The 45,150-nt window shown below is 42.8% G+C and carries 43 protein-coding genes, 4 rRNA genes and 4 pseudogenes; 24 read left to right on the top strand and 27 right to left on the bottom strand.

Annotated elements, in window-relative coordinates; translation table 11 throughout:
* Both LC608_RS30845 and rrf read left to right on the top strand, forming a co-directional pair.
* Positions 1 to 374: ribosomal RNA gene (locus tag LC608_RS30845) — 23S ribosomal RNA — on the top strand; the annotation flags it as partial.
* A 91-nt stretch (positions 375 to 465) separates the two neighbouring features.
* A 5S ribosomal RNA gene (gene rrf, locus LC608_RS30840) occupies positions 466 to 583 on the top strand.
* A gap of 579 nt (positions 584 to 1,162) precedes the next feature.
* On the opposite strand, the gene LC608_RS30835 is transcribed toward rrf, so the two are convergent.
* From LC608_RS30835 to LC608_RS30825, 3 genes are all read right to left on the bottom strand, one after another.
* On the bottom strand, positions 1,163 to 1,489 hold the full coding sequence (locus LC608_RS30835; RefSeq protein ID WP_229557197.1) for a hypothetical protein: 327 nt from the start codon (positions 1,487 to 1,489) through the stop codon (positions 1,163 to 1,165).
* Between the two features lie 544 nt (positions 1,490 to 2,033).
* Entirely contained in the window at positions 2,034 to 2,498 is a 465-nt protein-coding gene (locus tag LC608_RS30830; protein ID WP_229557196.1) for a hypothetical protein, read from the bottom strand.
* Positions 2,495 to 3,763: a ParM/StbA family protein gene (locus LC608_RS30825; protein ID WP_229557195.1), complete on the bottom strand. Its 1,269-nt coding sequence runs from the start codon at positions 3,761 to 3,763 to the stop codon at positions 2,495 to 2,497. The genes LC608_RS30830 and LC608_RS30825 overlap by 4 nt, the downstream gene beginning before the upstream one ends.
* Positions 3,764 to 3,958: 195 nt before the next feature.
* Here LC608_RS30825 and LC608_RS30820 point away from each other — a divergent pair, with 195 nt between their 5' ends.
* Positions 3,959 to 4,168: a hypothetical protein gene (locus tag LC608_RS30820; protein WP_229557194.1), complete on the top strand. Its 210-nt coding sequence runs from the start codon at positions 3,959 to 3,961 to the stop codon at positions 4,166 to 4,168.
* 10 nt (positions 4,169 to 4,178) lie between these two features.
* On the opposite strand, the pseudogene LC608_RS30815 reads toward LC608_RS30820, so the two are convergent.
* Positions 4,179 to 4,433 (bottom strand): annotated as a pseudogene (locus tag LC608_RS30815) (four helix bundle protein); the annotation flags it as partial.
* A gap of 131 nt (positions 4,434 to 4,564) precedes the next feature.
* Positions 4,565 to 4,732, bottom strand: coding sequence for a four helix bundle protein (locus LC608_RS30810; RefSeq protein WP_229557192.1), 168 nt, complete (start codon positions 4,730 to 4,732; stop codon positions 4,565 to 4,567).
* 66 nt (positions 4,733 to 4,798) lie between these two features.
* Here LC608_RS30810 and mobV point away from each other — a divergent pair, with 66 nt between their 5' ends.
* Positions 4,799 to 6,592, top strand: a complete 1,794-nt coding sequence (mobV, locus tag LC608_RS30805) for a MobV family relaxase (RefSeq protein WP_229557191.1) — start codon at positions 4,799 to 4,801, stop codon at positions 6,590 to 6,592.
* A gap of 85 nt (positions 6,593 to 6,677) precedes the next feature.
* Here mobV and LC608_RS30800 read toward each other — a convergent pair whose 3' ends face one another.
* From LC608_RS30800 to LC608_RS30790, 3 genes and pseudogenes are all read right to left on the bottom strand, one after another.
* Positions 6,678 to 7,145, bottom strand: a complete 468-nt coding sequence (locus LC608_RS30800; protein ID WP_229557190.1) for a hypothetical protein — start codon at positions 7,143 to 7,145, stop codon at positions 6,678 to 6,680.
* A gap of 97 nt (positions 7,146 to 7,242) precedes the next feature.
* Positions 7,243 to 8,538 (bottom strand): annotated as a pseudogene (locus tag LC608_RS30795) (IS4 family transposase); the annotation flags it as partial.
* Between the two features lie 245 nt (positions 8,539 to 8,783).
* On the bottom strand, positions 8,784 to 9,026 hold the full coding sequence (locus LC608_RS30790; RefSeq protein ID WP_229557189.1) for an alpha/beta fold hydrolase: 243 nt from the start codon (positions 9,024 to 9,026) through the stop codon (positions 8,784 to 8,786).
* Positions 9,027 to 9,620: 594 nt separating this feature from the next.
* On the opposite strand from LC608_RS30790, the gene LC608_RS30785 reads away from it, so the two are divergent.
* Complete coding sequence (locus LC608_RS30785; protein ID WP_229557188.1) at positions 9,621 to 10,037, top strand: hypothetical protein; 417 nt, start codon at positions 9,621 to 9,623, stop codon at positions 10,035 to 10,037.
* A gap of 1,643 nt (positions 10,038 to 11,680) precedes the next feature.
* Here LC608_RS30785 and LC608_RS30780 read toward each other — a convergent pair.
* From LC608_RS30780 to LC608_RS30770, 3 genes are all read right to left on the bottom strand, one after another.
* The gene (locus LC608_RS30780) at positions 11,681 to 12,439 is read right to left on the bottom strand and encodes a Crp/Fnr family transcriptional regulator (RefSeq protein ID WP_229557187.1); all 759 of its coding nucleotides are present in this window, start codon (positions 12,437 to 12,439) and stop codon (positions 11,681 to 11,683) included.
* Between the two features lie 653 nt (positions 12,440 to 13,092).
* Positions 13,093 to 14,376: a HAMP domain-containing sensor histidine kinase gene (locus LC608_RS30775; protein WP_229557186.1), complete on the bottom strand. Its 1,284-nt coding sequence runs from the start codon at positions 14,374 to 14,376 to the stop codon at positions 13,093 to 13,095.
* Positions 14,377 to 14,772: 396 nt separating this feature from the next.
* Entirely contained in the window at positions 14,773 to 14,982 is a 210-nt protein-coding gene (locus LC608_RS30770; protein ID WP_229557185.1) for a hypothetical protein, read from the bottom strand.
* Positions 14,983 to 15,263: 281 nt separating this feature from the next.
* Here LC608_RS30770 and LC608_RS30765 point away from each other — a divergent pair, with 281 nt between their 5' ends.
* Positions 15,264 to 16,274, top strand: coding sequence for a PleD family two-component system response regulator (locus LC608_RS30765; protein ID WP_229557198.1), 1,011 nt, complete (start codon positions 15,264 to 15,266; stop codon positions 16,272 to 16,274).
* Between the two features lie 76 nt (positions 16,275 to 16,350).
* On the opposite strand, the gene LC608_RS30760 is transcribed toward LC608_RS30765, so the two are convergent.
* The 4 genes from LC608_RS30760 to LC608_RS30745 all read right to left on the bottom strand — a co-directional run bounded on the left by LC608_RS30760 (position 16,351) and on the right by LC608_RS30745 (position 21,261).
* A complete protein-coding gene (locus LC608_RS30760) occupies positions 16,351 to 19,722 on the bottom strand; it encodes a primase-like DNA-binding domain-containing protein (RefSeq protein WP_229557184.1) in 3,372 nt (1,123 codons plus the stop codon).
* Positions 19,722 to 19,955: a hypothetical protein gene (locus LC608_RS30755; RefSeq protein ID WP_229557183.1), complete on the bottom strand. Its 234-nt coding sequence runs from the start codon at positions 19,953 to 19,955 to the stop codon at positions 19,722 to 19,724. The genes LC608_RS30760 and LC608_RS30755 overlap by 1 nt, the downstream gene beginning before the upstream one ends.
* A 276-nt stretch (positions 19,956 to 20,231) precedes the next feature.
* The gene (locus LC608_RS30750) at positions 20,232 to 20,954 is read right to left on the bottom strand and encodes a hypothetical protein (RefSeq protein ID WP_229557182.1); all 723 of its coding nucleotides are present in this window, start codon (positions 20,952 to 20,954) and stop codon (positions 20,232 to 20,234) included.
* 94 nt (positions 20,955 to 21,048) lie between these two features.
* A complete protein-coding gene (locus LC608_RS30745) occupies positions 21,049 to 21,261 on the bottom strand; it encodes a hypothetical protein (RefSeq protein ID WP_225893030.1) in 213 nt (70 codons plus the stop codon).
* 237 nt (positions 21,262 to 21,498) lie between these two features.
* Here LC608_RS30745 and LC608_RS30740 point away from each other — a divergent pair, with 237 nt between their 5' ends.
* The 4 genes from LC608_RS30740 to LC608_RS30725 are packed head-to-tail and all read left to right on the top strand — an operon-like array spanning position 21,499 to position 23,344.
* Complete coding sequence (locus LC608_RS30740) at positions 21,499 to 22,614, top strand: ParM/StbA family protein (RefSeq protein ID WP_229557181.1); 1,116 nt, start codon at positions 21,499 to 21,501, stop codon at positions 22,612 to 22,614.
* A gap of 3 nt (positions 22,615 to 22,617) precedes the next feature.
* Entirely contained in the window at positions 22,618 to 22,851 is a 234-nt protein-coding gene (locus tag LC608_RS30735; protein ID WP_193948790.1) for a hypothetical protein, read from the top strand.
* Positions 22,848 to 23,072, top strand: coding sequence for a hypothetical protein (locus LC608_RS30730; RefSeq protein WP_229557180.1), 225 nt, complete (start codon positions 22,848 to 22,850; stop codon positions 23,070 to 23,072). Before LC608_RS30735 ends, LC608_RS30730 begins: the two co-directional genes overlap by 4 nt.
* Positions 23,069 to 23,344, top strand: coding sequence for a hypothetical protein (locus LC608_RS30725; protein ID WP_196526687.1), 276 nt, complete (start codon positions 23,069 to 23,071; stop codon positions 23,342 to 23,344). The genes LC608_RS30730 and LC608_RS30725 overlap by 4 nt, the downstream gene beginning before the upstream one ends.
* Positions 23,345 to 23,450: 106 nt before the next feature.
* Here the strand turns inward: LC608_RS30725 and LC608_RS30720 are convergent, their stop codons facing one another.
* Positions 23,451 to 23,591, bottom strand: coding sequence for a hypothetical protein (locus tag LC608_RS30720; RefSeq protein ID WP_229557179.1), 141 nt, complete (start codon positions 23,589 to 23,591; stop codon positions 23,451 to 23,453).
* Positions 23,592 to 23,605: 14 nt separating this feature from the next.
* On the opposite strand from LC608_RS30720, the gene LC608_RS30715 reads away from it, so the two are divergent.
* The 7 genes from LC608_RS30715 (at position 23,606) to LC608_RS30685 (ending at position 28,844) form a co-directional block, all read left to right on the top strand.
* Positions 23,606 to 24,049 carry a hypothetical protein gene (locus LC608_RS30715; RefSeq protein WP_229557178.1) on the top strand — a complete coding sequence of 148 codons (444 nt, stop codon included), beginning with the start codon at positions 23,606 to 23,608 and terminating at the stop codon, positions 24,047 to 24,049.
* A 12-nt stretch (positions 24,050 to 24,061) separates the two neighbouring features.
* Positions 24,062 to 24,778: a hypothetical protein gene (locus tag LC608_RS30710; protein WP_229557177.1), complete on the top strand. Its 717-nt coding sequence runs from the start codon at positions 24,062 to 24,064 to the stop codon at positions 24,776 to 24,778.
* A 25-nt stretch (positions 24,779 to 24,803) separates the two neighbouring features.
* A complete protein-coding gene (locus LC608_RS30705) occupies positions 24,804 to 25,352 on the top strand; it encodes a hypothetical protein (protein ID WP_229557176.1) in 549 nt (182 codons plus the stop codon).
* Positions 25,349 to 27,193 (top strand): ATP-binding protein, encoded by a 1,845-nt coding sequence (locus tag LC608_RS30700; RefSeq protein ID WP_229557175.1) that lies wholly within the window; start codon positions 25,349 to 25,351, stop codon positions 27,191 to 27,193. Before LC608_RS30705 ends, LC608_RS30700 begins: the two co-directional genes overlap by 4 nt.
* 235 nt (positions 27,194 to 27,428) lie before the next feature.
* Positions 27,429 to 28,100 (top strand): response regulator transcription factor, encoded by a 672-nt coding sequence (locus LC608_RS30695; protein ID WP_229557174.1) that lies wholly within the window; start codon positions 27,429 to 27,431, stop codon positions 28,098 to 28,100.
* Between the two features lie 241 nt (positions 28,101 to 28,341).
* Positions 28,342 to 28,602, top strand: a complete 261-nt coding sequence (locus LC608_RS30690) for a hypothetical protein (protein ID WP_229557173.1) — start codon at positions 28,342 to 28,344, stop codon at positions 28,600 to 28,602.
* Positions 28,603 to 28,625: 23 nt separating this feature from the next.
* A complete protein-coding gene (locus LC608_RS30685) occupies positions 28,626 to 28,844 on the top strand; it encodes a hypothetical protein (protein WP_229557172.1) in 219 nt (72 codons plus the stop codon).
* A 117-nt stretch (positions 28,845 to 28,961) separates the two neighbouring features.
* Here the strand turns inward: LC608_RS30685 and LC608_RS30680 are convergent, their stop codons facing one another.
* The 4 genes from LC608_RS30680 to LC608_RS30665 all read right to left on the bottom strand — a co-directional run bounded on the left by LC608_RS30680 (position 28,962) and on the right by LC608_RS30665 (position 32,156).
* On the bottom strand, positions 28,962 to 30,005 hold the full coding sequence (locus LC608_RS30680; protein ID WP_229557171.1) for a RelA/SpoT domain-containing protein: 1,044 nt from the start codon (positions 30,003 to 30,005) through the stop codon (positions 28,962 to 28,964).
* Between the two features lie 47 nt (positions 30,006 to 30,052).
* Positions 30,053 to 31,414: a hypothetical protein gene (locus LC608_RS30675; protein WP_229557170.1), complete on the bottom strand. Its 1,362-nt coding sequence runs from the start codon at positions 31,412 to 31,414 to the stop codon at positions 30,053 to 30,055.
* A 222-nt stretch (positions 31,415 to 31,636) separates the two neighbouring features.
* Positions 31,637 to 31,849, bottom strand: coding sequence for a KTSC domain-containing protein (locus LC608_RS30670; RefSeq protein WP_229557169.1), 213 nt, complete (start codon positions 31,847 to 31,849; stop codon positions 31,637 to 31,639).
* Positions 31,850 to 31,928: 79 nt separating this feature from the next.
* Positions 31,929 to 32,156: a DUF2188 domain-containing protein gene (locus LC608_RS30665; RefSeq protein WP_229557168.1), complete on the bottom strand. Its 228-nt coding sequence runs from the start codon at positions 32,154 to 32,156 to the stop codon at positions 31,929 to 31,931.
* Between the two features lie 592 nt (positions 32,157 to 32,748).
* Between LC608_RS30665 and LC608_RS30660 the strand changes: the two genes are divergently transcribed.
* Positions 32,749 to 33,741 carry a tyrosine-type recombinase/integrase gene (locus LC608_RS30660; protein WP_229557167.1) on the top strand — a complete coding sequence of 331 codons (993 nt, stop codon included), beginning with the start codon at positions 32,749 to 32,751 and terminating at the stop codon, positions 33,739 to 33,741.
* 6 nt (positions 33,742 to 33,747) lie between these two features.
* Here LC608_RS30660 and LC608_RS30655 read toward each other — a convergent pair whose 3' ends face one another.
* The 5 genes from LC608_RS30655 to LC608_RS30635 form a co-directional block, all read right to left on the bottom strand.
* On the bottom strand, positions 33,748 to 34,191 hold the full coding sequence (locus LC608_RS30655) for a type II toxin-antitoxin system VapC family toxin (RefSeq protein ID WP_109013552.1): 444 nt from the start codon (positions 34,189 to 34,191) through the stop codon (positions 33,748 to 33,750).
* A 2-nt stretch (positions 34,192 to 34,193) separates the two neighbouring features.
* Complete coding sequence (locus LC608_RS30650; protein ID WP_229557166.1) at positions 34,194 to 34,433, bottom strand: DUF2281 domain-containing protein; 240 nt, start codon at positions 34,431 to 34,433, stop codon at positions 34,194 to 34,196.
* A gap of 135 nt (positions 34,434 to 34,568) precedes the next feature.
* Positions 34,569 to 34,967: a hypothetical protein gene (locus tag LC608_RS30645; protein ID WP_229557165.1), complete on the bottom strand. Its 399-nt coding sequence runs from the start codon at positions 34,965 to 34,967 to the stop codon at positions 34,569 to 34,571.
* A complete protein-coding gene (locus LC608_RS30640) occupies positions 34,964 to 35,557 on the bottom strand; it encodes a ParA family protein (protein WP_094344037.1) in 594 nt (197 codons plus the stop codon). Before LC608_RS30640 ends, LC608_RS30645 begins: the two co-directional genes overlap by 4 nt.
* A gap of 202 nt (positions 35,558 to 35,759) precedes the next feature.
* Complete coding sequence (locus LC608_RS30635) at positions 35,760 to 36,014, bottom strand: hypothetical protein (protein ID WP_308189953.1); 255 nt, start codon at positions 36,012 to 36,014, stop codon at positions 35,760 to 35,762.
* 2 nt (positions 36,015 to 36,016) lie between these two features.
* Between LC608_RS30635 and LC608_RS30630 the strand changes: the two genes are divergently transcribed.
* Positions 36,017 to 36,259: a universal stress protein gene (locus LC608_RS30630; RefSeq protein WP_374108472.1), complete on the top strand. Its 243-nt coding sequence runs from the start codon at positions 36,017 to 36,019 to the stop codon at positions 36,257 to 36,259.
* A 531-nt stretch (positions 36,260 to 36,790) separates the two neighbouring features.
* Here the strand turns inward: LC608_RS30630 and LC608_RS30625 are convergent.
* Together LC608_RS30625 and LC608_RS30620 are read right to left on the bottom strand one after the other, a co-directional pair.
* Positions 36,791 to 36,988: a hypothetical protein gene (locus LC608_RS30625; protein ID WP_100898318.1), complete on the bottom strand. Its 198-nt coding sequence runs from the start codon at positions 36,986 to 36,988 to the stop codon at positions 36,791 to 36,793.
* A 357-nt stretch (positions 36,989 to 37,345) separates the two neighbouring features.
* On the bottom strand, positions 37,346 to 37,534 hold the full coding sequence (locus LC608_RS30620) for a hypothetical protein (protein ID WP_229557164.1): 189 nt from the start codon (positions 37,532 to 37,534) through the stop codon (positions 37,346 to 37,348).
* Positions 37,535 to 37,832: 298 nt separating this feature from the next.
* Between LC608_RS30620 and LC608_RS30615 the strand changes: the two are divergent.
* From LC608_RS30615 to LC608_RS30595, 5 genes and pseudogenes are all read left to right on the top strand, one after another.
* Positions 37,833 to 38,045: pseudogene (locus LC608_RS30615) on the top strand (hypothetical protein); the annotation flags it as partial.
* Positions 38,046 to 38,203: 158 nt separating this feature from the next.
* Positions 38,204 to 38,422: pseudogene (locus tag LC608_RS30610) on the top strand (diguanylate cyclase domain-containing protein); the annotation flags it as partial.
* A 119-nt stretch (positions 38,423 to 38,541) separates the two neighbouring features.
* On the top strand, positions 38,542 to 39,705 hold the full coding sequence (locus LC608_RS30605; protein ID WP_229557162.1) for a PAS domain-containing protein: 1,164 nt from the start codon (positions 38,542 to 38,544) through the stop codon (positions 39,703 to 39,705).
* A gap of 544 nt (positions 39,706 to 40,249) precedes the next feature.
* Positions 40,250 to 41,747: ribosomal RNA gene (locus LC608_RS30600) — 16S ribosomal RNA — on the top strand.
* A 575-nt stretch (positions 41,748 to 42,322) separates the two neighbouring features.
* A 23S ribosomal RNA gene (locus tag LC608_RS30595) occupies positions 42,323 to 45,150 on the top strand; the annotation flags it as partial.

The following is a 45,150-nucleotide window of genomic DNA, read 5'->3' as shown; positions in this document are numbered from 1 at the left end:
TTGGATGATGACAAGCTCTTAGTTTTGGTTTGAGAAATTGTGAAGGTAGGTCTGGCAAGGGTTGTAGAGCTATTGTTTACAAAACTTTACAACGTGTCCCATTTTGCACGTATCCCGGCTGTACCCCTAGTACGAGAGGACCGAGGGGAACGCACCGCTGGTGTACCAGTTATCGTGCCAACGGTAAACGCTGGGTAGCCAAGTGCGGAGCGGATAACCGCTGAAAGCATCTAAGTGGGAAGCCCACCTCAAGATGAGTACTCTCACCACGTAAGTGGGTAAGGCCACGGGAAGAACACCCGTTCTTAGGCGGTAGGTGCAAGTGCAGTAATGTATGCAGCCGAGCCGTGCTAACAGACCGAGGGCTTGACCTCATTAATTATTGGTTTTCAACAAGTTGCTGTGTAATCAAGAGGGTTTTGTAAATTTCAAAACTATTTTTAATTCTTCTTTTAAATTAATTTTCCTGGTGTCTATTGCGTAGTGTCACCACACTGAACCCTTCCCGAACTCAGAGGTGAAACGCTGCTGCGGCCACGATAGTTTAAGGGTAGCCCTACGCAAAAATAGCTCGATGCCAGGTTTTATTATCATAAAAAGCCTTTCTAAATGTAGTTAGAAAGGCTTTTTGTTTAGCTGATAAGATGGCTTAATATTTAGCGCTTAAGCCTTATAAGCCTTTACCAGCATTTATCAACAACAAATCCATAGATTCAACGCTTTTTCGTTTCTCACTTTGTCCCTGCCGGAAGGGCGGCGGTAAGCTTGGTCGTTATACGCCTGACTTATTCAAATCGCATCAATATAATATAGTCAGTAGTTACACGTAATTAGTCAAACGTGTAATCGATGCCTCAAAGTCTTCTAGATTCATTGATGTCTACAGCTTACGCCTAACACTACCTCAGATGGTAGTGAGCCACGCTCATTTGATTGTTACCTCGCTTTCGCCACTACCGCCAGAAAAATACCCCCAGAATATGGGGGCGATTGATGTGGTTGATGTGCTTAAAAGGACACAATCGAATAATGAGAGTTCGCTATAAGGATTTCTGTATATATGCCCATCTTAGAATGAACTGTCGGTGGATGTCTTCGGTGATCACCTTTTCTTCAAAATCGCTTCACAACAACTTTTCAATAACATGGCTATTTACACTGTCTATGAAGAAACACCAGCTTCAGATACAGTAGCCCCTACATCTGGTTTTACCTCCTTCGCCTTCTTTTCAAAAAGCTGAATTCCCGCGTCAATAATCTCAAACCCGTTTTCTGTTCGCACGCCAAGCTTGCCCGATACAGCCCCAGCCCAGTCTGCGAATTCCGAGGCGCTAGTTTCAGCCTTACGCCAACTTTTGGCGTTAACTTGAGCGGTGAAGACTATGCCGTTCTGATCGGTCAACTCGATTGCAACTTTTTTATTTTCTGCTGGTGTAGCTGTTGGTAGTTCGCCACTAAATTTTATTGTCACTTCGCTTTTGACTTCCATACCTTACCCTTGGCTCATCATCAATGAACTTTTTTTCGCTCTTGATTTTATCAGGGCTGACGAAAAACTTCGCATACTAAACATTATTTAACTAAAAGGCATTTATAAGGTATTTACAAGGATTTTTTTAAAAAAGGCATTTGTAAGGTAAACCAATGGCATTTCAATGGCATCTGAATGGTAAATATAAGGATTTATTTAGACCTTTAACACTGAAAATCACCGTTTTTTACAAAATGCCTCTTTTTTGTCAAAAATAAGGTAAAACAATGGCATCTCCAAGGTATTTACAAGGTAAACATAAGGTAAATACAAGGATTTTGACCCCAAAAACCTAATTTACCACCCTGATTTCTTCCCCAAAAATTCCTGACTAAAACTCTCGCACAGTACGCCAAAATATAGGGCCAGTTTTTTTTGAGCCAAAACTAAAAAAAGCAAGAATAAACTCTAAATACGACTGAAAAAATACATAGTCACGACAATTGCCGCCTCACAGTTAACAGCTACAACTGCTCAGGCGATTCTTATGCTAGTTCTTCGCTCAATCTCCTCCAAAAATCGCATCCAATTCTTGAGACGAAGCCTGACCTTGAACTATTGAAGCGGGTCTGATTGAATCAGCCGCTTCTCCCTCAAGCTCAGGCGACTCTAAAGCATTACTCTTGTAGCTTGGGGCATTGACCGCTACAACTGGTGCAGTCAACGCTGGCTGTGACAGAACAAACTGCGGTTGTTCCACACCCAGAGCAAAACGCATATAACTACCGTGTTTATTCAACGAGTCCTGCGCTTCCCAACAAGCAAAACGGATCTGCTCTGGCGTAAAATTACCGCTTGAATATCGCGCCACTGGCAAGAAAGCAGCCACCAAGATATCAGCCATCTTACGCTGTGCCTCATCCTTGGGCAACGAGTTCAAGTAATCGACAACCTCCGCTAAAACATCACCCTCATAAGGCTGAAGCCGCAAACTCAGAGACTTGCGTTTCTTTTTGCTTTGGTTCATTGACTTGTCTCCATCCCCAACAAATAATCAAACATCCCAAAGCAGTCCACCAAACGCGCTGAGGTACTATACCTATACGTTTGCTGCTCATCTAAATTAAAAGTTTCTTGCACCTGAGTTATAAAACCACTACCCCAAACCATCGGTATCATTGGCAATTTGTCGTCTTTGGGGATGTATTGACCAGTTCTCTCGTAAACACTGCTATACGTATCTATTTTCTTGAGTTGCCATGCACAATTAAAATATTTCTCCAACTCAACTTCTACATGGTAAGCAGCGCCCCCACCGATGATTACTTCGTTCAACGGTCTGGGTAATATTTTGTCCATCCACCGCTGTAGCTTATCCCAATATTGGGCTGTTGCCACTCTGATTGCATCAGCAATATGAGAAATTTCTTTTTGTCTTAAAGTGGGGTCTTTCGCACTTGCTAGGGCTTGTATTCGGTCAAAAGTTATCCAATCAGGGCGTGCCGAGCAATTACGGTCTTTGCTGTAGACCTTATCAATAATCGTGTAGCGTGCATCAAATATTGCCGAAGATAAACGCTCTCGGTCTAAACCGCTCGTCATATCCAGCACGATATCCAACATATTGGCAAAGCCCAACAGTGGACTATCCCCCAGCTTCAGTTGCCCCCGGTCAAAATAAAGTGCTGTCGTGTTCCTGTGACCAAACATCAACACCGCCAGTTGGGAAGTGCGTAACCAGTCTACCCCCTGCTGTTTGATTCGCAGTGCTGCTAATCCCCCACCTTCAGGACGGCACAAGAAACGCTCTAAGTTCACCTTTAAATATTGTTTGCGTACCGTAAAATTAGCCAGCATCACCCGTAACTGTTCTTCAAAGCGGCGGCGATCGCTGTACTCATTCCACGGCAGAAGTAACGCCAACTCCAAATTAATTTGTTTTTTCGCCGTCACCTTAACTAAGCTGAGTTCAACAATTAAGCCAACAGCACTCAATACTTTCCACAAGGCATTCTCATATTTGAGTTCCTTAATGCGGTCAAGCGGATCAAAGTTAGCCGCGAACTCACCCAACACCACCACTCTGTTATTCCACTCAACCCACAGTTGTTGGTCTGGTGAAGGGCTACCAATCCAGCCCAAGCGTTCCATGAAAAAATTAAGTTTATCCTTAGTAATCTCTTCTATCGCTGGTGGCAGCAGAACATAATTTGGTTTAGTCTGGTCATCCACTTGATAAATTATCTTAGTTTGCGACCCACCAACGTCCACGCTGAGGTAAATGTCAGTCATGCAAATAGCTGGTTAAAACGATGATTTGATCTTAGTGCAGATTTAGAGCAGATTGGCACTGAATAAGTGCAGATATTGCACCAATTTAGCACAATCTGGCACTCGTGATTCACCTCGGTTCATGACCCTAAATGCTGATTTTAGCTGACCAAATTGTGCCAAGTTGCTCAAGATTTGTGCTGAGTTGCTCTATTTTTGTGCCAAGAGGTCGCTTTGCAGCAGGAGTGGGTGCTGTTGCCGCAGAATTTCGCCTCGGTGTACCATGTTGGTGGTGTACTCACTACACTTCTGCGCCCTGCGGGTGGGCTGCGCCCATCTTTCGCTTCGCTCAAGACGCAGAAGTTTCGTTCGCCCCTGCGGGGAGTTTGCACCCTATTGGCACAGGGTGTAGGGTGTGGGGTGTAGGGTGTAGGGTTTACTTGTTTTCCAGAGAGCGAATAAGACCTTGGAGTAGCCTACCAACTAATTGACACTGAGCAAGAACTGGATCAATTGTTGGGATTTCTGCAAGTTTTATTCGTTTAGATAAGATTAGGTGGGTTTCCAATTCTTTAAGTGAACCTTGCGCTATATATAAAAACTGAAGATACTCTCCTCTACTTCTTCGTCCATAACCTTCAGCAATATTAGCTGGAATAGATACTGCTGCTCTACGGATTTGTGATGTCATCAAGAAGGGTGTGGGGGTTAGGGTGTGGGGTGTAGGGAATACGGCATTGGACGGAGCTTGGGACTCCGCCCAATGCAATCGTCCTAAAAAACGGGGCTTGTGTCCCGATGGTTGTTGGGGCTAAATATTCACTACACCCAACACCCCACACCCAACACCCCGCCCCAACGGGGCTTGGTCATCCCATAAGTTTCTTCTTTTGGAAAGGATTTTGTTACGAAATAGCAGGCTTCTGCTAAATTCATCCCCTCCTGCCAAACTTGTAAATCTTGATAAGACTGTATTGGAGATTTACTCATCACTAATTCCCTTTATCTCATCCCCCTACACCCCACACCCTACACCCTACACCCTCCTGAAAACCAATGGTGGCTTTAGCGATTCTGCGCGTTGAAAAACTCAAGTCTTTCGGCAACATTGGCGGTAGTGAAAAACATACTGCCCGTTTACAAGATACCCCAAATGCCGACACCACTAAAAAAAATATCCGGCTGATTGGCATGGAGGATGATTCACCGCTTGAAGTTTTGGTGAAAAACAAGATAGCCAACACAACTTTACACAAACCGCGCAAGGATGCCGTGCTGTGTAGCGATATTTTTCTCTCGGCATCCCCAGAATATTTTCGCCCCGATAATCCATCAAAGGCAGGCGAATGGGATAACCCCCGAATGTTGGACTTTGTTAAGGCTTCTCGCAGTTGGCTAGTCAACAACTATGGTGATAAGTGCGTCAGGGCAGAATTGCATTTGGATGAAGCTACTCCCCACATTCATGCCTATGTTGTACCCATCAACCAGAAAACCTTGCAGTTAAGCCACAAAGAAATGTTTGGGGGTAATGGTCGCGCTGCCAGCATTAAGTTATCCAAGTTGCAAGATAGCTATGCTGCTGCACTCGCTCCTTTGGGCATTGAACGGGGGGTCAAGGGCAGTAAGGCAACCCACACCAAAGTAAAGGAATATTACCAAGCGGTTAACAGTGAACCACTCACTGCCGTCTGGTCGAATAAAAAACTTGAACCCGAACCTTTTGAATCAGCTACAAATTACGTTGCCCGGATTCAGAATGATGACCAATTCCATGTCCTCAACCACCAACTGGCTGACCGCGCTTTCATGCAAGAGCGACTAGAGAGTGCAGAGCAACGGGCTAGGGCTAGTGAGAAGGAACGACAGCAACTAGAGAAGCGGGTGCGATCGTTAGAATCTCAGACCAATCAATTGCGCGACTTGCCACTTGTTGATGTGGCTTGGGAATTGGGGCTACACAATAGCCAAGGAAAATGGAAGGGTCACGGACACATCATTAATATAGATGGGCCCAAATTCTACGATTTCGCCCCCGATCAACAGAAAGGCTCAGGTGGGGCGATTGACTTGGTGATGCACGTTAACCAATGCAATCTGCGTCAGGCGGTCGTCTGGTTACATGAGCGATTTGGTGAAGCTGGAGCAGAACGAGCAGCGATAGCAAAAAGTCGTCAAGTGACTGCTGAAATTATCCAGTTAGAACCACGCGACAAATTCAGGCTACCAGTTGAGGATAAAAGCAAGTGGTCTTCTGTCTCCAACTACCTGACCCAGAAACGGGGGATACCATCAAACTTTGTGGAACTTCTGCATAAAAGGGGGTTAGTTTACGCTGATGATCAGCAAAACGCTGTGTTCGTCATGCGGAATCTATTAGAAGAACCCCAGGCAATAGGAGCATTCCTGCGGGGGACACGGGGCGAGAACAACACTTTCAAAGGTTACGAAAAAGGGACTAAGCGGCGTGATAGCTGGTTTCACTTCCGCTTAGGCGGACAGCCAACTGAACCTGTAGAGAAAGTGGTGCTTTTGAAATCGCCCATCGATGCCGTTTCTTTTGCCATGCTGGAATATCAGCTTAGAGGCGACGTGCCACCCAATAGAACTTTGTACATGGCGGTAGATAATCCCAAAAGCTTACCAGTAGAGCAATTGCAGCATATTCCTAATTTACAAGTGGCTTTTGACTCGGACGATGAGGGTAATGCAGCTGCACGAGTTGTTAAGGAATTGCTGCCACAGTCATTCAGGATCAAGTGCAAGGCGGCAGATTGGAATCAGCAGCTTATAAATTATGGGCAGCAGTTAAAGCAACAGCAACAGCAGGAGGAAGATTTGAGTCTTTAACGGGAATGACTTTATGTAGTCAGTGCAAGGAGATTTCAGGCTCTATATTCTCAAATCACCTCAATTTGACCCACTGCGGCGATCGCTACTCTTGCTGAACTGTAATCTCACTCACAATGCCATTTAGCAATTTCGCTAGTTCATGAGGACGACTCAACATAGCTGTATGTCCTGTATTCAGAGTTAAAACCTTTGCTCCAATGTTTGCTGCCATCTCATCCTGTTTTGACGGTGGCAGAATACTCTGATCTTGCAGCAACTTAATGTAAGTGCAAGAAATCGACGGCATTTGTAACCGTGAAACTAACTCGTAAAATATCGCTGGTGGTTCTGGGTGCTTACCACCTGCCAAGACTTGTTGCACTGTTGCCTCATCCATATCATTGCAAAGGGTTTTCCGCATATCTTCCTCCACAGCTTTATCCATGAAGGAAATCTTCCACGCCATTAATCGCAACCACACTCCAATTCCGAAACGTTCAGACGGACGGAAAATCGAAATCGCTGAATTTCCTTCTGGCGGAATATTGGCTCCCACAAAAACGATATGCACCACTCGTTGGGGTAACAACGTTGCAACGGTCGGGGCAAGAACACCACCAATCCACTCGTAAGAGGTTAGAGTGATTGCACATTTGTCAAGAGGGTGCAGGAAAAGGAGAGAAATCTAGCTTGGAGACTGGCTTTCGCAGATATTTAACCACGCCTAAGTCTTGATTCTCTGGGGCAGCGAAGTACTTAATCGGGTCATCCGCTTTGCCTTTGTCATTTGCGACGCTAAAATGGTACAAACCGCGAAATATCATCTCCAAAGAAATGCGGTCGAATGGTAGGGATAATTCGTCTGCAACAGCATCTCCTAAGTCAATCAAAACAGCATAAAATAACCAAGTAGCCCAGACTTGTAGCTTGATACCATTAATAGAACCAGTCCACAAATAAGATAGCCCCAGTAAACGTTTTACTGCGTAGAAAGCTTCTTCAACTCTCCATCTTCGACGATATAAATCTGCAACGACATAGGGAGGTAATATTTTGGGGTCAAGGACAGAAGTAATGTAAGAATAGCTAGTTTTACCAATTTTAATTTCGATTAAACGTAAAGTGAGAACTGGTGCGCCACGACGAACAGTTCCAAGTTGAATCAATCGGTCTTTAAGCGAATGGTCATAGCTAAAAATCTTTAAGTATTTAATAGATGCTCTGGCTTTTAAGCGAGTAATAAAATTAACTTCTTGGTCAATAAGTTGTTGCAAAAATTGGAAATGATAAAAACCTCTATCAAGTAAAATTAGAGTTTTAGGAGATAGTAAATTTAGTAATGCAGTTTCAAAATTGGTGTCTGATGCTGCGGGATTATTGTTAAACCAAACCTCGACGGGTAAACGAGTTACCAAATCAATAACTGTACAAATTTTTCCGGCTAACTGTCCTGTTTTTAAGTCTTCCAGGCTTTTGAGCTTGCGAAATAATGCTTCTAATGTAGAGCCATCAGCTATCCAAATATGTTCAAAATTCGCCCGTGCAAACTTAACGCTGTCTGGCAGTGTTCGCCTAAGTCGTTGCTGCCAATTTAATTGTAACTGAGGTAGTAAATCTTTAAAGACCCGCTCAAATAATTCAGCAGGGAAAACTAAAAATCTTTCTGATAATGATTGTTGAGCAACTTTTGTGGGATGACACCATAATAAACCTTCTCGTGCTAACAGACGATTCAACTCTTGAACGCCAGGAACTTGTCGCCACAACAGTGTTAATACTGCTGCTACCATTAACGATAAATTAAGAATCCTGTCTCGACATCCTAACTGCTTATAATATTTTTGTTGAGCAAAAACTGCTGGGGTTAATAAAGCTTCTAAGCGTTTAGCGATCGCTTCATTATCTATAGTCGGAGTATGATGTCGTTGTGCGTGGTCAGAGTTGACTTTTGGTCGCTTGGACATGGTAGAAAACCAAACTTTTCATTACCTCATTTGATCATTGAATTTACCTAACAATGTTGTCCACTTTTTACATCGTTACAATACTTTTTCATCTGCTGTTTAAGCTATTAAAGACTTTTAAGATAATGATAATCAAAAATAGGGGGAGGAGGCGAGCGTCCCTCGCCTCCTCCCCCTTCCCTCCACACGATTATCATTATTATTAAGGATGTTTTGAGTATTTTAACTGATTGACAAAAAGCGCTTTATCTTAACCTTTCACCGATGCCACCAATCGAATGGGCAACTAAAATCACTCGCTCAAAGCCTGCTGATTCAATTTGCGACTGAATATATTTTGCAGAATCAGTAATACTCAATCGATTCAGGTTTGTCCCTGGAACTGCACGATGCACAGCCAGCGCCGGAAATTCGAGCAGTGGAGTTATTCGCTCCCAAACCCATGTATCAAGTCCACCACCATGAATTAGTACAAAAGCCAAATCCATTTCTGAGTCCTCCATACTCAATAGATATTGTACGCAATCACCTCATCAGCAGTCGGAGATCATCAGCAGTCGGAGAACTTGAATCTTTAAAAGTCAGCCTTGACGAGAGTGAACTGCACAGTGACTTTTGTAGCATAACAGTAGTTCTTTAGTAGTTATTTTTGATGAAAGTGATCTTGAATTCGCTTTGATCATCACTTTTTTTTCAAAAAAACTTACCAAACTTTTTGGCGTACTGTGCGTCAAAAAATCATATTATTCTTTTCTCGGAGCATAATATCACTGTGATATTTAAAAATGCAGAATTTCTGACATTTTCCATTGATTTGCCATTACTGTGCCATAATCCTGCCATTCAAATGCCATAATTCTGCCAGTTTTAACCCTAATTCTCAATAGTGATAATTAGTTGAGAAATAACTTTTCACTCCTTCCATTCATTTGCCATTCATTTGCCATTGAGATGCCATAAATCAGCCATAATGGGAGCCAATTTTTGATAATACATAAATTTGCCATAATTCTGCCATTGGGGTAAGTTTTTAGTTCGCATACGAAGTTTTTGACAAGGAACTCTCTAGCGTTTACCAATTTGTGGCAGTCAAAAAGAATGACAATAAAATCGGTCAAGAAAAAAATGAAATTGATAATGAGCTAGGGGTGAGCTATGTCTACCCCAAAATCGGACATACTAGAAGATTCAAACGTGCAACTCTAGAGAAGCAGGGTAGAGAACTGGTATTTACCCATGATGAACGAGGTGAGATTTTCCGAGTGGCAGTCAACCGAAACCAGTCAGGTGAGCTTGAGTATTCACCAATTAATCTAGGGGAAGTAGAAACAGAAGATATAATCTTTTGGCAAGAAGCAGAGCGCGTATTGCAACAAATAAGAGAAGAAGCTCTTCGACAAGAAAGAAGACAGACTAAAGGAATGTCTCTCGCTTGTGATGGCGCAACTAGGCACCGATCAAGCTCAAATCTGTACCGTATTTGCTGTGCTGTTTCTTAAATCCTTTGTCAGTAAACCTTTCAAGACTTAACGCGAAAAGTCAGATTCTAAAATTATTAAAGAGATTTTAGGGTATCAGGGGGGCGCAATTCGCTAGGGGGAAGCAGATTTTGGAGCAAATCAAAAAATCTTGATAATTACTTAGTATCCGTTTTTAGCGGTTTTTGGGTGGATACTACATATATGAGGCGGAGCAGCTCATGGTAGCTTGATAAGAACCTATTAGTAAGTAAGTCGGTGCAATAAAAGCAAACTATGTGAAGAAAAGTAAACAAGGTTAAAACCCTGTTTCCCTCTGCTTCCTGTCCCCAGCAAGAACTGCCTTATCCCAACGATAATTATTTACGCCGACCTCCTTAGTACTTAAACGAAAAGTTACCTATATGGATATTAGTAGTCTTAGTCGTGTGGCGAAAACTGACTTTCGTAATTATTTATTATTAAAAATTTATATTTTCGTTAAAAGGCTTTTTAAAAACATTTAATTTTTAAAACTAAAACTTTTAGCTGCAAAGACTAGAGGTTTTAGTTTTTGCATTATTTTATTGCACTAACACAATGTAGCCGCATCAAACCTTAATCTGTGGTGAATCAGCTGTCAACAGAGCGCACTTATCCACAGCAATTGCAAAACCTTTTCATTTATCTCGCCTGACGGATACTCAAAGCCGCAGGTAGGATTTTGGTTTAAATGAAGTAGGCATTTAGGAGAAACGTTTCTCCTAAAAGAATTATTTGCACCTTGGTATCAGGTGGTATCGCTTGAAATATAGATATTCGACACCATACACGGCAGTCACGGCAGTATAGCTAAGACTGTCATCGCTTTTTCCCAAGGTTTAGTTTAATATGATTGGTCGAGTTAAATTTCTTTGATGAAATTAGAGTGTTATTCTTACTCATTTATTTGTCTTTTACAAACATCTCGGCTCAATCCCTTGAAGCATAATCATTATGAAGCGAGAAGTTACAGGCAACCAACGGTTACCTGTAAAATAACATACTCCTATTTTCCGTTACATATTATTCAACCTAAAGCTGTTTAACTACTGTAGATACACTGAATGTTTTTTCTAGTAAAAATTTCTAGCTTTAACGTGTCGCCAAAGTCCTGGAGGCTGTTCCCGATGAATTGGGAAGCCTCGTCCGTCTTACGGCGGGGTAGTTCACGCTGTAAGAGGCATCAGCGTGTCAACTTAACTAAAGTGTTAGTAGATTGATTAGTTGTTGTAAAGAGATTTTGAAGAGTCAGTGAGCGCCCAAGTCCTTGAGAGATATCTTGCTACTATGGGCACATATACCGAAATCCTTATACCGAAACAGAGTTATTCTCTTCTGTTCTTTAAAGAACATATACCACATCATTCGCCCCCAGAATATGGGGGTATTTTTATGGTGGTAGTTGCCAGCGTTCGCGCCCTTGTATGAATGAATCGAGAAGACTTTGAGGCTTGTATTCCACGTAATAGCCCATACGTGTAGCGCAACTATATAATATTGATGTGATGATGTTTTAACTCAACTTGCTCCCTAATTGCATGAGAGTCTCTATAGCTTTACCTAGATTTCAACAATTATGCTGAAATTCTAGCGTTTTTGTTTTGTATTTATTATCATTAGCAAACTACACATGAAGCCATGCTTTATCTTTCTAGCTTAAACCTTAGCAAGCGGTCGTATTCGTCTTTGATTACCCCATAACACTCGCAGGAGGTCTCTTCTAGGCTCTGCGGATCAATGATTTTGATTTTCTTTCTGCTGCATTGGATGAGACCTTTCTCTTGAAGACGCTGGGCTGTCTCGGTAACACCAGAACGGCGCACGCCCAGCATATTGGAGAGGAACTCATGCGACAGGAACAGTTCATCCGAGGCAAGACGGTCACTCGATTCGAGCAGCCATCGGGCCATGCGTTGTTCTATAGTATGAAGGCGGTTACAGGCAACGTTTTGGGAGATTTGCGCCATATAAGCCTGCGTGTATTTCAGCATCACGTCGCGCAGCGATTTATTGGTATCGAACTCCGAAAGCAGCAAATCTGCTTTCATTTTCATCGCTTTGCCCGGAACCTGGACGATGTACTCAGTCTGCGTCGTCTCCCGACCGCCCATGAAGGCGTTGATCCCTACCATCTCGCGGCTGCCGACCACTCCGGCTTCAACCGTCATGCCATCCATCATTGTGATTGTTACCGAGATCAGGCAGGTGAGAGGGAAGTAGACCTCGTTGATGGTTTCGTTGGGGCGGTTAAGTATCGAGCCGGATGAAAGCTCGACCTGCTCCATGTTGTTTTTGAGATGCTCGTACACATCAAGGGACAAAGCAGCAAGCAGAAGGTTTTTAGTATTAGGCAAGTGTGACACAGTGCGGTGTGGTTGTGTACTACCAATGTTTTTTAGCATTACTAATGCTCACGTTAAGCAAGTTACAATTCAACGAATATTAAAGCTGTGTAACAGCTAAAACTATTATGTTACCAGGGCGGCCGCATCATGTCAACAAGACTAATCTATTCTCAATAGATGTAAAATTAATCTCATTAAACCCTGCTTATTGACAAAGATTTTAGCGATCGCTTTGAGCCTTGGAAAATAAATCAAGCCAGAAATACTAATTTTTTCGTTGATTCTCAATTTCAGTAGTCATTACGTATACTTTAGATGCGTTCGCCCTGATTATGTTACCTACCTAACATAATAGCTTTAGCTGTTAATCGCGTGCCAGTAGCATTACCCTTGCTGCCTCTATTATTCAGAGGGCGAGGCTAATCGAGTATGTTCGCGGTCAAATGACTATCTTTGATCGTGATGGTCTTGAACCCACTATTAATGTTCAAATCCCAAAATTTTTGGGAATACTAAGTTTACGTTTTTACGAGACATAAATAGATACTTTACAACCCTAGATAAATTGCAATCTCGATAGAGTTGGTATTTATCCAGGGTTTTTTATATGCAATAGGTTTATTACCCCACAGTATGTCCTTACCTCTGCATTAGAACGAAATCCCAATTTCTTGTCGGCTACAAGTCTATTGAGGGTGCTATTAAATCCTTTAATCCTGCTCTATGCTCCAAGGGATTTGCAGTGTAAAGGTGATCCACTTCTGCTCACTAGACACAATAATGGTGCTTTGAAGTTGTTCCACTCGCTTACGAAGCAATGCCAGCCCCAATCCTGTTCCTCTATGCTTCCAAGGGTTATGACTGGGAATGCGGTGGAATTTATCGAAGATATGAGCAAGTTCATATGTAGAAATTTCTACACCAGAATTGCTCACGCTTAATCGCAAAGCTGACGGTGTGGCACGTAGCAATACTGCAATAGTTTCGTTGGCAGGAGTATATTTGTAGGCATTGTTGAATAGCTCCACTAGAATACCCTCTAATTGGAAGAAATCAGTAGTTAAGACAGGTATTTCAATCGGAATATCTATGTGCAACTGTTGCTGCTGAGTACAAAATCGTTCTTCAAAAGGTTCAATAATCTGAAGAATCCATGAACTAAGATTCTTGCTGGTCAGCACTAATGGTTCGGTCTTGGTATCAAGACGAGTTAAATCCAGCAGGTCATTAATCAGATTCATTTCTCGCTGGCATTCATCTCGTAAAATTCGCAGATAACGAGTGGCACTACTGTGTTTAGCTTCAAGTATCTGTGATTGTTTCAAAATAGCTTCTAACATCTCAACTGCCATTCTGATGTTAGTTATGGGTGCGCGTAACTCATGTGAAACTGTACTTACGAAATCATCTTTAAGATGATTCAATCGTTCAAGTTCCTCAATTCGCTGTTGAGATGCCTGATAAAAACGGGCTTGACGAATAGCAAAAGCACATTGATTTGCGACCTGTTGCACCACCCCGATTTCTAGCTCACTAAAGGCATCCGTTCTCTGTTTGAATAGCCAAAGGTCTCCTAAAATGGCTTGATTATCAATAATAGGGCAAGCCAAAATTGCCAACGGCTTGCGAACCGCGCTGACATCTATTTCACAGAATTGGAAATGCTCACCTTGCAGAAGCTGACGGTACACTTCAGGGAAAGCGTTCATGAAAACTACCTGACCAACAGATGAAAGTGACGAGGCAATAGTTTCATATTCAGAGGTTGTGTACTGATAAAGGACAGTGGAAGTGGCAGATTCGAGGTTATAGGAAGCTGTATGGCAACAGATTGTGCCTAGCACGAGGGTTAATTCCTGCACAACCACTTGCAATATCTGACCTTCGTCCAGACTGTTGCGAATTTGATCAGTGATCCGTTTGAGTCTTACTTCAAAGTCCAGTGCTTGCTGCAACTGAGCGATTCGCTTTTCTACCTGGCGTTCAAGCTCCATATTGAGACGTTCCAAAAGCAGTTTCACCTGCTTGCGCTTGGTGATGCCGTGTAATTTTATTTAGATATGAGGCGACCGATGAGTGCATAATCACGCCATCAGATAAGGAACCAGACTCGCTATTTTAAAAATTACTGATTATATGCTGTTGATATGCTGTTGATATGCTGTCGAAATAATACCATTGCGTCTACTAACTTATTTATCTATCTCAGGGAGTAATTGAAGGAGGCAGAAGGAAACTGCCCTCTGCCTCCTACCTTCTGCCTTTTTTCGCGTGGGACATTAAACCAATCATCATCATTGGTTTACAAGTTGTGCTTGCACGACCTAACAAGAAAGTTGAAGCCGAACGCTGCGAGACATTGGCGTTCAAAGGTACAGGGTAGAATGGCACTAAGTTAAGCTGAAGGGTAGGCGGCGTAAGGATTGCAGAGGAGCAGGGGGGCAGAGGAGAATTTCTCTTGCTTCTTTCCGTATGCCTCTTGTGTCTGTCCGTATGTTTCTTCCTTCTTCTTTCTCCCCTGCTCCTCCGCTCCTCTGCACAAGAGCTACCTCAACGATTTTCCCTTTTCTTAGTGCCATTCGGTACAGGGTATTCCTCATTAGGTCGTCTCCATCACTTTCCAATTAATGGATTGAAGATTGGCAACGATTCGGCTCTGACCGGGCAGCCCTTGTTAAAAGCTTTGTACTAAGGAGCCAAATGTCTGAAACCGTACAGAACCCTAAGTTTGAGTGTGTAATACTCAGTGAGCCAAATATTAAGCTGTCGGTTAGAGAATTTTTCTCTTTTGACAGCTTTGCTTTTAGAACTGAAGGCTATAAAAGTTGCAACTTGTAGGCGCAACATTTTAGAACTACATAAGAAATAGTTGATGACAATAATGAAAGCTACTCATCAAGAAAACCAATCTTTAGTTCTCATTGTTGACGATGAAGCATTTAACCGTCAACAACTGCGACTTTTGCTAGAGCAATCAGGATATCGAGTAGCCCAAGCAAAAGATGGCACGGAGGCAATAAATGTTTTTCAACAATTGCGCCCAGAACTAGTACTGCTTGACACCATCTTGCCAGATATGAAAGGGTTTGAGTGTTGTGCCAAGTTGCTGAGTATTGACTCAACTAAGTACACCTCAGTTTTAATGATTACAGAACTTGAGGATACTGAGTTAATTGAGCGAGTATTTCTTGCAGGGGCAATGGACTATGTTACCAAACCGATTAACTGGCAAGTTTTGCGTCAACGGGTAAGACGTTTGATTGAGCAATCGCAGCTACATCAAAAACTCCTTGCCGCTAACGAAAAATTGCAGCGATTAGCTACGTTAGTTACTATCGATTTTTTAACTCAAGTAGCTAACCGCCGACGGTTTGAAGAGTATATAGACCAAAAGTGGCGGCGCATGGCACGCGAACAACAGCCTTTGTCTCTCATCCTACTTGATGTTGATTTCTTCAAATCCTACAACGATACTTATGGTCATCAGGCAGGCGATCGCGCTCTTAGGGAAATTGCTAAAGCCATCAAAGATGTTGTTCAACGTCCTGCTGATTTAGTTGCCCGTTATGGTGGGGAAGAATTTGCTCTTGTTCTACCTAATACAGGCGCATTAGGTGCTACGGGAGTCGCACAGAGAATTTCCTTTGCTATTCAAAGGCTGGCAATTCCTCATATAGATTCACAAGTTAGTTCTCATGTAACCCTGAGTGCTGGGTTAGCCACAATAATTCCTGAGCCGGGTTCTAACTTTGACGAAATAATTGCAGCAGCGGATAAAGCACTATATCAGGCAAAGGCAGCAGGACGCGATTGCTTTAAGCACAATAACCGACTTATGGATATGAAGTGCAATATGCGAGCTTCCGTCAGCCAAATATTAATGGCAGGATGAACTGATGGGACAGCACAATCAGTGACGAAGAGCGTCACAGCCAGCCTTAAAAGTAGACATCGCTTTCATCCACTGCCTAATCATGCAGAAATTTTATCCAATCACTCCTAAAGATTTCTAATTGGCATACTTTACCTTTAAAGCCTCGATAATCAATTGTTGCGCTACAAAAATATGTATCCATTAGTTGAACGCTCTTAATGATTCCTACTTGCCACTTGCGAAGACTGTCATTGAAAAATTCAACTTTATCCCCAACTTTCAATTCCGGGCGAGATAATTCGCTTTCTCGTGTATTTATCAATTCACCATCTGGTCGGCGAACCATAATTGAGCCATCTTCGGTGTCTATTCGAGAAACAGACACCGACTGTCCACAGTAGTTAGCTTTATCCCCAACTTTCCATTGTCCATGATCCAGGCTGACACCAATATTTGCCACATCAGCTGATTTAACTGAATTCGCAATGACTGGGGCCGAAGCTAGCGCAGTGTTTACTTGTGGAGAAGCATCTTGGTGAGTAGAAAACCCAGCTACAGCAGGGGTGTCCAAGCTGTCCAAAGAGTTTTCGACAATATTTACTTCCTGGACAGGCTCAAACCCAGTCACAGCAGGGCTGTCCAGGTTGCCCACCAAGTCTAGGGGGACTGAAGGGTTATCAGTTAAATTGACAAATTGATTAACTTCACTTTCAGAATTTAACTCATCTTTTTTTTGCAATGCTAATTCTTGGGGAGGGACAATTGGACAGGGTGGACAGCCCTGCTGTGTAAGGGTTTCAGGCTGTCCAGGGTCAAATCGAAGGGTATTTAGTGGGTGGACAGGGTGGACAGTCTTGCTGTGTAAGGGTTCTGGCGTTTTGGTAGGATGAAAAAACTCCTCGAATTCTTCTATTCCCCCTTCAAGGCATTTATCTTTAAAGCAATACCAAAATTCCGCCCTGGAAAGTGAAGAATCCGGTGGCCCCTCCGGTACTTTCATCTCAAAGACCCCAGCCAGTGGTTCAATGAATGCAAAGTGGGACTGAATTCTTTCGCGCTTTCCGTTGACCGTGGGTGTCCAGCTACGTTCCTTGAAGTTGTGGGGCAAGACTGTTTTTAAATGACTAATAAATTTGGACATCCCCAAAGGTGCATAACCATGTTCCCGGCAGTAAAGTACATACCAGCTGTGTAAACGACTTTGTGGGATAAATGTTTCGGTCGTTGAAGGGCGTAAGCACAAGTCCACAAAGGATTTGGTCGAGTCCCCGTACAAAGATGCTTCTAGCGCGAGATTCTTCGCCCGATCCGAACTTGGTGGCGATAACAAAATGCGATCGCGTTCTGCTCGTGGCATTGCTAAAGCCCAAGAAATTATGTCCGACTTCACCTCTTGTAGCTTCAGCCACAAGTCTGGGTCAGGGGTTACATCTCGGTTTTTTACTGGGATTGGGTAAGCTCGACGCATCCAGCCGTCTCCAGCATTTTCGATTTGTAGATGACTTACAGAGGCAACCCAAAACCGAATGTACCACTGGATTGAATAAGCTACTGGATTGAATAAAGCGCGTCCGCTCATTGGCCCATTGTCAACTAATTCGTAAAAAGCTCGGACTCCTTCGGCATAACCTCCTACATCAGGGAATCCAAATATCCGCTTTCCACTTAAATATTGATGCCGTCCTTCAGGTGTAGAAATATCCGCAAAATGTGTGGCGCTACTAGAGCCGGACTCGCCAAATAAACTACTCCAAAACCTTCCCAATGTCCCCTTGCCTCCACCACTTAAGCCAATTAAGTGGGGAAACCGACCATAAGGGGCAGTTGGGTCTAAAAACATACTCGTGAACGCCCGAATCACTTCAACCAATTCTGACCCAAAGCTTTCATTTAGAAATTTGAGAAAAACTTCTGGGCATGGTTTGTTGGCTTCGTAATCGTGGGGAATAATATTAGTGAGGTAAAAATCTTTGCGATGAGGCATTTGTTCACCAGTTCGCAAGTCAACGACACAATTGTTAAACCCTAATAAATGAGTATTGGTTGGCAGTGGTTCAGCTGGTTCTAAGCGACTGCGGCAATATTTAAAGGCAGATTCCTTGTGTGCGTTAGTTTCGTAAGGTTTGGTTATTCTCCAACCAAATGTCTTTGTGTAAGAGAGCTTGTAAGCAGATTCTCCAGCGTCAGCGAGGAGCTTGTAAGCTTTATTATCATCTTGGTGCTGCCATTGCTTATTCTCTTGTGACCACTTGTAAAAGGATGAATTCAGTACCATCCATTCTGTTTGAGGAAAGATTTTTCGGTAAGCCCAGCCATCAAAAGTACCCGCCGTTACGCAGTTAGAGTAGGGTAAATTCATGGATTGGCAGACGGATTTGTAGAATGCCTCCGGGTCTGCTGGGTCAATATCTATACTGAAATTAGATAAATCTGTAACTTCTTTTTCAATAGTTTCAGACTCTGCCAACTCAAGCGATCGCTGCGCTACGGCCGCGTGGATCTCCTCTTCTAGCCTGCGGATAAATTCTGGTGTTTCCATTTGCCCCAAAATTTCTTTGATGTCACTTGATTTATATGGTAAATCGGGGCAGATGTCGTGAGGGTTAATTCCAATAAATCCAATCCCAACCTCGGCTGCACAGTCCTGGCAGGTCTGGAGTTTCTTTAGCCCAGTGTCATCGGGGTCATGCAGAAAAACGATTAATCCTATGCCTGCTTCAATTGCGCGTTGATATTCGGGCGTGATAGTCTTTTTATCCCATCCACTGCCCTGAAACGTAATCCCAGCAAGACCATGCTCCCGACCAACTTCTACGCATCCCTCGCCTTCATGCTGGAGTAGTGCCGGGGTTCCCGTCACGGATTTAGCAGCAGCTAGAGCTTCATCAATGCGATATGCTCCCCAAGGCAAATCGCCTTTTTTCATTTGGGGTGTGCCATCTGAAAGCCTATGCCATTGCCGAAAGGTCTTGCTGTAACCTTTCTCCTTATTGGCATCTGGCCACTGGTAGCGAACCACCCATTGCGATTCTGAGTAAGGATAAATTGTTTCGGTGGCACTGCCCTCAACATCTTTTGGTGGTCTACTCGTTAATTTTTGAGGTTGGGGAATATCGGTCGCAGTATCCGTCAACATCACCAAACCTAATTCACCATCTGGAATTGGTGCTGGTTTGGGCAAGATTCTCTTGGGCTTGGGTATTCTCGCTTTTGGGGAAGTCGTGTAATTAGCCCCTGCCCTTTCTGCCACTACTTCAGCCCAAGGTTTAATCGCCTCTCTGATGTCCTTACACTCACAATTATTGAAGCATCTGTACTTCCCGGTTTCTGGGACAATAGATAAGTCATTACCGCCACAAACTGGACAAATAAACTTATTTTTAGCTTTGGACGGTTCTAGCTGGTCTTGAAAATTTCGGATGTCGAAGGAGGAAAACGCCTGTTGATTGGAGAATTGTGCAACCATTACGCGATACCTCCTTGAAGATTATTTACTTTTTGGCAATTGCTTAATACATAAGTTGGCGATTGTTTCGGTTGAGCCAGTGCATAGTTAGGCTGATGAAAGCGATCGCAGACTGTAAATTCTCCTATTGAGTAGCACCAGTCTGGTTTACCGCAGTGGGGGCAAGGGTTCGCAATAGTTGCGAATAGCAGCTTGCTGGTAGTATCAGTATGAAATAGCTGTTTTTTTGACACTTTACAAATCCTCCATTATGTGTGTTGGAGGAATTGGAGCTATCCCGTGGCAGTAATCTTCTAGTACAAACGTTCAAAAATCAGGCTTTGCTAAAACTCCTGAAACGCTCTTTACATCTGGTGAGCCAGTATTACATTGGCTTTACACCAAATCGTGTAAGATAAAATTACTATTAGGGATACTAATTAGGCTGCGAAACCCAATCCCCAATTCCAAGTGAATAAACTTAGAAAGCCCCGTTGTCCTAGCAGGAAGCGGGGTTTTCGCTATTTATTCTATTCATATTTGCTTAACCAATTTCTGACAAACTCGGTTACTTCCTCCTCTGGAATTACAAATGCACTACCTTTTCTCTTGAGAACTAGAACTTTCATGTTTCCTATCTCCGTATAAAGATGTTCTTTGTGATTTGGGGATGCCTTTGTCGGAGGCCATAAAACCAAAACTCTTGCTGTGGGTGTCTTTTGCGCTTCACGCGAAGACATCCCGAACAAATCTCTATTTTTGTCAAACCAGCTTTTGTAATCTGCCAGTTCAACTAGAGGGCAAGGTTCCCAAGTCCCTAAGCGATTCTTTTTTCTTCTCACCTGCAAAACCTCTTTGGCTTCGTTGTAGACAATCAAGCTGTCTCCTTTCGATCTGATGGAGATAAACAGGTGGGTTTTCCCAGGAAACCTAATAAATAAGTCTACAGGGTTCTTGTCTTGTATTTTCAGTATCGGAAAGACTTGTATGCCTTTGCTTTTAAACTCTTGCAAAAGTAGGGTTATTATTTTTTCCAGCCGCACAAGTTTTTGAACTCGTACTAACGGCTTGTAAGCCAATGCAAAAGCAAGCCAGCCAAACGGATTAATGAAGCTGCCTGTACCAAGCGCAACACCACCAGTCACTAGAGCCAGACCAGATTCATGGTCTATCGCCTCCCTAATCCACTCTAACGCCGCTTCGTTATGCGGCGGAAGTTGAAAATCGGTTGCTGGGTCTTTCACGGTAGTCATTGGAGACATCAAAATTAATGATGTGAAATTATACGAACTGTACTGATAGTAATGCTTTACACTACATTTTTGAACTAATAGCCATCTATTAATGTCATGTTTGGCGATCGCTTGCCTCTACTCTTCTGTAAGCAGGAGGATACTTGGACGGAAATTTAGCTCTTATGGCTTGTTCCACAAGAAACGCTACGAGATTAGCTGTGGCTCTACCTTCTTCATCAGCCCATATTTGTAAATCTTCATAAACTGCATCCGGTAAAACAATAGTTGTTCTCTTAGTCATGTCGATGAAAGTTTCTTTATTCATCGATTCTAGCCTCATGTGGTAATTGTCTTTGCTTATTTCATGCTATCGCATTTTATATTCATGCGATTCTATGCTAATATAGCATTAAGCAAACCAAAAACAGTCACCCCACAAAGGCAACAGAAGCCAGAAAGTGATGCTATGGCTTGCCCCTAACTGGATATCTGGATTTATCGTGATTTCACTAAAAATCAACGTCAAGCCAGAAAAAACAAGACTTTAACAAACAACAGAACCATGACAACGACATATACCAATGCCAAAAATTGGCTAGTTCAAGCGGAGTTGTTAGCCAAATCCGGGCTAACTGACCTCACAGGAGGTAAAGATGCAGGTGCAGGGTATGGCAAGGCAATCATCGGTGATTTTTCGATCATGATGCCTGCCGTATACTCACTAGTTCGCAACCGAAACATCATGCACCACGAAACCATCTCAAAAGATGGGGCATGGGTGCGTTATGTAGAAGGAACGCGGCTTGACTTAAAAGATGTTCAATTCTTCTGGGGCAGTGCTGCTCTAGCTCAAAGTGACCACACCCTGCTGCACGAGGACAAAGCGAAAAAAGCAGAACTAGCACTAGAAAGCATTCTTGCAGACTTAGCCGTTCTGAATATTCCCGATGGAGTCAAACTTTCAATTAGTTTGAGCAACCACAACCCAGAACGCTGGGGCCAAGAGATTAAACGCCGAGTAGAAGGGACTCACACCTTTGAACATCTGCACCCTGTAACCCGTTCCATTGTCACCAAGACAGTTGAAATCGTAGTCACAGGCATTTATCCCGAAGGTTTTGGAAGCATTGCCCACTGCTTATTCGGTGAAGCATCCCTGGTGCTTGACCCGTCAGAATTAGCGATCGCTCTCGATATCGGTTCATCGACTTGGTTGATTACGGTGTTCAACGGCAGTGGTGCAGTGATTGACCGTCACTTGATTGAAGGTGGAGCGGGTGAACTGCATTCGATGATTGCAGAGGCACTAGACAAACGAAACGACCGAGTGAGTTTGCTGTCCAAGGATGTGAAGCACTCGCCCAGTCTCGTTAACCAGGGGATTGTAGAAGGGACTTTCACTTATGGCGGCAACCATCTGACAGGTAAGAAGTTCGAGGCAGAGTACAGCCAGTGTCTAGATGAGTGGTGGTCAAACAGGATTGAGAAATTCGCCAACTTTGTCACTGCTGGTAATTATCTAGACCGCGCTAAATACCTTGTCGCCTGGGGTGGGGGTGTTTCGCTGCCAGTAGTGGATCAAAACTTAGCCGATTTAGGCTTTGTGGTCTTAAACAATCCCCAATTCATCAATGCTTTGGGGTTGAAACTATTAACTCAAATATCTTTGGGAGCTTAATTAATGAATTACGAATCTCGGCGTATAACCATCTCCTACTTAGCAGTAATTGAATTGTGCAAGATTTTTGATTTACCCCAAGATGCACCGACACAAGCACTTTCAGCAGGTGTAGAGAAACTGATTTTTCAACACGGTAATGTACAACCATCGCCCAAAGTTGAAACAGCAACATCTACACAGCCTAATAAATCGGCACTTAGCGCAATGGTCACTAATTTTAAGGGGGCAGCATGACCAAATCCAGATTTAGAAACACGGTTTTAGGCATTGGTGCAACAGCAGCAGCGTTAGCCCTTGGCTACTTCGGAGTCCAGCAGCTTGGCAGAAACAATATGTTTACCATCGCCGCAGTTGTGGGAGGTGCAGGGGCTATCAGCTATGTACTTCAGAAACCGAGTCAGCCAGAAGCGCTAACCGCACCGATAAAAGCTCAAAGAAAAGGAAAGAAGTCATGAGCGACCAAGACACCCAAAAGACACAACCAAGCCTAACAACAACCGAAATAATGACCATCATCCTCGGTTGCGAACAGACTTTAAGGTTTGTGCAAGCATCGCCAAATTACAAACAAATCGAAGCCTCCGAGCGGTTCAGTACATCAAACGACCTAAAAATGGGTGATGCAGTGCAAGCCTTGATGGAGATTCACGAAGCGATTCTAAATATCGAGTTTTATTCGCAAGTTGAGGGACAAGCTTATGCTTTCAACGACAGCCTTACAGCGTAATCATTTGTACCAATTCCGTGGTCAACAACTGCGCTATAGCCACCACTCTAATTGTCGAGTCAATGCACCTTTCATATTCAATGACTCCAAAGGCAGACGAAAAGAATTAAGTCAAAACCAAGTGCAGAGGGAGGTTTTTGAACTTGTTGAGTTTTGTGAGAACTGATGATGAAGCGATCGCACCTGCCGGCAAGCTTGGCGATCGCCTAATCAGGATGTATCTCTCGCCGCAAAAACGAAAGTACACAAGGATTCTAACAAATGACACTCGATTACAAAAATCCCAACGATTGGGGCAAATCGCCTCTGACCGACTCCGCCCTGAGAAAGCAGCAATTCAAAGCAGAAAATCCTGAACAATGGGCAGCAATGATTTCGGCAGATATTGAGGCACTCTCCACACCAATATTTGAGAGTGAAGATTACCCACCCTTCACCGGAACTGAATTCTTAGCAACTCATGAAACCATTGATGACCATCCATACTCTGCTGCATTTGGTCAATTCTTGGGTAATGGGATTGACGCGGACATTGCAAATATCTTGGCGTTTGGCTCTAACCGATTTGATTTAATTTCTGAAGATTTTGACGACCCCGTAAGGCAACTAGCAACTAGAATTTATAGCCGATTTGAAGACATGGGCTATTGGGATGAATTGCCCCTAGAGCCGAGTGATATCAACTACGACTTAATACCTTATTAGGAGAATAACGCAATGGACTTTGCAATACGCAATCCGGTAGTTGGTCATAGTTCCCATATCGATGAAAAAGCACAATCTTGGGGAGGATTTGAGTCTGACATTTTGGGGTATCTCTCTGATATAAATAAGCTCGAACAGTTCGCTGATTATGCAAATAATGCCCAAGAGTTGAGTGATAGATTAGAGCCATTTTTGGACAACGCCAAGGTCGTCTTTGAGGCGATGGAGAAGCTGACCAAAGGGCAAGTAACTTGGACTGAACTTCGTAAACAATACGGCTCTCATGTAGCGGGTGCTATCGCAAAAATTCGCAAACTCAATTCGGAATTTGATTCAGAAATGAGTAAGATAGATGCCCAAGATAGAGCCGACTTGCTGCGAATTGACCAGAAGCGTAAACACGCATTAACCGAAGTTGCAGCCCAATTACATCAAGATTTACAAGCTGAACTTTGGCGGCATGAAAATAAAATCAGCAGCATAGAAAATAAGCAAGTTGTACAAGCAGAGAGACAAGCAATCACAACAGGGCTGAGAGAGAAACGCCAACAACTTTTAGCCCGTGCGCGGTACGGCTCAAGGGCATTAGAACCCAATCAAGCACCCCAAGAAGTAATACCAGTTACTAGCCAAAATCATGCACCATCTTCTAGTGTTTCTGCAACAGGAACAGTTCGCGGTTGGGGTGCAATGTTGGGTAACTTGTGGCAGAAACTAGGCGACCGATAACTATTAGTTGAAAGGACACAGGCTGATGCTAGTAAGGAAACGAAATGAAGATCCTCATAGCGTCAGCCCTTTTTTGCATGAAGGGCTGGCACAAACACCACAATCAACTAAGCAGCAGAAACAACCCGAACAGTTACCACCACTCCCAGAAAATAACAGAGGTAGAACATTTAGACGTGCTGGTAATGCTTGTGAGATTGTTGCTGGCAGTTGTCTAAACAGTGCAGTAATTTTCACCTTTCACCTGTTGCAAGTTCACCCAGTTGGAATGTTCCTTGCTGTGGGAACTGCACACCTGTATTTTACTGCCACTGCAACAGGTGAAGGGTTCAATAATTTCGTTACTAATTTAATGACTGGTTGCAGTGCATCACTGGCATTATTGTGTGCCCTCAATGAACCGATTAGTGAATGGAATGAATCTCGGACTTCCACTATTACTGCTAATACTTCAATTGAGTCGGTTTATAAGCCAAAAACTGCTGAATCTTCCAGTTGGATGGATGGTGCAGGAGTGGGCATATTTCTAGCGATATTAATGATTTTTTTATTTGGTGGAAGGAAGAGTAAATGAATTATTTAAGTGAGAAACATAAAACTTTATCCGAGTCGCAACAATCGGGTTTTATGTTGTGGTTTGGTCGCCTACCAATGGATAAGAAAGCTGTTGCAATTGGGCTGAGTCTGACTGTTGGTATTAGCTCGGCTGCAATGGCGTGGAAAGGGGAGTCAAGCGACCGCATTTATTTCTGCGTTCGGACTCCCCAAAGCTACCTAATTTGTCAAGACAAGAATAACAGACCTTTTAGGATGACCCCCTTTTATTGGAAGCAATGGAAACAAGAAGGAATGCCCCCTCAAGTAGTGCGTGACCCAGCTATGGGGGTTAATGGGCTGGTGAAGGCAACTAACCCATACAAGCCGTTTTGGGGTTTTGGGGGATTCCTGGGGTTTGCGCTAGCTGGGTGGATGCTGCGGCACTGCCAATCGGAAGAGAAGCAGAGAGCAGTTTTTGAAGACATAGCCCAAAAACGGGATGCAGCAAAAGCAGAGATGGCGGCACGTTCCGAGTTGTTAGAGAGCTACCGAGATGTTGCGATCGCAGAAGTTCAACTACAAGCCGACTTGGATCTAATCGCCAACGATCGCACTGTGGATATCACCAAAGCTGAGATTTACGCCCACACGGAAATTGAAGTGACCCAAATGGAGGCAACTGATGCCATTTTTGAGGCGCAAACGGCGGGGATGACGGAGCAACAGAAGGCAGATTACATTAAGCAGTTGCGTGAGATGAAAACCCCTTATCTGCAAGGGAGTCAGACTTTACAGGGGACGATTGACCCCAACGATAAGGTTACTGGGGCAGACAACCAAGCGGCGATCGCAAACAGTGACAAATATCGCTGGATCAACAACACCATCGGCTACCCCACTCTGATATTTGGTGGCATGGGTGCAGGTAAATCATGGACTACCAGAGAGATTATCTGGAAGAAAGTACAAGCTGGGTGGAACATCGTAGCGCTTGACCCTCACGGAACTGAGGTTGAATGGCGAGGTGTGCGGCTGATTACTGGCTACAAAGAAATAGCCGAATTCATGCAATGGTACATGGATGAAATGCGCCAGCGCTATGAAGATTACCGCAAGAGTGGCATGACTGAAGAACAATGGACGGAGAACCTAAGAGCGTCGGGCAAGATGCTATCAGTTATCTGTGAAGAATTTACCACCTGGACAGATAACATTGTTGAGCCAATGCCAGATGATTGTGAGGATGAAAAATGGAAGCCCGACCCTGATTTTGTTGGCAGGTGGTTTCGCTGTGCCATGACTGAATCTCGCAAACAATTAATGATTCCTTTGTTCGTAGCTCACGACCGGACAATGGAGATTCTAGCCAAAGCTAAAGGGTTATCAAAACTTCGAGATGCGGCACTGTTAGAAGTAGAACTAATCGCAACTATTGACCCAATCACCACAGAAGCTAAAGCTAGTGGTAAAGGAGCAATTAAATTACCTGGGCATGGGCAATGGATTGATATTCAACTGCCTAAACTTGACCACAAACGAATTGATTTTAGGCTTGATAAACCTTTGACCAGTGATGAACCGCCAACCATCGATAAAGCCACTTTAGAGCGGATTTATGAACTGGAATTCAATCTTGGTAACAAAGCAGGTGACACCCAAGATAAACCGAACAAATTATCACCAATGGCGCAAAAGCTGTATGAATATCTCACCCGAACTGAACGACTTGAAGCTGATGTAAGAGAGTTTAAGGGCAACTTTAAAGTGAACGGTGAGAGATTTACTGTTGAGCAAATAAAGGGCTGGATGTATGAAATTGTGGGGGCAGAATTGGCGGACTGGATAGCCGAGGGTGTTATCAAGCTTAATCAAATTTGACTGCGATTGGTGTCTGGTGTCTCGCCCCAAAACCGCCCTTTTTTCGCGGACACCGGACACCGGACACCACAGACACTAAACCCCAAAAGCCTTATACAGCATAGGCACAAGCAGACACTACCCCAGACACCACCCAGACACCACCCAGACACCCAGTGTCTTCAACGTGTCCGCTAGACACCAATAATAAATACCCGAATAAACAGCCATTTGTTATTAGAGGATTAATAAAATCATGCTGAAAATAGTAATTGTTGAACCAGAAACATTCACTCTCTTGGGCTTCAAGACTGCTATTTCACAATCTCCAGATATAGAAGTTACTGGTGATGCTACTAGTGGAAAGCTAGGGTTTCAGTTAATTGAACAGACCAACCCTGATGTTGTGTTAGTTGATTTACTCTTACCCGATATGAGTGGTCTAGAACTTACTCGTTCAATCAAAAGGAAAACTAATAGTAAAGTGGTGATTTTTACTAATCAGACTCATTCAGACTTTATTAAGTCAGCTTTCCGTCATGGGGCTGATTCTTATATGCTCAAAAGTGCTGATGTTGAATTGATTGAACTAGCCATCAAGAGAGCTTACTTTGATGAATGCCTGCTTGACCCGAAGCTGGCTAAAAAACTGTTAAAAAACCTTGATAAAAATAGATATATTGACCCTAGTTTTGCTGATAAAAACTTGCTTGACTCTCCCACCGAACGACAAATACAAGTCCTGCGTTTACTGGCTCAGGGTTTAGGTTTTGAACAGATTGCCAAAGAAATGTTTCTCTCTGTTAGTACAGTCAAACGTTATGCCAGTGATTTGTACAGTAAATGGCACGTCAAGAACAGTTATGAGGCGATAAAAAGAGGGGCGATGCTCGGTTATATTGACTATAACTTGATTGTGAATGAATGATGTATTGGTGAGGAGAGGGAAGGCATTAAGTCGGGTATTGGTGGGGTTTATTTTTGTACAAAATCTCTATATCCCTAACTAGCCCAATCGTTGCTGCAATTCCTCCAACGTACCGCAAGAACATCGGCAGTCATTATTGAGATACAGCCCAACTTTAAGGTAAAAGGTCAACGGTTCAGTTCGGAGGAATTGAAGCGACTGTTTAATGAATTGGTAGAGGCGAGTCTGGCCGTCTGGCTAGATGCTACGACCATCGAAATCAGCCCAAGTTAGACAGATGGACAGAACGGACAGAATTAGACAGAATCCTTATGCAGCAAGGGGCAGACCAGACAGACATCTAGACAGACACAGCTTCAGCAGACAGAATTTAAAAGCCTCTGGTGCATTACCAGGGGCTTTCTATTGCCGGAATAATTCCCGTTTCGGAAATTACTCAGTAACTAATAAGCATGGTGTTTGCTTGTGTTATCTTGTAGGTTTTACGCCAATTGATATTTAATCTTTATGTCTACAGAGAAATCTATGGAGAAGCAGACTGAGCGCCTGAAGGTTTTGGAAATGGTTCAGCAGGCGATAAAGCAACGAATGAATCCTGATTCAGTCACAGCGTATGTTGTAGTTGCTAGAGAGTATGGGCAAAAGTACGGCATAGAAAGTCTAGTGAACAATTGGATTATTGAAGGGAGAACCGTTTTCTTGACTCCTGAAAGCGCAAGATCATGGACGGAATCCTTACCGTAACCTAACTAGCCATCTTTTTAAATTAGGGGTAATTTAAATTACAATTATTTTTAGCGGTATCTTATTAAATTCTTAAGCCTACCGTTGTTTCAATGTGCGTTGGGTTAATAAGAAGTATTATATTTCTTTTGCTAGAACCTCATTAAGTTTGTCTAAAAATTCTTTAGAGTCAGCAAAATAATTTGGATATGCTTTTTTAAGGGTCTTTATTGATTTTGCATTAACTAATACGATGTCTACCTCTTTTGTGTCTTTGTATTTTTTCTCAAAATTAATATAGTCTTCAGTTGCTTTAGAAAGGTATTTTTCTTTGTAAGACCATATCTGAACATTTTGCTCATCAATATTAAGCAGTATCAGAAAATAACCAGAATAATCTCTACTTACAGCATCATTGATTAGATTGGTTGAAACTGAAAAAGCTTGAAGTTTTTTGAATACTTCTAATTCTGTTGCTAGCAGATTTACTTCATCTTTGATTTCTTTTAGCCTTGGGTTGGTTATATTCTTTGGTAAACAATTTTCTAGAAATGCAAAAAGTAAGCTTACTAACTTAAAAAAATGCAACCAATTTTCAGAACCTTCTCCTGATTTCAGAGGTTGTTTTAGGAATGTTCCTGCAACTTCTACTGCTGTAGCCCATGAGTGTTGTATCTTTGTTCTTACTTGTATTTCAATTGTATACCCATTATATATCTCATCTTTTTTACCTTTGTATTTATAAATTAAATGTATCCCTCTATATCCTGAATCTTTAGGATTTTCAATATAATCATTTTCTTTTACCAATTCATTTTTTGTTCTGCTATTTAATAGCAAGTTTCTTAAAGTATTTACTTTTTTGATATCTGATAAAACGACTCTGCATCCTCCAATATCCTGCATCCTGTGTAATCTCATTTCATGATAACGTTTGAGCTTTCTTAGTATTGATGGAATACGCTTTAATCTTTGGGTAATTATTGCATTTTTTTCAACAGTTTTTACCTTAAACCTTAATAAACTTGTAATATTATTTAAGGGAAATGTATATGATGACCTCCAATTACTGACAATATCTAATGCTTCTAGGCATTCTTTTTCAGATGAATTCAAATTTATTAAATTATCCCCCGCCCTGCTTACTGCTTTCTTGCTAGATTTTGGTTCAATCCAAGTCATATCTTTGTTATATGTTTTGTATTGTTTGTAAACTGAAAATAACAGATTTAAGGTTTTGTAATACCGTAATTTATTGCATATTCTTTCAGCTTTTCTAATATATAAATTGATACTTTATTGTCAACTGTTTCAGCTTCCGACTTGTGATGAAATTCTATCAAGCAAGAATTATAATTTAGTTCAGCAACAACATCTACTTGAAGTCCTTTGTTTATACCTTCCAGTGATTCATATCTTGCGTTTGAGAATCCACCTCCGGCTTTTTCTATTAGCTGCATGATTGCTGAGTTTATTTCCTTGTGCTTGTCTTTCGAGCTTTCTTGTATTTTGTAATATGAATGAATGGTTTCATCCTTAGCAGGTTTACCATATTCTCTCGTGTCTGCACCCTCTCCAATAGAGTACTTGTACAGCTCTGTCGATTTAATAACATTTTGTGCATTTCCAAGATTTTTTTGAACGCCTACAATAAAACTACTTAATTCGTCAGAGCCAAAATTGTGAACAGCATGAACTACGGCACTACCTGATAAAGAGGTTAGCTGTGTATTAAATAGAGCTATTACATAGGGTAAACTAGTTTTAAGTTCGCTATTACGCTCTTTCCACCACTCTGCGACATTTGATCTCTTGGTGTACATAAGAAGCCGGGAACCTTCAATATAAAAGCTATCTGCCCTTCTGACATTTCTACATATTTCTCTAACTTCTTTCTTGCCAGAACTCAGCGCAAATATTAATTGGGGAGGTTCAAAACCTATTTCATCTACATTAAACCTTTCAGCAATTGCCGCTTGAACTCTATCTAAATATTCACCTATATTTTTTGAGCCATCGGTAACTCTTTCAACTAAATCCCAGTCTAGAGCAGCATCTTCCAACTGCCAGTTAGCTACCTTCAGTATCCCTGAGACTACAGAAGAAAACTGCTCTGATGAGAGTCCTTTCATACGATGAATAGGATGATTCCCAAAAGGGCTATTACCTCCAACAGACTTGAGGATTGAAACAATCTTTTCTGCAAAAGATAAGTCATTAACTGGCCAAAGAATGATTAAGTCGCGCCTGTTACTAATTAAAGTATTTAGCTGAACTGCAAAGTTTCTATATTCATTGTCTTCAAAAATAAAGGATTCGTGACCATCCAAATTGAAAATCTTTATTTTTTCCGTTACTCGGCTATTGCGAATAGTTTCTATTATCCCATTAAGAGCATGACTGTTATCGTTTGTAACTCTTATTACTGAGTCCACCAAATCATGTAGAAATAAGTCTAATGAGTGAACGAAAGTAGTTTTTCCCGCGCCACTTTCTGTTGGACTGTAGACAAATTGCAGTTTACCTTGAAAGGCGCTATTGCCTTGGTTTATTAATCTTGCTATTTCGCGTAAGTCATCTTCTTGCTTCACAAAGGTTGTCTTCGCTCCATCACCAAATAATCCTACTAGAGGCTCGTATCGACTTGGGAGAGCTTTAATACTGCTTTGTATCATCTCTTTTATATTTATTCCTTATAACAAGTAATACCAATTTGTAAAATATAGCTAAATATAATGTATCCAAGACAGAACGGCTTATAATAATAGATGCTATACCTAGACTTTGTATATAAAATTTTAGTGGATGGTTTATTAGCCTATCCTTTTATAAAGATAAAAATCTTTGATGTAAGCATGAAAATACTTCCCGTGAGAGGAAGCACTCATTAGCCCCCTGTAAATAGACTCCGTAACTTTGAAATATTGGTATATGCCTCCACTATGAAACTTAATTTCAAGTGTGCAAGTTGTAGCATCATAGCCAACACTTTGCAAATCGCTTGAGTTAACTTGTGTTTTTAGCATTCTTTGTCCCTATAGATAAAGTAGATGTCAGGTGAAAAATACTCACCTGACAGTCCATCTTGAGCTAATATACTAGTCTTTAACCTTTGGACGATCGCGGATCGTTACCATAGCTGTTCCGCTCTCGAATTTGTCCTTTTTGGTTATGTATTAACAATTCGGACTGCTGATTAATAGCAATATCGCGCCCTTTCTCAATAGCTTTTTGCTGGGTGTCGAATACTTTAGTAGCCTTACTAGCACCCTCAGACTTAACTGCCCAGCCTTCAGAGTGAGGAACGATGTGTTGGTCTTTACCTTTAGACATTAGTAATATTATTTATACTGAACTACTTTTACACCCTAACACAATATTTATTTATGTATTCACTTTATGGCATAAAAAATATTAAATAATTAGTAATTTTCTTGGTTGTTCTTTAAAAATCAACTTTTTAAACTTTTCTCTTTCAAAAGTCATTTGAATACTTAACTAAGGTAAATGCAGAGTGGTTATTCACGTAATAACTAAGTGAAGCTCATATTTGATATCAACCTTGATATCAAGACTCCACCTAGATGCTAAGAGCGTGGAGCTTTTGATTTGGAGTGTGCGAGGGGCGATCGCTCTTGGCGGGCGGTTACGCCATCGCTTGGAGCAATTCTGTATTTGGCATGCAACATAAAAAATAGTATCAATAACTATGCCGATTGACATTTTTGACCATAAAGCCGATGCTTTAGAGTCAAAATAATTACAAAACTCACTTAGAAGCCAAGAAGTCTTAATCCCAGGCATTCCAGAATCGGAAAATCTGTTTGTGTGTTTGGGATGGAATGAGAAGAGTGTATTTTGCGTTGGTGATGTGTGTAATGATATAACACGTTAATGAAAAAGTGCATTGTCATTAACGGTAAAAATGAATAAGTTAAGTACATATACTGAAAGTTCTATTACCTCTGTGGCCAGTCAGTTGCAAGCGTCAAATGATTTTTTGGCGGAGTTGCAGCAGAAGGCTAAGACAACTCAAAGGGGGTATGCTGGCAATATACGGATATTTTTTGAGTATTTTTTGCAAAGGGAGCCGAATCAGAAGGATGTTGAGGAGTTCTGGGGGTTGGATGACCAGACGGCTAACGGGTTAATCCTCAAGTTTAAGAATCATTTGGTGGCAGAGGGTAGGAAGGCGGCGACGATTAATCGTTACTTGGCCGCCCTCAAGTATTTAATTAAGGTGGGACGGAACCTCAAGCACTGCCGATATCACTTTGATAGCGACCGCATTGAGTCTTTAAAGGTGACTAAGTACAGGGATACGCGGGGTGTTGTAGTTGATGAATACAACAAAATTTTTGATGTAATTGATACCACTTGCACCAAGGGAAAGCGGGATTATGCTTTATTTCTGCTGCTTTGGGCAAATGTTTTGCGGCGGGGGGAGGTGGCGAAGTTAATGGTGGGAGATTTTGATTACCACGATTTGACTTTAATTATTTATGGCAAGGGTAAGGGCAATGATTCTACTAGGATTGACTTAAACCCAGAAATTGCAGAGGCGGTTAGCGACTGGCTGGGCTGTCGTACAAATATTAAACCCAGCGATCCTTTGTTTATCGCGCTTGACTTCCACAATTATGGACACCAACTCACCGGGGATGGCATCTACGCCATTGTGAGAAAAACCTGTGAACGTGCTGGCATCAAAAAGCGGATGACACCCCATAAAATCAGGCATTCGGGGATTACCGATGCTCTTGATTTGGCTTCAGGAGACTATCGGAAGGTGCAGCATTTGAGCCGTCATGCTGACCCCAGGACTATTTTGGTTTACGAGGACAATAAGAATCAGTATCAGTTGGAGTTAACTAATAAATTAGCAGCCCGTGTGGGGAAAAGGCGGCAATCCCAATAAAATAAATCAAATCCAACTTTCTACAGGAAATTCCCTGACTTGACGCATTCTTTGAAAATCACTATCTGATGTAACGAGAATTAATGAATGGCGTAAAGCTGTAGCAGCAATCCACAGGTCATTTTCACCGATGCCAATTTCTTGTAGTTGAGTTGTTTTGCGTTTACTCTTTTCTTTGGCTGCAAATCTTTTAATAATTTCCGACTTGAAATCTCCGTAAATTTCTGCCGTTTCATCATCAATTGGATAAATATCAATTCGGTTGATAAATGCGCGAATTTTGATGAGATTTGCAGTTTTTTGTTGGGAGTTTTGTGCCATGAATCTGAGTTCACCTGCGACAATAGCACTAGTGGCGAGTGTAACCTTACCTAGTTCACGAAAGTGATTGACAACTTTTGGTTCACCTTCTATCAAAAAAGTGCAATGATTTGTGTCAAGCAAATACATTCTTAAAATTCCAGTGGCATACGAGCATCATGAACAAGCTGAAGACATTCTCTAATATCATCACCTGACCAAGTTCCTGCAAATAAGAGTAAATCTTCAGCTGTAGAACCACGTAAGTTATTTGTACTTGACTGTTTTGCTGTATGACTGGTTTTGATTTCTCGAATAAAATTAAGTGCTTCTGTTAACAATTCTGGTGGTAAAGTTTCTATTTCTTGGATTAATAATTCTTTGCTAGTCATCTTCTACCTCTAATCATCGTCCTTACTTTCCACATTGTAAACGGTAGGAATAGCGGTTCAGGGGCCGTGCTGCTGACGCACTTTCTCCCGTGCTAGTTCACCTGCACGCTCTCCTCATTCAGCAACGACTCAATTTTATTTAGAATTTCGCCTTGGCGTAAATTCGTCAATTAGCAAATTTATATTTTCACCTTGCTGCCATTTTACCCAGACAGCCATGAGAAAATCTACCAATTCGCTTTTGTCAATCTCTACGCCACGTCTTTTTAGTTTGAGTAACTCCTCCTCTACATCTAAATCTGTTGAGCGTTTCACATAGTAGGTGCGCCCAATCCAAGCATCATCAGACCGCTTTCCAGTTGCAGGTCTGCCACGTTTGCGTGGTTCTTCTTGAGTTGGTGCTGGCGCAAGTGGTGTTGGAGTCTGTGTCACGTTACTCTCTGTAGTTGCCTCAGTAGGAAGTTCTGGCTCAGGTTGTGGTTCGTCTTTGGTTTCAAATAACTTTTTAAAAGGGCTAGGCTTAGGCTTGCTCATGACAATATCTCCTTACCCACCTCTTGATACTCCCGCCATGCTATTTTGCTGCTGCGGTCTTTTACTTGATAAACTGGCAACCCCTCCAGTGCCGCTTTTTCATAAACAGCAAATCGTCTAATCCCATGTTGAAATAGTGGTATTCCCTCTGCCGACAATGCTTCCCGTGCCTGCTGTCCGGTTAAGCGGGGGGCTGGGGGAATGATTGTAAGCAACACACGATAGCGATCGCTGCCCAATGATTTAAGTGCCCCTACAGTCTGCAATAGCGCATCCATCGCTAAAGCATCAGGGGTAGTAGGCAAAATTAATAAATTACACCCATCTGCGAGTGCTTCCAAATCTTCGTGGCTTGGTCTAGCGGCTGTGTCAATAACTACATGGTCAAAATTACGGCTGTGCATAGGAGCTTGTAGTAAATCCACAACTTTAAAGGGTAATGCTCCTCGCTTTGCCCATCCTGTAGCACTATGGTTTGGGTCGCCATCAACTAGCAAAGTACTGCCATGCTGAGATAGAAAGCAAGCAATGTGGATGGCGCTTGTCGTTTTAGCGACACCTCCCTTGAAACTGGCAAGGGTGATTATCACGAGATGTACTCCAATAAATGCTGCTAGTTTACTCTTAAAATGGCGAAAATTTGTATTTCTTAATTTCTAGAATGTTAGCTTGGCGACAATACAAAATTTCGCCAATTCAAAAATCTAAAATATTCCAAGTATCAACCGTCAGCTTGGACAGAGTAAATCTGAACAGGGGGTTCAAGTCCCAAGTGGTTGACGTTCAATATTGTTAAATCGGTACTCTTTGCTGCTTGACTGAGAATAGGACTCGCCAAAGCTGACCCAGAGATACAGAGCCTTGCTCCTGAACAAAAACCAAGGGCAAGAGAGCAGCCGTCCGTAGGACGGCTGAAAGAACAAACAGTCCCAGTAAGCCACCGGCACCAGGCAGAGTCGCGAGAAAGCTACCAGCTATGATTCCCATTGCTCCAGTGACACCAGCTACCGCCCCAGCGATCGCGAAGTAAGTGGATTGATTAGTCACCGGTGCCACTCCAATCCCCTGGTAATCCTGGTCAAACCATCTGTAACTTAGCCTCTACGTGGGGTGCTGATCTAATCGTAGTTGGACGTCAGGGTCTATCTGGTTTGAGTGAGTTAGCCTTGGGCAGTATCAGCAATTACGTACTCCACAATGCTCCCTGCTCAGTCCTGACTATGCAACACATAGCAAAAATGAATACTGAATCTGCTCAAGACGAATCAAGCAGAGTTAGTGCATCGGATTGATATAATTAAAGCGAAACTGAAACTACTATAGAGTTGGAGTAGTCAGCGAGATATTCAGGGAGTGAAACCATTGCATATTTATCAGAGCGCTCTGATATGGGGTTCCGCCGGGATACGCGCAAAACAAAACACGTTGTAAATTTTTGTACGGCACAGTAAGGATTTGAGGCTTTTAAATTTCAGAGCCTTCAATTGGTACAGGTTTATAAGAGGCGATGGCTGCGGCGGCAAGCTACGCAATATTCAAAACGGCTAATCAATTCCAAGCGCGTAAGTTTCTGTTCGACAGCTCATTTCACCCCGATCTGCTTATGTTGCGGCTGGGCTGGCTTGTCTATACTCGCTTTTATACCCTTGGTTGATAAGGGAGTTGCTATCAATGCGTGATATCAACCATATTGCTATTTAATCGGCGATTACACAGAATCTCGATGTTGATGAACGATTTGTTTCATCAAATGGGAATGATACTAAAATAGGTTAGTGATTGTACTGAATATGTTTTAGACTCATTCCCAGTACCAATTTGTATTAAGCTACCGACATCGGTCTCCATGCTGAAATTATATCTTCTAGCACAAATAATCTCTTTTGAGAATTGGCAGTTTCAGTTATTAAAACTTGTAGCGTTACGGTATACACATTGTTGATTATTTGGTGTCCGTAACCAATGACTTTTCCTAACTGTCCAGTTTGGGAATTTAGTACATACTCATCAATGGTGAACATAACAGCAACCTTTCCAGTTGGAATTAAGATGATGAAGGTGCATTTAAATGCATCTTCTAATCAAATTTAAATATAATAAATAACGTTTATATGTACGATTTCGTACATATAGACTTAAAATACTTCCCAGGAAAGACAGAAGTAATAGGGCAGCTAGACTCAAGTCATAAATAACATTTGAAAAACAAAACAAGTTCTTCAACTTCTGGTATATGCCGAAAGTTAAAACTATTCATTTTAAGTTGATTGGAAGATAAGTGAGTAACAATAAGACTCTACTTTCATCAAATAAAATTAACTCGGACAATCACTTTCACCTAAAATTACCACAATTGCTCAATTGGTGGACGCTAACATTTAAGAAGCACGGCAAGATACAGAATTATGCCATGAACCATGAAGCGTAGTAGCAGGTGCATTTGCTGTGAGTTTTGCCTCTCCTTTGGCATCTATCACCCACCCAGTAGCTTCTACAATGGAAGTAAATACATCCTCTAAAGGACTTCTGTAACGCCAAACTGGACAGGCTTGTGCAATGTTGCCCACTTTTTACAAGCTTGTGTGACAAGTTGTATCTCTTCTTGCGCCAAAAGCTCGTTTGGGAACCCAGATGCTAATATCTGAGCTACTTTTACCGCTGTTTCGGATTCTACACCGTACTTTACTAGTTGTGTATAAAATAAGTCTTCATTCTCCACAGACATTAAAAGCTTAAGCTGCATAAATAAGGCGGTGTTAAAACTTAACCTTGGAACTCCATGTAATTTTGGTTCTTAATTAATTAGTATAAAAAATCTGATTATTGGCATCTGTCCGATTTCGCACATAGAACCTATCGCGCTTGGTTTACTTCGGTGGTGGTTATTCCTTTGTCACAGAAGAAGGTCAAAACACACCGTTGGGCAATCAGAACGCACCTGTAGTGACTCTTGGTGCTGAATCAGAAATTAGCAAAAATATCATCGCTTACGGTGATGCTAAATGGGGCATTGATGCCTACAGAAACAGTGAAGCTGATGCTGTAAGCTTCCAAGCTGGATTGGGCTATCGCTTCTAACAATTGCGAGTCAGAAAACGGCTTATTTGAAGTTAGGAGACAGGAGAGGCGTATTTATCCCCCTTGTTCTCCTCATCTTCCCCAGTCCTTCACCTTTACAAGGTGAGGGCATTTTCGCGTAATAGGGGTTCAGATGGGATACCGTTAGTTCTGATGTAACCCTGAGTGCTGGGTTGGTCACAATAATTCCTGAGCCTGGTTCTAACTTTGAAGAAATAATTGTAGCAGCGGATAAAGCATTATATCAGGCAAAGGCAGCAGGACGCGATCGCTTCAAGCACAATAACCTACTAGCTGCCTCGACCTGCAATTATAAAAGACACAGAAGTAGCTTAATGTACGAAACCGAACCGACTCCCAAGGTTGAGTATGCGTAAAGTTAAATCATTATGCACTTTAACGCCATTGCTAGCCAAGGAAAGAAAATTACAGCAAGGGATGATTGATGCATTGTCAATCCATCTGCTTAATGATCTACGCTGTTCGGAGAACTAAAGTGAACATAGAATTATTGAGCAAACGCACAGAAGCATTGCACAAAGATTTAGCTGATTTATATCAGACTGCTAGTGTTTTGGCTTGGATTAGCCCAGAGTTGCAGCCGCAAGCTTTTCAGGAAATACTTAGCTCTGCAAAGATGGCGCACTTAGCGATGGAAGAACTGCGTCAGCAAAATGAGGAACTAATACAAACACAAAATTTGTTACAAGCAGAATGCGAACACTACCAAGATTTATTCGAGTTGGCACCAGATGGCTATTTAGTAACTAATGCAGATGGCATAATCCAAAAAGCAAACGCGGCGGCGGCTAAATTACTCAATGTTTCAAAACAATTTCTGGTGGGTAAAGCCATGATTAACTTTATCTCATTAGAAGATCATCAGCACTTTCGCAGCGAACTTAACCAACTATTACAATCAGACACAGCCAAAGAATTAGTAATGCGTTTGCAGCAACGTCATGACGAGTTCTTGAATGCAGCTTTGAGAGTCACAGTTGTTCGTAATCAGCAGGGTAAGATAACACATCTATACTGGCTGCTGCGTAACGTCACTGAGCAACAGCAAACCGAATCAATAACCATTCAAAATGAGAGTGACATCATCCAAAACCGCCAATTGTATAAATATTCTAAAGGAGAAAATATTTGTCTCAGACCACGAGTAATTTGGTATGTTCATCAGGGAGTAGTCAAACTCAGTACTTTTTGTGAAACGGGCGAAGAAGTTTTGATAGGTTTAGCCAAAGCAGGGATGGTTTTTGGCTCTAGTATGACTGGTTTAAATATTTACCAAGCAACAGCCCTGTGTGATGTTGAGTTAGTATCATTTTCCGAAGCAGAAATAGCAGCATCGCCAACGCTAAACCATAGCCTTTTACTAAAAATTAATCGCAGGTTACAGCAAACAGAATGTTTATTATTCAATAGTGGAAGACTCCATGTACAAGAGCGCTTGCACCATTTATTGCAACTTTTGAAACAGGAAATCGGTGAAACTGTACCGCAGGGAACTCGCCTAAGTGTTCGTTTTACACATGAAGATATCGCTAGTGCCTGCTGTACTACCAGAGTCACAATTACAAGATTTCTGGGCATACTAGAACAACTTGGTAAAATTAATTTTGATTCCCAGAATCACATTATTTTGAAAGATTGATGTTAATTAACTAGACAAAATTAGCACTAATTAATAATGTATTATTATAGATTAGATAAGTGTGAAAGTTATGAATTTGGCTAAATAACTTAATAGTAAATATTTAAAAAATGCGTTTATCTCTAAATAAAATAGTGTAACTACCCGGAAGAAAGTACGGTTGACCTCATCTCTAAGAGATAGCTGCCAAATTATATTAGAGAAGTGTCAAGCAAAGCTAATCTAATGTAATGCGCTGACAGCCAACCGAAAACTAAATGGGTTTTACCTAAGATAAAAAGTAGTGTAACCGCCCAGAAGAAAGTACGGTTGACCCCATCTCTAAGAGATAGCTGCCAGATTATATTAGAGAAGTGTCAATTGAAAAGTCTTTGACACGCAGAACCTTGAAAAAAAGAATAGTTTGAAAGCCAAAACCAAGCATTCAATTCTCGTCAAAAAGTATTTATGGGGACAACTTCAGAATATGAGTCCCTAAAATATAACGAAAGAATTATCAAAATCCAGAACAAATTGTTCTGGAGCCAAACAAACTCAAAACATCATAATTGAGAGTTTGATCCTGGCTCAGGATGAACGCTGGCGGTATGCATAACACATGCAAGTCGAACGAAACCCTTCGGGGTTTAGTGGCGGACGGGTGAGTAACGCGTGAGAATCTGCCAAGAGGTTTGGGACAACAGTTGGAAACGGCTGCTAATACCAAATATGCACAACTGTGAAAGGGGTTTACCCCGCCTCGTGATGAGCTCGCGTCTGATTAGCTAGTTGGTAGTGTAAGGGACTACCAAGGCGACGATCAGTAGCTGGTCTGAGAGGACGATCAGCCACACTGGGACTGAGACACGGCCCAGACTCCTACGGGAGGCAGCAGTGAGGAATTTTCCGCAATGGGCGAAAGCCTGACGGAGCAATACCGCGTGAGGGAAGAAGGCTCTAGGGTTGTAAACCTCTTTTCTCAGGGAAGAACACAATGACGGTACCTGAGGAATAAGCATCGGCTAACTCCGTGCCAGCAGCCGCGGTAATACGGAGGATGCAAGCGTTATCCGGAATGATTGGGCGTAAAGCGTCCGCAGGTGGCAATTTAAGTCTGCTGTTAAAGCATCTGGCTTAACCAGATAAAAGCAGTGGAAACTACATAGCTAGAGTGCGGTAGGGGCAGAGGGAATTAAGAGAGTAGCGGTGAAATGCGTAGATACTCTTAAGAACACCAGTGGCGAAAGCGCTCTGCTAGGCCTGCACTGACACTAATGGACGAAAGCTAGGGGAGCAAATGGGATTAGATACCCCAGTAGTCCTAGCCGTAAACGATGGATACTAGATGTTGGGAGAATCGACCCTTCCAGTGTCGTAGCTAACGCGTTAAGTATCCCGCCTGGGGAGTACGTTCGCAAGAATGAAACTCAAAGGAATTGACGGGGACCCGCACAAGCGGTGGAGTATGTGGTTTAATTCGATGCAACGCGAAGAACCTTACCAGGGTTTGACATGTCGCGAATCCGAGTGAAAGCTTGGAGTGCCTTCGGGAACGCGAACACAGGTGGTGCATGGCTGTCGTCAGCTCGTGTCGTGAGATGTTGGGTTAAGTCCCGCAACGAGCGAAACCCTCGTCTTGAGTTGCCAGCAAGTAAAGTTGGGCACTCTCAAGAGACCGCCGATGATAAATCGGAGGAAGGTGGGGATGACGTCAAGTCTTCATGCCCCTTACATCCTGGGCTACACACGTACTACAATGCTGTGGACAAAGGGCAGCAAGCCGGCAACGGCAAGCCAATCCCATAAACCACGGCTCAGTTCAGATCGCAGGCTGCAACTCGCCTGCGTGAAGGTGGAATCGCTAGTAATTCCAGATCAGCATTGCTGGGGTGAATTCGTTTCCGGGTCTTGTACACACCGCCCGTCACACCACGGAAGTTGGTTTTGCCCGAAGTCGTTATTCCAACCCATTGTGGAGGGAAACGCCGAAGGTAGGACTGGTGACTGGGGTGAAGTCGTAACAAGGTAGCCGTACCGGAAGGTGTGGCTGGATCACCTCCTTTTTAGGGAGACCAAATCAATTAAAAATGAAAGATGAAAAATTAAAAATGAATCGATAGTAATTTTTCGTTTTTAATTTCTAATTTTTAATTGATTCATCCCAGGTCGGTCGAGAATGATGCTCAGGCTTTCAAACTTTCACTTGGTTCCAATCACAAGTGTGGTAGAAACTACCATTAACAGGTTCGGTTCTGCCCCCTAGTAAGACACGAAAGCTTTAGTACATTAGTATTAATTGCGAAAGAGACAGGTAGATCGAACTTCAAGGGTAGTGATAACAACTCACATGAAAAAGTTCGGTTTTACCCACTGATGATCTGCTCGAATAAGCAGTACATTAGTATTAATGGTGAATGAGCCAAGTAAATCAAACTTCTTCAGCACCTTATCTAGTAGAGCTAGAGAGAATGCTGGATGAGTAATCCAGACAGAACCTTGAAAATTACATAGCAACTTGTCAGGTAGAAATTGTCATCAGTCAACCGTCAAGAGTCATTTGTCAGTAGCGAAGTACTGCTGACAAATGACTCTTGACAAATGACTTTTGACAAATTCACAGACACCAATGTAGAAATGTGGTCAAGCTAATAAGGGCTAACGGTGGATACCTAGGCACACAGAGGCGATGAAGGACGTGATTACCGACGAAATGCTCCGGGGAGTTGGAAGTAAACCTAGATCCGGAGATGTCCGAATGGGGCAACCCCTTGTACAGCCTGTTGAATATATAGACAGGTATGAGCCAACCCAGCGAACTGAAACATCTTAGTAGCTGGAGGAAGAGAAAGAAATTCGATTCCCCTAGTAGCGGCGAGCGAAGCGGGAACAGCCCAAACCAGTTGTTATTACAACTGGGGTTGTGGGACAGCGACATGGAATCTATTAACTAGACGAAGCAGTTAAATACTGCACCAGAGAAAGTGAAAGTCTTGTAGTCGAAAGTGAAAAGATACTAGCTGCATCCCAAGTAGCACGGCTCACGTGGAATCCCGTGTGAATCAGCGAGAACCATCTCGTAAGGCTAAATACTCCTGTGTGACCGATAGTGAACAAGTACCGCGAGGGAAAGGTGAAAAGAACCCCGAAAGGGGAGTGAAATAGAACATGAAACCGTTAGCTTACAAGCAGTGGGAGGACTATTTAAAAGTCTGACCGCGTGCCTGTTGAAGAATGAGCCGGCGAGTTATAGGCAGTGGCAGATTAAGCCGAAAATGGCGAAGTCACAGCGAAAGCGAGTCCGAAATGGGCGCAAATATTTTATTGAAGTCACTGTTTATAGACCCGAACCTGGGTGATCTAACCATGTCCAGGATGAAGCTTGGGTAAAACCAAGTGGAGGTCCGCACCGACCGATGTTGAAAAATCGGCGGATGAGGTGTGGTTAGCGGTGAAATGCCAATCGAACCCAGAGCTAGCTGGTTCTCCCCGAAATGTGTTTAGGCGCAGCGGTTGTGATTATAGTTGGGGGGTAAAGCACTGTTTCGGTGCGGGCTGAGAAATCGGTACCAAATCGAGACAAACTCTGAATACCCAATGCACACACAGCCAGTGAGACGGTGAGGGATAAGCTTCATCGTCGAAAGGGAAACAGCCCAGACCATCAGCTAAGGCCCCCAAATTGTCACTAAGTGATAAAGGAGGTGGGAATGCTTTGACAACCAGGAGGTTTGCCTAGAAGCAGCCAACCTTAAAAGAGTGCGTAATAGCTCACTGGTCAAGCGCTCCTGCACCGAAAATGAATGGGGCTAAGTGACATGCCGAAGCTGTGGACTTATCAATTAAAAATGCAAAATTAAAAATTTTTAATTCTTAATTTTTAATTCGTGAGTGGTAGGGGAGCGTTCCGTTGAGAGTGAAGCAGTAGCGGTGAGCAGCTGTGGACGAAACGGAAGTGAGAATGTCGGCTTGAGTAGCGAAAACATTGGTGAGAATCCAATGCCCCGAAACCCTAAGGTTTCCTCCGCAAGGTTCGTCCACGGAGGGTTAGTCAGGTCCTAAGGCGAGGCCGAACGGCGTAGTCGATGGACAACGGGTTAAAATTCCCGTACTGATTTAGGTTTGTGCAGAGGGACGGAGAAGGCAATTGTCAGCCAGCGATTGGTAGTGCTGGTTCAACTGTCCGAGGTGATGAGAGGTGGTGAAAACACCTTGAGCTAAGGCAGGAGTACGAGGGGATAAGTCCTCGAAGTGATATAGTCATGCTTCCAAGAAAAGCTCGATTGCACGTTAAACCTAAATTACCTGTACCCGAAACCGACACAGGTAGGGAGGTTGAGTAAACCAAGGGGCGCGAGATAACTCTCTCTAAGGAACTCGGCAAAATGGCCCCGTAACTTCGGAAGAAGGGGTGCCCACCTAAGCAGTGGGTCGCAGTGAAGAGATCCAGGCGACTGTTTAACAAAAACACAGGTCTCCGCAAAGTCATAAAGACGCAGTATGGGGGCTGACGCCTGCCCAGTGCCAGAAGGTTAAGGAAGTCGGTTAGCGGCAACGCAAAGCTGGCGACTGAAGCCCTGGTGAACGGCGGCCGTAACTATAACGGTCCTAAGGTAGCGAAATTCCTTGTCGGGTAAGTTCCGACCCGCACGAAAGGCGTAACGATCTGGATGGTGTCTCGGAGAGAGACTCGGCGAAATAGAATTGTCTGTGAAGATGCGGACTACCTACACCAGGACAGAAAGACCCTATGAAGCTTTACTGTAGCCTGTGATTGACAACTAGCTCTGACTACGCAGTATAGGTGGGAGGCGATGAAGTATTCCTTGTGGGGAATATGGAGCCATTCGTGAGATACCACTTTGTCAAAGCTGGGAGTCTAACCTATGACCGTTATCCGGTCAGGGAACAGTTTCAGGTGGGCAGTTTGACTGGGGCGGTCGCCTCCTAAAAGGTAACGGAGGCGCACAAAGGTTCCCTCAGCACGGTTGGAAATCGTGCGACGAGTGTAAAGGCAAAAAGGGAGCTTGACTGCAAGAGTCACAACTCAAGCAGGTAGGAAACTAGGTCTTAGTGATCCGACGGTTCAGAGTGGAATGGCCGTCGCTCAACGGATAAAAGTTACTCTAGGGATAACAGGCTGATCTCCGCCAAGAGTTCACATCGACGCGGAGGTTTGGCACCTCGATGTCGGCTCATCGCAACCTGGGGCAGTAGTATGTCCCAAGGGTTGGGCTGTTCGCCCATTAAAGCGGTACGTGAGCTGGGTTCAGAACGTCGTGAGACAGTTCGGTCCATATCCGGTGTAGGCGCAAGAGTATTGAGAGGAGTCCCCTTTAGTAGGGGTACAGCCGGGATACGTGCAAAATGGGACACGTTGTAAAGTTTTGTAAAGAAATCAGGTTGAAACCATTGATTTTAGGTTCAGTCGAGCCAGAAATTGTTGAAGCGATCGCTCGATAGTTCTGT

Origin of the sequence: Nostoc sp. XA010 (assembly GCF_020829625.1) — a bacterium.
GTDB lineage: Bacteria > Cyanobacteriota > Cyanobacteriia > Cyanobacteriales > Nostocaceae > Nostoc.
The sequence above is the reverse complement of the archived record's forward strand: the minus strand, read 5'-3'. Positions and strand labels throughout refer to the sequence as shown.

What these genes read in the sequence shown, in the direction of transcription:
- mobV (WP_229557191.1), top strand. Translation starts at nt 4,799, where the DNA reads ATGGTGGCTTTAGCGATTCTGCGCGTTGAAAAACTCAAGTCTTTCGGC.
- LC608_RS30830 (WP_229557196.1), bottom strand. Translation starts at nt 2,498, where the DNA reads ATGAACCAAAGCAAAAAGAAACGCAAGTCTCTGAGTTTGCGGCTTCAG.
- LC608_RS30730 (WP_229557180.1), top strand. Translation starts at nt 22,848, where the DNA reads ATGACCAAATCCAGATTTAGAAACACGGTTTTAGGCATTGGTGCAACA.
- LC608_RS30625 (WP_100898318.1), bottom strand. Translation starts at nt 36,988, where the DNA reads ATGTTCACCATTGATGAGTATGTACTAAATTCCCAAACTGGACAGTTA.
- LC608_RS30645 (WP_229557165.1), bottom strand. Translation starts at nt 34,967, where the DNA reads ATGAGCAAGCCTAAGCCTAGCCCTTTTAAAAAGTTATTTGAAACCAAA.
- LC608_RS30665 (WP_229557168.1), bottom strand. Translation starts at nt 32,156, where the DNA reads ATGTCTAAAGGTAAAGACCAACACATCGTTCCTCACTCTGAAGGCTGG.
- LC608_RS30710 (WP_229557177.1), top strand. Translation starts at nt 24,062, where the DNA reads ATGGACTTTGCAATACGCAATCCGGTAGTTGGTCATAGTTCCCATATC.
- LC608_RS30740 (WP_229557181.1), top strand. Translation starts at nt 21,499, where the DNA reads ATGACAACGACATATACCAATGCCAAAAATTGGCTAGTTCAAGCGGAG.
- LC608_RS30695 (WP_229557174.1), top strand. Translation starts at nt 27,429, where the DNA reads ATGCTGAAAATAGTAATTGTTGAACCAGAAACATTCACTCTCTTGGGC.
- LC608_RS30650 (WP_229557166.1), bottom strand. Translation starts at nt 34,433, where the DNA reads ATGACTAGCAAAGAATTATTAATCCAAGAAATAGAAACTTTACCACCA.
- LC608_RS30715 (WP_229557178.1), top strand. Translation starts at nt 23,606, where the DNA reads ATGACACTCGATTACAAAAATCCCAACGATTGGGGCAAATCGCCTCTG.
- LC608_RS30660 (WP_229557167.1), top strand. Translation starts at nt 32,749, where the DNA reads ATGAATAAGTTAAGTACATATACTGAAAGTTCTATTACCTCTGTGGCC.
- LC608_RS30835 (WP_229557197.1), bottom strand. Translation starts at nt 1,489, where the DNA reads ATGGAAGTCAAAAGCGAAGTGACAATAAAATTTAGTGGCGAACTACCA.
- LC608_RS30775 (WP_229557186.1), bottom strand. Translation starts at nt 14,376, where the DNA reads ATGGAGCTTGAACGCCAGGTAGAAAAGCGAATCGCTCAGTTGCAGCAA.
- LC608_RS30810 (WP_229557192.1), bottom strand. Translation starts at nt 4,732, where the DNA reads ATGAGTAAATCTCCAATACAGTCTTATCAAGATTTACAAGTTTGGCAG.
- LC608_RS30690 (WP_229557173.1), top strand. Translation starts at nt 28,342, where the DNA reads ATGCTACGACCATCGAAATCAGCCCAAGTTAGACAGATGGACAGAACG.
- LC608_RS30780 (WP_229557187.1), bottom strand. Translation starts at nt 12,439, where the DNA reads ATGCTAAAAAACATTGGTAGTACACAACCACACCGCACTGTGTCACAC.
- LC608_RS30700 (WP_229557175.1), top strand. Translation starts at nt 25,349, where the DNA reads ATGAATTATTTAAGTGAGAAACATAAAACTTTATCCGAGTCGCAACAA.
- LC608_RS30825 (WP_229557195.1), bottom strand. Translation starts at nt 3,763, where the DNA reads ATGACTGACATTTACCTCAGCGTGGACGTTGGTGGGTCGCAAACTAAG.
- LC608_RS30655 (WP_109013552.1), bottom strand. Translation starts at nt 34,191, where the DNA reads ATGTATTTGCTTGACACAAATCATTGCACTTTTTTGATAGAAGGTGAA.
- LC608_RS30725 (WP_196526687.1), top strand. Translation starts at nt 23,069, where the DNA reads ATGAGCGACCAAGACACCCAAAAGACACAACCAAGCCTAACAACAACC.
- LC608_RS30760 (WP_229557184.1), bottom strand. Translation starts at nt 19,722, where the DNA reads ATGGTTGCACAATTCTCCAATCAACAGGCGTTTTCCTCCTTCGACATC.
- LC608_RS30685 (WP_229557172.1), top strand. Translation starts at nt 28,626, where the DNA reads ATGGAGAAGCAGACTGAGCGCCTGAAGGTTTTGGAAATGGTTCAGCAG.
- LC608_RS30745 (WP_225893030.1), bottom strand. Translation starts at nt 21,261, where the DNA reads ATGAATAAAGAAACTTTCATCGACATGACTAAGAGAACAACTATTGTT.
- LC608_RS30790 (WP_229557189.1), bottom strand. Translation starts at nt 9,026, where the DNA reads ATGGATTTGGCTTTTGTACTAATTCATGGTGGTGGACTTGATACATGG.
- LC608_RS30750 (WP_229557182.1), bottom strand. Translation starts at nt 20,954, where the DNA reads ATGACTACCGTGAAAGACCCAGCAACCGATTTTCAACTTCCGCCGCAT.
- LC608_RS30735 (WP_193948790.1), top strand. Translation starts at nt 22,618, where the DNA reads ATGAATTACGAATCTCGGCGTATAACCATCTCCTACTTAGCAGTAATT.
- LC608_RS30765 (WP_229557198.1), top strand. Translation starts at nt 15,264, where the DNA reads ATGAAAGCTACTCATCAAGAAAACCAATCTTTAGTTCTCATTGTTGAC.
- LC608_RS30705 (WP_229557176.1), top strand. Translation starts at nt 24,804, where the DNA reads ATGCTAGTAAGGAAACGAAATGAAGATCCTCATAGCGTCAGCCCTTTT.
- LC608_RS30670 (WP_229557169.1), bottom strand. Translation starts at nt 31,849, where the DNA reads ATGCTAAAAACACAAGTTAACTCAAGCGATTTGCAAAGTGTTGGCTAT.
- LC608_RS30770 (WP_229557185.1), bottom strand. Translation starts at nt 14,982, where the DNA reads ATGAGGAATACCCTGTACCGAATGGCACTAAGAAAAGGGAAAATCGTT.
- LC608_RS30680 (WP_229557171.1), bottom strand. Translation starts at nt 30,005, where the DNA reads ATGACTTGGATTGAACCAAAATCTAGCAAGAAAGCAGTAAGCAGGGCG.